The organism is Bacillus sp. OTU2372 (assembly GCF_038440275.1).
Taxonomy (GTDB): Bacteria; Bacillota; Bacilli; order Bacillales; family Cytobacillaceae; genus Neobacillus; species Neobacillus bataviensis_B.
The window spans coordinates 1-57,671 of record NZ_JASATK010000004.1 but is presented as its reverse complement, the minus strand read 5'-3'; the positions used below and the strand labels follow the sequence as shown (position 1 = coordinate 57,671).

Here is a 57,671-nt window from a genome sequence, read left to right as displayed (position 1 = left end):
AAAAACGTATTGACCCTCACATTAATGTGAGGGTTTATAATGTGCTTAATACATCACGAAGGGGGGGAAACCTCATTGAAAATTGGTGAGCTATCTAAATTAACTGGTGTGAGCATTCGGTCATTACGGTATTACGAAGAACAAGGAATTCTAAGCCCATTGCGATTGGAAAACGGCTATCGCGAATATCATGATTTAGCAGTTGAACAAGTCAATACAATTAAGTTTTATTTAAGTTTGGGACTATCGATTGAGCAACTCTCAGGCTTTTTGCATTGCGTTCTGAAAAAAAAGGAAGCGTTCTGTACGGAAGTACTCCCTATTTACAAAGAAAAACTGGAGGAACTGGATCAACAAATTGAATTACTGACAATGATACGCTCCAACCTAGTTGATCGGATAACAGCTATAAAAAACGAACAGATTCCCCCGTTTGGTGATGAAAAATAAAAGGAGGTTTTATCATTGATGAATGAATTAGACTTTCATACATTTGATAAATTTATAGAAAAAGGAATAACAATTGTTGAATTTGGGGCCCCAAGATGTGCTCCATGCCGTATACAGGAACCTATACTGAAGGAACTATCGGAAGAGTGGGCGGAAAACATTTTAATTGCTAAGGTGGATGCAGATAAAGAATTGGAGCTAACGGCAAAATATAGAATTCAGGGAATTCCCACTATGATTTTATTTAAAGACGGAAAAATAGTGGAGTCACTAAGAGGTCTCCATTATAAAGAAGAAATAAAATCAAGAATAGAAAGTGTTGTCTAAGAAACCATAAAAAAAGTAGTGTTATCATGTTGATAGCCACTACTTTTTTTATGGTTTTTTTAATAGGTATAAACCTGTCATTCTGCCAATCTAGCTGATAAAGATTCATTTACGAATATATTTCGACATTTTTCTTCGTTATTAGAATTGTAACAACGTACATAAGAGAATAAAATCTTAAAAAGTTTGTTGATTTTATTGCCTTTGCCAGCCAATACGGTTGATAGGGGAATATTAAATGTTTGTTAAGTTGAGAATTTGTCAAATCTTGACCTTTTTTTTAGCTTTAATGAGTTTCAGTTTATTTGTAAAATATAAAAAAGTTAAAAAAGGAGATAGAACAAAATGTACAAGTACACAATCTATGTAACTCATAAAGGTAAAGTTTATCAAACCAACGTAATAGCTCCTAAAAACCAAACAGAAGAAGAAGTTTATCGAATCGCAAAAGAACAAGTTCAAAAACAATGGGCAAATTAAATAAGGGAACCTAGATAGTTAAACCATAGTGAAAGTTACATTATATTCATTAAAAAACAACCCAAAATCTTAGGTTGGTTAGTACCTATAGTTTGGATTGTTCATTTTTTTATCCATCATGTGCAGCTTAGAGGTTATTCAATGGAAGTATATATTTCTCTTTCACGCTTTTCCAAGATCGGGATTATTTTTCCTTCAATGATATTTCTAAAGTGTGGTGTGTGTCGATGCGCCTCAAGGGCGGCTTCATCTACATATTGTTCATAAAGTAAGAAAAGATCCTTATTTTCTGTTGAGCGATTAGCGGTGTAGACAATACACCCTTTCTCATGTTCATACACCAAGGGTTTCATCTCTTGGAGATAAGCTTGAACCTGGTCACCATTACCTGGTTTACAATAATATTTCGCTACTAATACAATCATATTGGCTCCTCCTAAAAAATTTTAAAAAAGGTCATAACCTCTTTATTCCATATTAGTAATAACAAATAGATTAATTCAAGGTTTCTTTTTTAGATTCTTATTTAAGTTGAATTTGATTGATATTAGGCAAGAAAACCGAAAAGCTTAAAAAGCCGCACCATTTGGCCGCGGCTTTTAAGATGATTCGGTAAGTTGATTAGTTCAGAATTTGTATTTTTACGTTTTTTCTTCCCCATTGCAGAGCAGCTTTTTGAGAAGGGATAAAAACATCAATTTTATATCCTTTTATGGAGCCACCAGTATCACCCGCTATAGCATAACCGTAACCGGGAACATAGACCTTTGAACCTAATTTAATTACTTTCGGATCAACGGATATCACCTTTTGGTTTGGGTTTTTCTTCAAATTAATGCCGGTAGCTGTAATACCAGTAGAATTCTTAAAGTTTAACGTGTAAGCAGAGGCATTGACCGTGATTTCTTTTATTGCCTTCACAGGCTTAGCTGGATTTGCAGGGTTACCAGGATTTGCTGTTTTTAATATTTGATTTATTTTAATAAGATCGGATGAAAGATGGTTCCATTGCTTTAATTGATTGACAGTAATATGATAGGTCTTGGCAATTTTTGAAAGAGAATCGCCTTTTTTTACTGTATATGTATTAGATGCCGCAGAAGCACCGCTGCTAATTCCAAATAACAGCATAAGAGATGTTGAAATCGTTATCAGAGATTTTTTCACTTTTAAAACTCCTTTGTTCTACTATAATAAAATAATAACAGAGTAGTATTGCAATTCTGTTTCAAAAGTTTACTAATTTCGTGACAATGTGATAAACCAGCCAATATTATGGGCGGTTTTTCAAATGAAAATAGTAAAAAAAATTCATTAAATGTTCACAAATCTACTTATACGTGATAATATTAAAAAGGTTTATAGAGTATGGAGAGTTCATTGATGCTAGTTAATAAAAATTGACGGCGCATCCTGTTCTTTACGTAGTATATATGGCGGGAAAGATTGCTAGTATAAGAAAATGCTCAGCTATCAGCCCACTATAAAACGGTACATGCATTGGCATGGAAACCGATTTATGGTGGGCTTTTTTGCGTTTTTGAAGCAAGAGAACCGTCCCCATGCTTACGTGCTTCGAGAATTAACTAATGGGAGGAAAAGATTATGGCGTTTCATAGTTCCAGGCGTATTGTGGAGTTAGCAGTTGAGGCGGGTGTCAGAAAGGCATCAATGAAGCCTAGACATGCACTTATATTAGGATTTTTAGGCGGTGCCTTTATTTCACTTGGATTCCTATTAGATATTCGAGTAACGGCAAATTTGCCGGAGGAATGGGGTTCCTTCAGTTCGCTAATCGGAGCTGCGGTTTTCCCAATAGGACTAATCTTAATCGTAATTGCAGGTGGAGAATTGGTCACAGGAAATATGATGGCACTACCGATTGCCGTTCTAGCAAAGCGTGCTACACTAGGTCAATTAGTGAAAAATTGGCTCTTAGTATTAGTGAGTAATTTTATGGGAGCAATCTTCGTTGCCTACTTCTTTGGTCACATAGTAGGGTTAACGGAAACAGGTCCTTTCCTAAACAAAACCGTGGCAATCGCAGAAGAGAAAATAGACGAAACCTTTATTCAAAGCCTAATTTCCGCTGTTGGTTGCAACTGGCTCGTTTGCTTAGCTGTTTGGATGGCTTATGGTTCAAATGATATTGTTGGAAAAATGTTTGCCATTTGGGTTCCGATTATGGGGTTTGTAGCAATCGGCTTTCAGCAAGTTGTAGCTAACATGTTCGTAATCCCGGCAGCTATCTTCTCAGGGCACTTTACATGGGGAAATTATTTCACTAATTTCGTCCCAGTAGTATTGGGAAATGCTATTGGCGGCACGGTTTTTGTTGCCTTCATCTATTGGATGATTCATAAAGAATCTCTTCAAACACTAGCAATAGCAAAGCCAAGTATCAAAAAAGCTGGTTAACGACTAGTATTTGTACATTATGCATATTAATAGTTTTATAGAAAAAGAAAAAGAAGGACTAGTTACAGGTAAGGAAGAATACAGGATAGGACGTATATTGGTCATAAAGTGATCTTATTAGTAGATAAATAGATTTCTCTGCTTTGAACGAAGGAGGACTTACAGTGAAAGAAAAAATCAATGTGTTAATTAATGGAACAGCACATGAGGTAGAAAAAGGAACGCGTATTTTAGATTATTTACTTCAACAGGAAATGGACCATCCGCACATCTGCTATTCTCAAGTTCTAGGTCCGGTGCAGAGCTGTGATACCTGTATGTGTGAAATAAACGGTAACATTATGCGCGCATGTTCGACTATGATGGAAGACGGCATGGACATTTTGACCTCGTCTGAGCTTGCGAAGGAAGCACAGGAGGAAGCAATGGACCGTATTTTAGAAAATCATCTATTATACTGCACCGTATGTGATAATAACAATGGCAATTGTCGTGTACATAATACAGCAGAAATGATGGGCGTTGAACACCAAACACGCCCTCATCGTTCTAAAGGCTATGAGGTAGATATGTCTCATCCGTTTTATCGGTACGATCCTGATCAATGTATCTTATGCGGACGTTGTGTGGAGACCTGTCAGGATCTTCAGGTGAATGAAACGCTAACAATTAACTGGGAAAGCGGTCAGCCTCGTGTTTTATGGGACGGAGGAAAAAGTATTAACGAATCCTCATGCGTATCCTGTGGTCAGTGTGTGTCCGTTTGCCCGTGTAATGCCTTGATGGAAAAATCGATGCTTGGAAATGCTGGATTTATGACAAGCATCTCAGATGACTTGCTTACACCGATGATTGACATTGTCAAAGCTGTAGAACCTGATTATCAAACAATTTTTGCCGTTTCAGAAGTAGAAGCAGCGATGCGTGATACCCGCACCAAGAAAACAAAAACCGTTTGTACGTTCTGTGGCGTAGGCTGTTCCTTTGAAGTTTGGACAAAAGATCACGAAATTCTCAAAATCGAACCATCTGAAAACGCTCCTGTAAATAGTGTTTCCACCTGTGTAAAAGGTAAATTTGGCTGGGACTATGTAAATTCAAACGAGCGGATTACGACACCTTTGATCCGTCAAGGTGACGTGTTTGTTGAAGCAACTTGGGACGAGGCCCTTTCTCTCGTTGCGAAGAAACTGGGTGGGATCAAAGAAACTTACGGAAGTGATTCCATCGGTGTTATTTCATCCTCTAAGATGACCAACGAAGAAAATTACCTGATCCAAAAACTGGCCCGCCAAGTGTTTGGAACAAATAATGTGGACAACTGCTCTCGTTATTGTCAGTCTCCTGCTTCATGGGGATTACAACAAACAGGAGGCATTGGCGGCGACACTGGAACCATTAAAGATATAGCGGGTGCGGGTCTTGTCATACTTGTAGGATGTGCCCCTGCAGAAGGACATCCAGTACTTGCGACACGTATCAAACGTGCGCAAAAACTTCACGGACAAAAAATAATTACCGTTGACGTCCGCCGACATGAAATGGGAGATCGTGCCGACTTGTTCGTCCGTCCGAAACAAGGAACGGATTACGTATGGCTATCAGCTGTTACGAAGTATATGATGGATCAAGGATGGCATGATGAGCCATTCATTCAAAAGCATGTCAATCAATATCATGAGTTCCTGAAAATGATGGAGCCATATACTCTTGAACAGGCAGAAAAGATAACAGGCATTGCTAACGAAACATTAATTCAAATAGCGGAAATGATTCGTGATGCAGATGGAACAGCGATTTGTTGGGGGATGGGTGTGACACAAAACATTGCGGGTTCACACACTTCTGTCGCGATTGCAAACCTGCTGCTTGCAACAGGAAACATGTTACGGCCAAATGCTGGAGCCTACCCGTTACGGGGACATAATAACGTACAAGGTGCAGCTGACATGGGAACGATGCCAAATATCTTCCCTGGATATCAATCAGTAACAGATGACCAAGTACGTGCAAAGTTTGAAAAGGCGTATGGTGTCGACATCCCTGCAGCTTCTGGTCTCGACAATATTCAGATGCTGGAAGCCATTGATAAAGACGAGATGAAGGCGATGTTCATCGCTGGGGAGGATATGGCCTGGGTTGATGCTGATTCCAATCATACACAGGAAATGCTGACTAAATTAGATTTCCTTGTCGTACAAGAAATCTTTTTATCCACAACAGCCCAATTCGCAGATGTTATTTTGCCAGGAGCTCCTTCTCTTGAAAAGGATGGAACTTTTACAAATACCGAACGTCGCGTACAGCGTTTGTATCAAGCATTAGAGCCTCTTGGGAATAGTAAACCGGATTGGTGGATTCTTACACAGCTCGCGAAACAGATGGGCTTTGAATGGAATTATACTCATCCAAGTGACATTTTTGCGGAAATGGCAAGCCTAACGCCTTTCTTCAGCCAGTGCAGCTACGATGTTCTTGAAGGGTGGAACAGCTTCCACTGGGGTTCTCCTGATGGAACAGACACACCGCTGCTTTACCAAGACGGTTTTCATTTCCCAGATAAAAAAGCTCGGTTCGGTCTGTTTGATTATGTGCCGCCAGTGGAGTTCCCGCAAGAATTCGATCTTTCATTAGATAACGGTCGTCTGTTGGAGCACTTCCATGAAGGAAACTTAACACAGAAATCAAAAGGACTTAACTACAAATTCCCGAAAGTTTTCGTTGAGGTATCCCCCGAACTTGCAGAAGAGCGCGGCGTAAAGGATGGTTCACTTGTCCGTCTTGTATCTCCATATGGGGCGATTCGCCTGCCAGTTCTAGTAACAGACCGTGTGACAGGAAAAACGGTGTATGTGCCAATGCATTCCTCCAGCCACGAGAGTGCGGTTAACCTGCTTACAGGAGGGGCAGTAGATGTGGTGACACATACACCAGCATACAAACAAGCCAAAGTTCGGATGGAGGTTCTTGAATTTGATGGTGAAAATCCGCTTCCAAAGTACAATCCACGTAATGCGACGCGAACACCGCAAATGGGCCTTGAGATTTACCGCAAGTGGGAACGCGGAGATTACGTTCCGATTGCCAGTGTAAACGAATATGTTAAGCCGGGTTTCTATGACAGGAGGAATGCGTAATGGCCAGGCCAATACAGACTATTCAAAAAGCAGAACTGACAGAAGAAGAAAAGAAAATACAATCCCTGGAGAATCTTCTTTCCGGGGTCGCACAAAATAAGGATTCATTACTCGAGACGTTGAATCTATTGCAGGAATTGCATGATAGCGGAATGATGGATGCTTTAGGAAGTTTCTTAAAAGCAAAAGAGAGTGCAGCAAAAATTGCTGTCGGACAACTGACACGAAAACCGGTAACAAACATGATCAATAATGCGATGGCTGCTGGCGGCATTTTGACTGAACTGGATCCAGAAACAACCAGTAAGCTCGCCAAAAGTTTGACAGCCGGATTGAAAAAGGCCGAGCAAGGATTAAAAGCAGATACCAAGCTTGGGCTCTTTGACTTAATGAAAGCCATGAAGGATCCTAATATCAACCGTGCGTTAGGATTTGGATTTAACCTGTTAAAGGGTATAGGAGAAGGATTAAAAGAGTAACAAGAATTCGAAACTGTAAAGATGAGGAGGGCGGTTAATGACAAAGAATATGGAGCATCAATTTAGTATGCTTGTTCGCGAAATTAGAAAAGAATATGTTGGAAATGGACCGAAGGAAATCACCACGAAATTTATCGATTCCTGGGCGATCAGCGAAATGAAAGGGAATCTTACAAATGTAGAAAAGTTTATGATCCATTCAGAACAGGGCAGACAGATGGTACATGAGACGAGAACAAGATTCGTCAAGGAAATCTATAAAAAGCCAGAGGTCCTGTTAAGATTTGAAACATTGATGGGGGCAAAGGTTGTGCGGCTGTTTTCCGATATTAACATCGAGGAAGATATAGCGATGACAGTATTCGTCTTTGACCAGTCTATCGAGGGAAAGTAACTAGGAGTGAAAAAGTATGGATCAGCCAATGAAAATGGAAAGTCAGGTATGGCGGTATGAGAACGGCGTCATACACAAAGTAACGGATACGATTGTAACGGAATATCCCATTACCATTGTGCTAAATGAGCAAGAATTCGCTACACTCGTTTGCAGCCCTGATTATATTGAAGAATTAGTTGTTGGCTTTTTGGCATCAGAAGGTATCATTAATAGTTATAAAGAAATTAAAGAACTTACGATTATCGAAGCAACAGGCCGTGCCATTGTGAATACGCATAAGGTAAACAAACTCAACGAGATGTTTCACTCGAAAAGATATGTAACATCTTGCTGTGGGAAAAGCCGGCAAAGCTTTTATTTTTATAATGATGCTAGAACCGTTAAACCACTTGAAGACGTAGATGTTATGGTTACTATTGGCCAATGCTTTCATTTGATGAGACTGATGCAGGAGTCGTCGGTTATCTTTCAGGATACAGGTGGAGTACACAATGCAGCCCTATGTGACAAGAATGGCATCGTCGTAGATAGAACGGACATCGGACGACACAATGCTCTGGATAAAATTTATGGTCATTGCTTGCAGCATTCTATAACTCTTTCAGACAAAGTTATCGTTTTTAGTGGTCGGATATCCTCAGAGGTATTATTAAAAGTAGCCAAAATTGGATGTGGTATTGTTTTATCAAAATCAGCACCGACCGAATTGGCAATCAGGCTAGCAGAAGAGCTGAATATTACTACCGTTGGTTTTCTCCGCAATCATTCATTGAACATTTATACTAGACCCGACCGAATTTCGATTCAGAGTGTTTAATCACATATATATAAAAGTGCCGTTTCAGGATTGAAGCGGCACTTTTTTTAATGGTTGAAAAGACCGACTTAATAATCAAGGTTTTAAATGGACAGTTTGAGTGTATGATGATTAAATCTCTTACTTTGGTTTTTGGTGTGTTTGTTTCAATATGTTTAAAGATATTTTTGTTCTCGTATGTATTGTGTTAGTTCTAAATAAAAGTATCAAAATTCATGTGCCACAAACAACTCGGTATAATAAATAATAAAGATTTAGGAAATGGCTTTGGGATAATACCAAAGCCATTTTTCTTTGTTAACAGATGTTTTTGTTTATGCCTGTATTAAATAAAATAGATCCTAACAATTATATATACTTTGATTTGGTGGCATATAGGAAGCTCGCTCGGCAAAAAGACCTGTACGATAAAATCATTAGACATATAATAGGACTTTTTAATTAAAAATCGTGAAAAATGCAGAATTTTGGAGCAATAAGCAGGATTTTTGATTTTGATAAATGAATATATATATACATAATTATTCACTAGTTTATAGACTTGATTTTGACAGATTACAAGAAGAACTTACGATACAAATACGAATGAGTAAATCGAACCTGGATGTTTTTTTCATAACAAAAAGAGTTGCAGATAGAACAAATATAAAGTGCCTTATTCAATTATTCTATCAACGTATGAAAGAAGGTATACGATATGATTGAAAATTTCTTTGCTGATTATAAAAAGTTTATTGTGGTACCGGAAGATGAAAACCGAGTTGCTGATGTATATGATCCTAAGAATTATGCTGCCTTTTATATCCTAACACTGTCTATTTTTGATTCCCGTTTATCAACCTGGAAAGATGCAAGTAAATTTGAGATAGACGTTGAAAAAAGTATCAAAACAGTCCTGAAGGATTTCAATCATAAGCAGTGTGAAAAGTACCATCTTCAATTACTAGAATTAGATAAATTTAAAAACTATTTTATCTTGGCCCTTTCTTCGAAAATTAAATTTAATCCAGAGGAGGAAAAGGACCGTATCGCTTATATCATTGATCATATCCTAACCAATCCTTTTTATGTGGGGCAAGGCTGGTTCAACCTAATTGGCGAAAAAGGAAAAGTGGCCCGAAAACTCTTTTGCTGCTCCTTTAAGGAATATGTATTGGAGGACCAAAACCATACAGAAAAATATGAAAACATTAGTGAATTAATCCCAAAAAATGGAGAGATAAAGCTAATCAAAAGCGCTCTGAAAAAAGATATTCTCTAAATCGTAAAAATGCTTGGGGCAGCCCAAGTGTTTTTTTACTAAATTTTGAGAGATCAAAATTTAGTAGCTTAGTAAAAAAGTGGGATGGTTCACCAAGTTAATTTTGTGCCTCTGTAATTAACTACTTAAGCAAGCGAACCGTCCCAGAATATTGATTAGTCGATTTGTAATTGTGTTTTTATTTTTTTGATCATTTCGTTATATTCGTTGTCGGTTAAATACGTTTTACCAAGGTTCATTTCGAAAGTAGAGCCCCAATTTTCTTTACCTTCGTATTTGGGTACAATATGCATATGCAGGTGATGTAACGTATCCCCGTATGCGCCATAATTAATTTTATTCGGTTCGAAGATCTTATCCAATGCTTCGGCAACACGGTTCACATCATGAATAAAAGAAGCAGATTCCTGTTCATTAAGATGAAACAGCTCCTTCACGTGACCCTTATAAACCACGTTACATCTGCCCCTATAGGTTTGCTCTTTAAAAAGAAAGACAGTGGATACATCTAGTTTACCAATTTCAATCATCAGGTTATCCCGTCTTTCATCTTCCATACAGTACATGCAATCTTGATTTTTTTTCATCTAATTCCGCCCCTTCTGGTCAAATAAATTGAGGTATTAACTTACTTAGTATACACCCATTATTGAAGTAGTAGGAATTAGGTCCCTTTACCGAAAACAATGTTAATTAGTCTCCGCTTTTAATTGCAGAAGGTCAAAAACATTTGGAAGTAAATCAAAAACAGTTAACAGAAGGTCAAAAACATCCTGCTTTGGGTGGATTATTTTTTATAGAGAATCGTATTATATTCTTTTTACCTGGTTTGTATGAAGTAATATAGGCATCTTGAAAATCAACTGCTTATAGCTATTCAAAAAGGATCAAGCAGGGAAATTCGCTGATCAAAGGAACCCGCCATTTTTACATCATCTTTAAAAATTTTAAGATTGCAAACTGTACTAGGGCAAAAAATAGTAAAAAGGCAAAATTATAAATCGTAAATTTGGTTAAATATTGTTTACCTTCCCTTGGATTGGATTGAATAAACAATTTATAAGAGATGACACTGGCTAGTGAAGCAATGATGGTCCCAAGTCCCCCGATATTTACTCCCAATAACAAAGGTTTCCAATCCGTTGTAAAATGTGCCAGAAGAATGGAGGCCGGTACATTACTAATTATCTGGCTGAAAAAGATAGAACTAAAATAGATAGAAGCTGAATTTTTTAGGCTAGTACTTGCAAAGGTCTGTACGGCCTCAGCATGAGATATATTCCCGATAAAAATGAAAAAGCAAATAAAGGTCAAAAGCAATAAATAATCAATCTTTACTAATATCTTTTTATTTAATAAAAGCGAAATCATGAAAGTGATAATGAAGACCATTTGATCATGTAAGATGCCAAAAATAGAAGCAATAATGATGATTAGTACAATTCCCCAAAGGGCAGCTTTTTTCCCATCAACAATCATAACCGGAGTAAGATACACCTTTAGTTCAGTACTCTTAAGTTTTCGAATGAGAAAATACAGAGAACTGATCCCAAGAATGGCCATAAAGACGACTGTTGTAAAAAAGGGCACCGGTTTAATTCCAAAATAAGAATAGATAAACAAATTTTGCGGGTTTCCCATTGGAGTTAAACTGCTGCCAATATTGGCCGCAATGGTTTGAAGAATGACCGTCTTCATCATGGGCATATTCGTTTTTTTACTAATCACAAGAGTCAACGGAACAAACGTAAGTAGGGCTACATCATTGGTAACGATCATGGAGCTAATGAAACATAACAAAATAAGGATGGCAGAAACGGATTTACTATTTTTACATTTATTTAAAAGACTTATAGCCAATTTATCTAATACCTTAAGCTCTTCAAAAGCCTTGATGGCTAGCATCAGATTAAATAAACAAACCAGCACATGAAAATTAATATACTCCAGTTTTGGCGGCTGAATAAAACAGCTTAGGGCTGCTAGTACGAGGGAAATGGTAAAGACCAAGTCTTTTTTTAGTAGACCAAATGTAATCTCAAGTTTATTTTTTTGTTGAATCAGTACAGTTTCTTTCACAGCAATATCACCCTCACGTGTATTCCTTAATCATTTATAAATTCTCAACCTTATGATTCTAACATGTAGGTTTATGGTTGAATAGAAAAAAGTAAATTCAAAATAACGACAGACCGCAGTCTGTCCAGGTGATAATCGAAGATGGTAAAATAGTAAAAGAGATATTCTAATGAAAAGGAAATCAATAATGATGAAAGATAATTTCCATATTAGCCATCCGTTAGCCCAAATGATTGTAGATGCATCAAAAGAAGTGATTGGAAAAGACATCAACTTTATAAAATTAGACGGTGAAATTATTGCGAGTACCGATCCAAAACGTATTGGTTCTTTTCATGAAGCTGCTATACAAGTAAAAGAAAAGAGGGCGATCGTAGAGGTTACTGAGGAGAACACATTCATAGGCGCCAAAAAAGGCATTAACTATCCGATTTTGATGGATCAGGAAATGCTTGGTGTCATTGGCATATCTGGCGATCCTGAGGAATGTAAATCGCTTGGATTTTTACTCACCAAAATGACAGAAGTTTTAATTAAAGAACAAATGATAATTGGTAAAGTTCATTCATTAGATGAACTACGATCATCAGTAGTTCGCATGCTTATTTTTGAAAATCAAATAAAGGATGCTTCTATGAAAGAACACCTGCACCAGCTTCAAATTGAGCTTGAAAAGACAGCGTTTGTAGGCATCATTCAATTACATGGGTTAAACGATCCGACTTCACTTCCCGTTAATATGCACGACATCTTACTAAAGCATGGTATTAAGCTTTTTAGCTATTTTTTTCCAAACCAATATGCCATCATTATTAATGAAACGCAATATAGAACCATAATTCAAACAATAGAAGCTTATTTTCGCTCGATGCAGATAAACTGTACGATTGGTATTGGCAGCGTGTGTGTGGGGGAGAAACTTGCAACTTCTTATCAACATGCGAAACTTGCCTTAAAACATGCTCTCTCTAAGGAAATCCTTATAGGTGAATATGCCAAACTTGAATTAGAAATGATTATGGAAAATATCGATCCTAGTATTAGAAGTGATTATACATCGAAATTGATCGGTGAGCTTTCAAAAGATGAAATAACCCTTCTCCACACTTATTATAAAAATAATCTTTCTTTAAAAGAGACAGCTGCAGAGTTATTTATTCATAAAAATACGTTACAATACCGCCTTGAGAAAATTGCCGAAAAAACAAAGGTAAATCCCAGAGATTATCATAACTCTGTTAAACTTTATGTTGCCATAATACTTCAAACTCTTTAGTTGGAAGTATTTTTGTTACCGAAAACAAAAAACAGCCCAATCCTTTGTCATATAGACCATTACACCCACTCTTAGTTTTTCCTATAATCTTAGGTAAAAGGGGTGCTATATAAATGAAAGTTTTAATTGCAATGGATTCATTTAAAGGAAGTATTTCTTCTGATGATGGTAGTAGAGCGATAGCTTTGGGTATCAGAGATGTCTATTCTGATGCTGAAATTATCGCTCTTCCTTTAGCAGACGGTGGGGAAGGTACTGTAGAATCATTGGTAATAGCGACAGGTGGAAAATTCATCAAAAAAGAAGTCACAGGGCCATTAAAAGAAAAAATAGATGCTGTATACGGTATTCTAGGGGATAAGAATACGGCAGTTATTGAAGTAGCGGCAGCTTGTGGTCTACCACTCGTTCCTTCCGACAAGCACAATCCAGCTGTTGCTACTACATATGGTGTCGGCGAACTTATTCGTGATGCAATAGATAAGGGATGTCGGGAATTCGTGATCGGTCTTGGAGGCAGTGCTACCAATGATGCAGGTGTTGGAATGCTTCAAGCGATGGGCTTCATCTTTTTAAATTCATCCAATGAGGAAGTCGGTTTAGGAGGGCAAGAACTGTCCAACATTCGAAAAATTGATCTTTCTAGTGTTATCCCAGAGATGAAGGATTGTACCTTTAAAGTAGCTTGTGACGTGAATAACCCTCTTTACGGACCAAAAGGAGCAGCTCATATTTTTGGTCCACAAAAAGGGGCAACGGAAGAGATGATAAAGGAGCTCGATAAGGGGCTTGAAAACTTTGCTCAAATTATTCTTCAAGAGCTTGGGAGAGATATTCAGAACATAGCTGGCGCTGGAGCGGCAGGTGGACTTGGTGCTGCCTTTGCTGGATTATTACACGCACATCTCCAGTCTGGAATCGAACTAGTATTAGAAATCATTGAGATGGAACAGAACATGCAAGGTGTTGATTTTGTTATTACAGGTGAGGGGAAAATGGACGGACAAACATCCATGGGAAAGGCACCCCTTGGGGTAGCACAACTTGCTAAAAAGCATGAAATACCTGTCTTTGCTCTTGCAGGCTGTATTACGGAAGAGACAGCTATATTAAATGAACATGGGATCACTTCTTATTTTTCAATTGTCAATGCACCGATGACATTAGAAGAAGCAATGGATTCAACCGTTACATCCGAGAATTTAAGAACTACGACAAAGCAAATATTCAGGTTAATTCAATCAGTTAAATAATGTGAAAGCCATCCGTGATAAAATGAAGGGATGGCTTCTAATACTCATTTACTAAAGGTGCTCATAGTTGATTACTAAAACATTACAAAACAATACCTTGTTTGATGATTTCTACTTTTACATTCGTGGTAAACTTTACATTTTTAAAATATTCCTTCTTATCTAGCATTTCCCAAGTCTTGGGGTGAAACGCGATCAATCTCCTCCCAATTCCAAATGCATCACAATTCGACTGCTGTAATTTTGAAATAACCTTTTTCGCGTCTTCTGTAAGGTCCTTTGTTAATACCTTATTTAGTCGTTTTAGATCCTTTGGAACATCCCCTTTGGGATATTCATCTACATTTACTTTTAAATGTAATTTGAGTTGAACAGAGACTTCTCCATTATTTACATGAACTTTTAATTTTCTTTTCATATTGTTGACATTAAACGAAATATAATTTCTTAATTTCTGCTTTTCTTCTTTATTGACTCGTTTTGTAAATCGTGCGTATTTTCCTTTTTTGTTATTCAATAAAATAAGTAGGCAAGAATCTTGCGGAGATAACTTTCCCGAATATTTTTTTTCATTCATTAAAGCTAGGCCGACTACTACTGCGCTTTTCTTATTATTCATTTTAAGGTAAGGGAGGACGATGTCTTCTCCCGGGTCAAGCATTTCTGAGGCTAGTGTCTGGATGGTTTGATTCGGAATGACCGAGTTTTCTTCTGCGCTAGTAAGTGCGTCTTGTATATATTCGCTCACGTTTGGCTCATGTTTTGGATTAATTTCAAGCAGATTCACCGCTTTTCCATCCACTACAGCTAGGGTCGCGCCAAGTGAATTTCGCGCATCTCTCCAAACGACATCTAATGGTGGATAAATACCTTCAGCCGCCATCCGCTCGCCGAACATAATCAGTTTATTTTTAGAAGAATCTAATATTCCAGATACTTCTCGATCGATTTTAAGTCGACAATCCCTTGGTGTATGACCTTTTGCAGAAAGTGTTTCACTTTTTACCTTGGCTTGCGGTCCCGCGGAAGACTCATCGATTATGGGAATGGAAACCCCTAATAACATTTCGTCGTTACCTGCTAAATCATAACTTAATATTTGTACCAATACGGCATTTTTCATCAGGTGCTGGTCCCAACATCCAGTAAGTAATAAACATAGAAGTAAAATGATAGGCTTTTTGCTTTTCATGGCTTACTCACCACTTCTTTTTTCGACAAAACCCAAGAGAGAATAAGTAGAAGTACCGGGATGATGCCGATAAAAATATAGTGCGACGGCCCAAGATAGTGATTAAAATTTTCAAAGTCTCTTCCTTGATCAGGAAGAAGAGCCAAAATTAAATAAACACCTGCAACAATAGGCAGAAAACGGGCATAGTGTTTTTTTCTAAAAAGGCTGGACAGCCCCATTGCAGATAATAATAACCAGTTGGCGATCGAAGTGGCAACGATGACAAGCCAGAGTGATAAGAAAAATAAATCCGTCCTTTCGATAACCTGAAAGGAATAGGCTTTAATCATATATAATAATGGCTCTGGAGTCAGCCCGATATCTAAATTGGGCTCGAAATAGACAAGGGCTGCGAACACCAAAAAGGTATAAAAGCAGGTGACAAAAATGTTCGCAATTGTGATGGCAATTAGCTTCTCTTTTTCGGAAGATTGCACATGGGGATGGATAAAAAGAAACAGTTCAAAGCCCAACATCGAGAAAGCAGCTTCTTTTGAACCTTTCAATATGGTTAGAATACTATGATCCCCGACTGGAAAGATATACAGGAAGTTCGCATCCTTCATTGCATACGCAATCAACACTAATAATACAAACAGAATGGGGGATACCAGTACATAAAATCTCGCGATACTCGTTAAACCTTCATAGACGATGTAAATGCAAGTGATGAGGATTAAAACCATTGTAATCCAATTAGGGGTACGCGGTAAGATCCATTTATCAAGGATATCACTATATCTTGCTAAAACTAAGCTCCCTGTTACCATAAAATAGAGTGCGTAACTGAGGATGAGTAGCTTCCCGGCAAATTTACCCAGTAATTTTGGAAGTATTTGGTACAAAGATAGGGAAGGAAATCTTCTGCTTAGTCCCCAATAGGAAAAGATAATCCCCTGTGAGATGACTCCTGCTATTAGAGTAGACATCCAGCCATCCTGTTTGGCTATTAATGCCACATCATGGGGCAACGATAATATTCCTACCCCAATTTGGGCCTGGATAATCATAAAGACAAGCTGCTTGTTCGTAATTTTATTCTTGTTTTTTTTCATTACTGTCCCAGCCCCTTGCCAAAGATTGCTTTTTCAGGATGTTCGGTTTTGAATCATGCGGACGGGTATTAAATTTCCACAGGGGTAAACGGATAAACGTATCTTTAATGTCTTTTAATCGAAATGGTGCCCAAGGTGCAAAGTAGGCTGTGCCAAATGATTCTAGCCTGCATAAATGAGCTAAAGTAAACATAAACCCAAAGCTTATCCCCACAAATCCAAAGGTTGACGCCAAAATCATATGGGGAAACCGCAAAAATCGTACGGCATCACTCATTTCTGTGGTCGGGATGCTGTAGGCCGCAATGGCCGTAATCGCCACAACCACAATCATGGTATTCGAAATGAGGCCTGCACTGACAACAGCATCACCAATAACCAAACCTCCGACAATACCGATGGTTTGGCCAATCCTTGATGGAAGGCGTACCCCCGCTTCACGAATCAGTTCAATGGTCAACTCCATGACAAGTGCTTCAATTAACGGAGGAAAAGGTATATTTTTAATTGAACTTACAACAGGGAGAACTAAATCATCCGGCAGTACTTCAAAATGAAAACCAATCACCGCAATATAAATAGCAGGTAAATTAATCGCAATTAAAATGCTCACGAGCCTCATGACACGGATAAAGGTTCCGATCATCCAGCGTGAATTATAATCATCAGGTGAATGGAAAAATGCAAAAAAAGTGACGGGAATAATTAAACAAGAAGGATACCCTTCCATCAACACTGCTACTCTTCCTTCATTTAGATGACTTACTACACGATCTACTCTCTCCGTACTTAAAATCTGAGGGAAGGGTGACCAAGTGGAATCTTCGATCAATTCCTGAAGAGCTCCAGTACCGGGGAGATGATCCATTGAAATATGATGGATCCTCCGTTTGAATTCGCTGATCATTTCCTTATTGGCAAGGTCTTTCATATAAACCATGGCTATTTTGGATTGAATCTGGTCACCTAATGTTGTATGTTCCATGGTAAGATTTACGGTTCTAAACGATTTCCTAATTAAATGAAGATTAGTTGAAAGATTTTCGATAAAACCTTCATGAGATCCCTGAATGACTTGTTCATTACTAGGTTCTATAATGCTCCTATCTTTGGAGAGGCCAACTTCGACCATGTACAGTTCTTTGACACCATCCAAGAACATGATACAGGAACCATTTAAAAGTGCTTCTTGAGCTTTGATTAAGTTATTTGATTTAAGAAAGACAGAATGAAGTACATTTTCGAACTGGGCACCCGCTGCTTCCATTATAGGTTTTATAATATCTCTTTGAATTTTATCCTTATCTGCCATCGTATCTAGGAAAACCAAAATTCCGCGATTATTTCTTTCATTGAATTCCTTAATCTTTAAATCAGCTGAATCAGAAAATGTTTGTTTAAAAAAAGAAATATTTTCATCGATTGTATGAAATACCTCTTTAAACGATGTAGAGTTCTGATTTGAAGCAATCGGTTGGACATCCCTTTTCATGAACTTTTTTAAAGCAGGGAAAATGAATTTCATTTTTTTACTCCATTATCAAAATGTTTCCATTATCATCCCCAAAATATGGTATAACTATGTATTTGTTTGTTCTAGTTAAAAATAATAAAAGGCAGATCTAAGTACATCCGCCTTTCTATTGTCCAATGGAAGGAGTTTAAGCACTTTATTAAGGATAAGAACATTTGTTCTGTTACAATGGTAATGAGGTGATTAGATGTCTTATCATATCATGCTGACAAGGGAAATTTCAGACATCAAAGGTCATTCACAGATCCAAGTTCAAGTAATGGACGCCGCCACTCCTCAGATCATTTACTTTACATTGGATGAACGATGAGGGGATAGTGCCAAAGGAAGATATTGACAGGTAACTATATCTTTTCATTAAAAATAAACTAAGAGATGGTTCCTTAATTCAATTGCTGGTAGAAGATAAGGAAGAAATTGTTGCCTGCGGTGGAGTAATTTTTTATGAATTTGCCCCTAGTTACACTAATACGACAGGAAAAAAGGCTTATATCACTAATATGTATACTAAAGAAAATTATCGTGACAAGGAATAGCAACTCATTTGTTGACTAAATTAGTTGATGAAACTAAAAATGCTGGTATTACAAAAATATGGCTTGGAGCTTTAAAACTAGGTAAACCCGTATACAAAAAGTTTGGTTTTAAAGAAACCGATGTGAATTAGTGTTAGTGACATTGAAGGACTAGAGAGCTGCTGAAGACGAACAACCATTTGAAGGTCAACTGACTCAGGAGCTTATTTTATTGGAAGAAAACTTGGTAAAAGGAAACTCGCTGCAAAAATTAGTCCTAATAAAACCGTAGAAGGAGCAGTAGGAGGAATTTTAACTGCCATTATAATTGGTACAGTTCTTCAAATATCATTTAATACATACTCAAACTACTTTGAAGCTTTATTAATAACTATAGTTGTATATATGGCTGGTCAAGTTGGTGATTTAGTAGAATCAGCTCTAAAACGAAACTTTGTTGTTAAAGATTCAGGGAAAATACTTCTTGGTCACGGAGGAGTTTTAGATAGGTTAGATAGCTGGGTCTTTGTATTTATTGGACTGAAACTTATTGGCTTAGGTTATAGAAATAAAAAAAATTCTTATTCATCCAAACCAACTTTCGTTGAATAAAGGGGTTGTTGCGGCAATCCTTTTTCTTTATGTGCTACCGGGGCAGTTTTGTTTAACAAGAAGGAAGTAAATTGTTGACTATTGCTAATTGTCTTGTAAATACAAGTACAATGAGGAGATATGACTATACTGGAAATAAAATAACATCCAAGAAATACAGTTTACAAATTAGGCAAATATCTATTCCTCTTTTAACATGGACACATACACTATTTTTGAAACAATTTGAGGAGGAGATATAAAATGGAAAGACAATTCTTTGGAAGCGGTATGGGTTATGGAGGTTATCCTGGACACGGTATGGGTTATGGAGGTTATCCTGGATACGGTATGGGTTATGGAAGTTATCCTGGTTACGGCATGGGTTATGACGGTTACCCATTCCATCACGGATATGGTGGCTACCCATTCCATCACGGATATGGCGGCTATCCATTCCATCATGGTTGTTGTGGCTGTTAGAGATGGTTCTAGCTAGCTCATAACTAATATTAGTTAATTTTACACATAACGTTATTTTAAAAATGAATATTTGACTTAGCGGGGGATTTTACCACATATCCTGCTATTTATGTCGGGGATGCCGTTTGTAACAAATGGTACAGTAGAACAAAACGGCGATATGCTTTGGATTTGGAAGCAAATGTTAAGTATATAGGTAAACGCAAAAAAATAGTTACAAAATGGGTTAAATAGGCTAATCAATAATATGAAAGAAGAGCAAATGGGATTAGTTTGATTGCTCTATTTAAGAATCCCAACTACTAGGAGTTAAAGATTCAGCTGCCATTTTTGGTGGCTTTTTCTTATTAAGCTAAAGTGGCATTTTAGCATTCCTATAGATCGTTATTTTTCGACAGTGAAAAAAATAGGGTTCCTTAGTAAGATATGAGTATAGACACCACTCTAACTCAACTCCTTAAGGAGGAACCCTACTATGAAGTTTAAAATGCAAAACAAACAAAATCAACTAATAGAAAGAATTTCTGTTAAACATCTCGTTGTTGGTGTGGACATTACTCAACAATTACATGTAGTACGAGCCGTTAATTTCCGTGGAATAGTTGTCGGAGATCCACTTACATTCAAAAATAATGAAGAAGGATTTGCTAGTTTATTAAAATGGATTAAAAATCTTCAAAGATTAAATAACCTAGATGAAGTTATAGTTGAGATGGAACCTACTGGACACTATTGGATCAATCTTTCAAAATGCTTTCTAATCAGAATATTGAAGTAGTAACAGTAAACCCACATTTAGTAAAAAAGAATAAAGAAAATCGTGATAATACTCAATCAAAAAGTGATAAAAAAGATGCCTTAGTTATTGCAGATATGGTTAAGAACGGTTACTACTCTGAAGTTAGGTACACATCGGAATCATTCTAACGCAGCAGGTTAAGTCAACCATATCCCTTAGTTCAAATGCCTCCCTAAAAATTTAGGTAAGTCATATTTTTATTGTGAATGGAGAAAATACATTAGACAAATGATTTTAACCGAAAAGGGAGGAAAGAAAAAATGACAAAAGTACAAGATTTAATGTCAAAAGATGTAAAGGTATGTACACCGCATGAGCCAGTGACAGCCGCAGCAAAAATTATGCGTGATATTAATTGTGGTTCCGTACCGGTTTGTGAAGGTAAAAAAGTGGTGGGAATGGTGACTGACCGTGATATTGTCCTTAACTGTGTTGCTGATGGAAAAGACTGTAGCTCAATCCATTGCCATGATGTTATGACTTCAGATGTAATTACCTGCTCTCCGGATACAGATGCACATGAATGTGCTCGTTTGATGTCTGATAATCAAATCCGCCGTATCCCTGTGGTTCAAAATGGAGAATTGGTTGGCATTTGTGCTATTGGTGACCTGGCAACAGTTGACATTCATATTAATGAAGCAGGGGATGCGTTAAGTGATATTTCTCGACCGCTTCAATAAGAAATTTTCACATTAATAAAAAAAGGAATAAACCGGGGGAAACGGGTTTATTCCTTTTATAATTCAGGAGCGTGTAGGTATTGTAATAAAGTTCTTGCCGTAAACCCCACTTAACTGTGCATATCCTAGTAGTTTCACTTTTCTCATGTCCTAATAAGCTCTGAATGACTTTAAGAGGTGCACCATTATTCAACAAATGGGTGGCATAGCTGTGCCGCAGCTGGTGTGGGTGAATCGTTATATTGATTCCTGCCTAACTAGAAATCCGCTAAATGATGGATCTCATTTGGGCAATACTCATTCGATGGGGATACCGTTTTGTAACAAAAATTGCACAAACGCTATCCTGGAGTTGATCAAGATAGCGTTTGGGCCAAATATCGCAACGGATATTTTAGTCAACAGGTGAAAAATACTAAGTTTATTTGATAAGCTAGACCAATATTCCTGATTCCTTAAACAAACTAGGTAGAATAGTTGAAGAAGCTAGGGGAAAACAAGCAGAAAAAAGTGAAGTTGAAAAAGGTGGATTCGATGACTTACCAAGAAGGATTGAATCAAATAGATAAAGCAACTCAAAAAATTACTGAAGCTAATCAGTTAATTATTGACTCAATTATGAACGCTTTTTTATTTACGTGGCAATGGTGGATCGCTTTAGTAATGTTAGTTGTACCTTGGATTATCTGGGGGATATTCCGTGAACGAGAGAGTTCAGCTCGTATATTTTCTGCTGGTTTATTAGTGATAGTTTTAACCGAAATCCTTGATACGGTTGGTGTTAGTTTTGGAAAGTGGGCTTACCCAGTGAAAGTTATACCTGTAGCCACGCTAAACTTCTCATTTCGACTTTCTGTTTTACCTGTGTTAGTAATGCTGTTGTTGCAATGGAAGCCTCGCTTTAATCCATATATTAAAGCAATTTTTTTTGGTGGATTTAGTGCATATGTGGGTCTGCCAACCTTGGCTATTATAGATTTATACAAGAAAATTGATTGGAATTTTACATATTCGTTCTTTATTTTAACTTTACTGTATTTACTCGCTCACTGGTTTAGTCGAATAGATACTTTTAAAAATATTGAAAACGTTAATCGTTAGGTTTCTTGGTTAAACTAACAGGGGCTTATATTTATAAAAAAGCTGCTATGGCGGCTCTTTTTGTTGTTCCACTATTGGGGAGTTATTTAACAAAAAAGATGAAAATCCATCTCTTTTGATGTCGCACTTTATAGTAACTACTTAAGTAAAAGAGCGGGAATTATAGATTCATTTATGAATAAAAACCCTAGTACCAATTGGAACTAAAGATGATAATTCTAGAACATTATGATTAAACATTCTAATTCACCCGTGCGAGACATTCTTACCTATAGAAGATGGATTATTTGTTCCATGTATACCGTAATGAGGTCTTGACAATCCCATCCAAAGCACTACAAATGGTCCACCAGGATTAGGATCCTTGTTGATAATCGTGTATGCTCCTGTATGTGTTAGTGATAATATTTTTCCAACAGCAATTGGGTAAGTTTTTAAAAGCCTGTTACGATCAAAAAGTTTTAGTTGGTGTTTTGATGTTGATACATCAATCCATTTCGCCATGAAGATCAACTCCTTTTTAATGTATCAAATTGGTTTTTGGAAAGCATTACTGTTCTGAACCACGAAGATTCATCGGCTGCCATCGATGCAGCTTTTTTTATATTGTTTAACATAAGGACATAAAATCTTCGTTACTGCTGCATACTATTTTTATCAAATTCTTTTAATGAATTGAGGTTTTGAAAATGGATGAAATGAGAACTACAAACCAAGTAGAAGAAGTAAATAAACACCTTAAAGAGATTCCCAAGGAAGTCGAAGAAAGAAGAATTGAAAATCAGCCTCAAACTGGTAAAAACGAGAAAGCCATCGAGCCGTTTTAAACACATAAGCCTGTAGTAAAGCCTCAGGTCTGATCTGGCGTGGAGAATAATAAAATCAGAGTATGGGAAATTTCCCATACTCTGATTTTATTATTTGGAATTGTGTTGAGAATAAGAAATGTGCTGAGGCTTGACATCCAGAAAATTTTTCCCAACCTTTGAAACAGAGGCGCTTATAACTGTCTATCCGAATAGCTTAACAACCTTGGTTTCGCTAGTCGTTTGCTTTGATTGAACGCATCCTGCAAAGGAAACAAGTAATAAAAAAATTGTAGCGCATGAAAGAAATATGTTTTTTGTGAAAAACATTTGGTAAACACCCCTTTATAATACTGCAGCGAGTTTCGCTTTTTTATATGCCATTGGTTTATAACTTTGCAAAAGCACCTCAAACGGGCAGAGAAATTTATAAATTTTGACTTAGAGTAAACTCTAAGTATTACTCTTTCTTTGTAACACAAATTAAAAAAGAAATAAGAAATAGACATATCAGATTTAATGGAGGCGGTATAGTTGACATATTCTATTGGGAAATTTTCTAAAATCGTTGGGTTAAGCGAACATACATTGAGGTTTTATGAAAAAGAAGGGTTAATAAAAGTAAACAGAGACGATAACAATGTCAGAATCTACACCGATGAAAATAAATTATGGATTGAATCACTGCTCCACCTGAAAAATACGGGGATGTCTCTAAAAGATATGAAGCAATTTGCAATGTGGGGGCATGTTGGGGATGAGACAATGGAAGCTAGGTTAACCCTACTTATAAATCATCGAAAAAAAGTAGTGGAAGACTTTGAGAAGCTTCGTCAAAGTTTAGAGCATCTGGATAATAAAATTAATTTTTATGAAAATGAATTAGGAGACTGTTTCTCTAAAAATTAAGCTACCAGTCGTTTTTTCTATTTGCGATTTTTTGATAAATCTCATACATACGGCTTTCGAAATCATATTTTTATAGAAAAAAATAAAAATGATAAAACACTTGCTTTAAAGTCCACTCTAAGGATTAATCTATTCTTGCACCAGTAAAACATATGAAGGGTTAATAAACCTTTACAAAATAATAAACAAATAGAAAGAGGTTAAAAAATGAACACAAAATATAGCAACTTATTTGAATCACTTACATTTAAAAATGGGATCACCATTAAAAATAGAGTCGTTATGGCGCCGATGACAACTTGGAGCAGCAATGATGATTACACCATTTCAGATGAAGAAGTGAAATATTATAAAAAAAGAGTTAACGGTGCAGGACTTGTAATAACCGGCTGTACGCATGTGCAACCAGACGGTATAGGTTTTACACATGAATTCGCCGCTTATGATGATAAATTTACTCCAAGTCTACGAAAATTAGCGAATGCGGCGAGAAGTGGTGGAGCTCCTGCATTACTTCAAATTTTCCATGCAGGGAACAAAGCACTTCCATCTTTAACTCCAGGTGGTGAGGTGGTTAGTTCCAGTCCTGTAGAGACTGAAGCTACTGGATTTGCTCCTTCAGTATTACCTAGAGAACTTTCACATGATGAAATAGTGGAAGTGATTCATGCGTTTGGAGAAACAACAAGACGAGCCATTGAAGCTGGTTTTGATGGAGTTGAAGTTCATGGTGCACACGGATTTTTACTTCAAAACTTCTTCTCTCCTTTCTTCAATAGACGTGAGGATGAATGGGGTGGATCTCTAGAAAATCGCTTGCGTTTCCCATTGGCAGTCGTTCAGGAAATGAAAAATGTGATTAAGAAGCATGCAACAAAGCCGTTTATTTTCGGATACAGAATATCTCCTGACGAACATCAAGAAGGCGGTTTGAGAATGAAGGATACCTACGAATTAATTAATCGTCTTATTGAAGCAGATGTTGATTATGTACATGCTTCATTGACTGATGCCCTTTCCTCAAAGCCAGTCGATAGTCAAGATGAAAAAACATATCTTGAATTAATTGTTGGACATGTAAACGGCAGAGTTCCTGTAATGGCTGCAGGTTCTATGGTCACTGCTGATGATGTTGCAACAGCATTAGGTAAGGGTCTATCCTTAGCAGCGGTTGGTCATGGATTAATCATGAATCCAGACTGGGTAGAAAAGGTCCAGAATGGAAAAGAAGCTGAAATTGAGACATCCATTAAGACTTCAAAAGTAAGCGATCTGGAGCTTCCAGAAAAACTTTGGGGCATAATTCAAACTTCAGGTCCATGGTTTAAGATCGAAGAATAGAGGCTCGTCGTGAGGACCGATTAATGAAATTAAAAGAAGATATTCAAATTAAGGGCGGGCAAGCTATTTATAAAGTGACGGATGTTGCCTCACATGAACAAATGGAAGGGTTAGCTGAGTATGCTCTTAAAGAGTTTGGAAAAATTGATGTAATGGTCAATCGATTATGATGATTTAAATGATTTTTTTAATCATATAGAAAACCTTCAGGAGTTTAAAATATCTTTGATAGTTTTATAACATTTACTTTAATATTTATTCAAAAGTGTGGCTGAAATGGTCGCTCTTTTTCTTTAACCTAAATATTACGGATAACGTCTATTTTTGTCTATTTTTATCTTGTTTTATCGAATCTATTTATCTCAGGTGGGATAATGTTATAATTTGCTTGTGTCTAGTTACCTCATAAGATTTACAGATATACACAGTTATATTAATTTTTCGAGGTGTGAGTCTATTATGATACCAGCAGAGTTGGAATTTGCAATAAGCAAGAAAAGGGAAGAGATGATTAAGATAGGAATGGACAAAGGATTGTTATGTAATGAAACAATCAAATGTAGCCAAGAACTCGATAAGCTTCTTAACGATTATAATTATGTATTAATTGAAACTAAACGATCCAATCCTATAGATGTATATCAAGAATTTTTAATATTTCTACAAAAAACAATTTATAAGTCTTTACGAGGTTACATTATCAATTTTTTCTAACTTGCAACGTGAAAATTATTAATTTTTCATTTTGGTATAGGTCTTCTTGCAAATACTTTTAAAAAATGTTAATATTTAGAAGAATTATTTTTGATCGGTGTAAAGGATGGTATAAGATTAACTTTTCGTCTTGATGATCACTGAGTGCAAGGATAGTAACATATTGTGTGCAAAGCACACAGCAGGAGGAAACACAATGGAACAAGGTAAAGTAAAATGGTTTAACGCAGAAAAAGGTTTCGGATTTATCGAGCGTGAAGGCGGAGAAGACGTATTTGTTCATTTCTCAGCTATCCAAGGCGAAGGTTTCAAATCTTTAGACGAAGGTCAAACAGTTACTTTTGACGTTGAGCAAGGTCAACGTGGAGCTCAAGCGGCTAACGTGCGCAAAGCTTAATAATAAGAACAAACTAAAGCAGGCTCTTTATAGAGTCTGTTTTTTTATTTCTTCTATTAAAAACAAGGAGCCCCACTCACGAATGAGTAGGGCACATGTAAAAAAGTAAATCAAATGGTAAACAAAGTGTACCATATTATCACGAATTCTCCTAATTACCTTTGAATAAATATTTTAAAGTGCTTATTTTTATCGTGGATTTGTTGTAATAATGGATAAGAGAAAAGCACCCGTTTAGAATGCTTTCCATAATAATCATATTTACTTACTGAACAAGCTTTTTACACCTTTATAAATTAAGACTAGTGAGAAGACTAGAATTGTTAGAATGCCAAGGATATTTGTAACTGGTGAAACGCTTTCAAGAAATGAATCAGCTAAAGGAACTTTTATAAGTGCAAAGCCAGATAAAATTGTAGCAAGAAATAAGAAAATCCGATTATCCATTTGTTTCTCCTCCTTCCTATGTGATTGATAAAATATATGTCATTATTATTACAAATATGTCATTTATATAACGAAAATTATATATTAATTTAGAAATATCCAGACCAATGACTGGAGTCATTCCTAAATCTTCCTCCTAAACTAGTGATTTGCCAGTACCCCTAATTCCTCTTTATGCTAACTATCTTTCTATTCCTAGCCTAACTATAAAACTAAATACCCCTGAGCCAGTCCAAACACAATTTTTTCTCCGAATCCAAACAATTATTGGACCTGCTTTAATTCCAATAATTAAAATCGTTTTCGTTGAGCATTTTTCTTTATGTCCTTAATAAAGGGGTACAAAGAACCTTCTTTGAGCTTTATACTAGTTTAAAGAGCAATTGAACAGTTCGAGCCACTTAACAACAAGAACAGTTAAGCAGTTTTCCTGTACTATGTATTGAAATCGCTAACAATCCAAATAACTCAGCACAAAACTTACGATACTAAAAAGTTATAAGTGTAGTTAAAGATATTAAATGATTCCGTCATTTTAAGTGATTAATAAATCTCATCTTTTAATCTTAGAGAGAGGTTTTTCAAAGGGAATGGTTTGAGACCTCCTGGAGATGAAGCCGCAATTAATTTCGCAGATTATTAAAAAAAAATAGAGGTGTCTACTTAATGAACAATATACTCGTCATTGCTCCCTATGAAGCCTTAGTAGAGCAGGCCGAAAGAATGAATGAAATTTGTGAAATACCTTATACCGTTATTCCAGGGAATCTCAAGGAAAATCTTGATGAAATCAGAACTTATATCAATCAAGGTGTAAAGATTCTCATCTCTCGTGGGGGAACAGCCCAAGCTTTACGAAATTCATTCGATTTACCTGTCATTGAAATACCCGTTACGTCTGTCGACATTTTAATGGCGTTAAGTAAGGCAAGTGAGCAAGGTTTTAAAAAAATCGCCTTTATCACGACGTTAAATATTTTATTTCAAGCTAAGCATTTTAATAACATTATGGACATAGATTTGCAAATCTTGCCCTGTCAAGATGCTAACGAAATACCTGCGAAGGTGAAACATCTAATTGAAGACCAGGGAATAGATGCAGTAGTGGGGGATGTAGTAGCCACACAACAAGCGATAGAGCGTGGAATCTATGGATGTCTTTTAGAATCGGGTCCTATGTCCCTTCAAATAGCCCTTAATGAAGCCGCAACAATTTTAAAATCAATGGAAAAGGAGAAGGCTCGTTTAAAGCAACTTGAAGCGATTCTTAATTTTACAACTGAGGCAGTTCTTACAATAGATAATAATGAGAAGGTTACCGTATATAATGCATCAGCTGAGAGAATATTTGGCGTGCCAATAAACCAGGTACTCGGGAATAAGTTAACTGAGTGTTTACCCGAAAGTCTATTAAATAAAGTTTTATCCGAACATGATGAGGAAAAAAATATCCTTCTTAAGATTAATGGAAAGAAGATTGTTTGTAACCGGGTTCCTATTATCATTCATGGTAGGTTCCATGGAGCAGTGGCTATTTTTCAAGAAATTGGTGAAATTCAAAATTTAGAAATGAATATCAGGACTAGGCTTAATGAAAAAGGATTAGTGGCCAAGAAATCCTTCTATGATATTCAGGGTGGTAGCCCAGAAATGCTCAAATGTATTCAACAAGCGAGACAGTATGCTAAATCTAACGGTACTGTTTTTATTTATGGTGAGACGGGGACAGGAAAGGAACTCTTTGCACAGAGCATTCATAATGAGAGCAAGCGGGCTAAGGGACCTTTTGTTTCCGTTAACTGTGCTGCATTGAGTGAGAATCTACTTGAAAGTGAACTTTTTGGATATGTCGAGGGTACTTTTACAGGGGCACTGAAAGGAGGGAAGATGGGGCTTTTTGAATTAGCCCATGGAGGTACATTATTTCTCGATGAATTAGGGGAAATCTCCCTAAATTTTCAAGCGAAACTCCTAAGGGTATTGCAAGAAAAGGAGGTTCGACGTGTTGGAGGAGATCGGGTAACTCCTATTGATGTTCGGATCATCTGCGCTACGAACCGGGATCTGCGTGAAGAAGTTCGATTGGGGCGTTTTCGTGAAGATCTTTATTATCGGCTGAGTGTATTGGAGTTACAATTAATGCCACTCAGGCAGCGTAAAGACGACATCGTCCCTATGGCTATATCCTTTTTCAAGAGTGAATGTATAAAAGAGCAAAAGGTTTTGTTTTTGCCGCAGGATCAACTTTTTGATTGTCTAAAAAGTTACGATTGGTTTGGTAATGCACGGGAATTGCAAAACTTCATCGAAAGGTTAGTCATTAGTACTGAGGAAGGTGAAGAGTTAACAGAGTACAAGATTTGTGAGCTGTTGGCTGAGAAGAAAGGGAAACTTTACGACAGAGGGGGACAAAATCAAGACGAGTTACAGGTCACAATCTCAAATCGATTTGAAGATATGGAAAATCAGCTCTGGAAGCAGCTTCTTGAGCGTTATCATGGAAACAAGGATAGACTTTGCAAGGATTTTGGAATAAGTAAAACTACCCTTTGGCGCAAGTTGAACTTTCATAAATGAGGTGCATTATTTTATATTTGCAAAAAAATTTCAAATATGAAAGTTAAATTTAAATAAGCTGTTATAAATAGCTTCTTATTCTTACTGAATAGGAGCTATTTTTTGTGCCTGACAACCTTAGATTCGGCAGTTTGGTTAACTTTTCAAAAGTTTTATAGGAACTCCCTTTTTTGGCATGGAATTTGCGAAAGGCAAATTCAAGAGGAGGACTTTAGTCTAACAAAACTACCTTTTATAGCAAAAGTTGACCTTTATAAATGAGACTTCAAATCTTTCATATTTGAAATATGAATTTCAAATATGAAAGATTTGAAGCAAAAAAGTAACTAAATTAAATAGTTTCTTTTTCTATAATGAATAGGAGTTATTATTGTTGGAGCATGACAAAACTTGATTTGATAGGTTGTTTGGTGTTTTTTTTTTGAAAAATGATATCATCTTTCTTTTTGGCACGAAATTTGCATTTAAAATTAATGAGAACGCAAGACAAAATTAATTGGGAGCGTTACAACAGTTTAAACACTGTAATTAATATTTTAAAGGAGGACTTTATGCGTATTATTTCTTATTTAAATGAAAAGTCAGTTCCCGTTCTTGCTGCTCTAACAAATGAGGGGCGTATCTATTCTCTGCCTCAAAAGGACTTCTTAGAGTTAGCTCAGCAAGCAAAAGATCATGATACTTCTCTTCTTCACTTTGTTGAAAGCGCTATCTCTACCTTAGATCCAATATTACAATCTCTGGATAAACTATCATTGATGGTTCCGATTGAAGCTCCTGAAGTATGGGCGGCCGGAGTTACGTATGAAAGAAGCAGGGACGCCAGAAACTTCGAATCTATTGATGGTATAAACGGTTTAACCACTGTCTATGACAAGGTCTATGATGCCAAACGTCCTGAAATTTTTCTTAAATCCACAGCCGCAAGGACAGTTGGTTCAAATGATAAGCTATATCTTCGAAGTGATTCTAAGTGGCAGATCCCTGAGCCAGAATTAGGACTTGTCATTAATAGCGAGGGAGAAATTTTAGGTTATACCATTGGAAATGACCTGAGCTGCCGTGATATTGAGGGGGAAAACCCACTTTATTTACCCCAGGCAAAAATCTGGAGAAATTCCTGTTCTATTGGTCCAGCCATACTTCTATCTGAAGCGGTTCGAGATCCTTATCAATTTGAAATTACCTGCAGAATCTATCGGAACGGCGAAAAAGTGGTGGAAGGGAGCGCTAATACCCGCCAGTTAAAGCGAAAATTTGACGAGCTTGTTTCATATCTCCTTAAAGATAATCTGATTTTTAACGGCACTGTTTTATTGACAGGCACATGTATTGTTCCCCCAAATGAATTTACATTAGCAGATGGAGACCAAATAGAAATTGACATATCTGATATTGGGGTTTTACAAAATACTGTCCATCTTGCAAAAAACGTTGTACACAATTTGTAAGCCATTCTCTAACTATTTTTAAAAGAAGACCAATATAAAGCAGGGGAGATTTAAGATGAGTACAGCTTATAAATCGGTGATGATGAAGCCGGATGATAAAGTGGCTGTGGCTTTAGAGGGTATTCCAGCAGGGAGTCATGTCAAGGTCACATGCCAGGGGAACAGCTTTGAAGTTGAATTAAAGGAAAAAATTGAATTCGGACATAAATTCGCTGTCAAGTCGATCTCCAAGGGAGAGGATATTCTTAAATATGGTGAAGTGATTGGTTCAGCCACTACAAAGATTGATATTGGTGAACATGTTCATATTCACAATTTGGAAGGAAAAAGAGGACGGGGGGATAAAGTTGAGTAGTGGAAAGAAGTTTTGGGGATATAGGCGCCCAAACGGTCAAGTAGGGGTAAGAAACCACGTATTAATCTTGCCTACGATTACTTGTGCAACCCAGGCAGCAAAACAAATTACCGAATTAGTGCAAGGCACGGTCTCCTTTATACATCAGCATGGATGTGCACAGGTAGGTGTAGATTATGATCAAACATTCCGTACTTATGTAGGAATGGGGGCCAATCCAAATGTTTATGGCGTGGTAGTTCTAGGACTTGGCTGCGAAACCCATCAAGCACGCAGTGTTGCAGGAGAGATAGCCAAGACAGGAAAGCCGGTTGAAGTGGTTTCCATTCAGGACCACAATGGAACACTTGGTGCAATCGCTGAAGGATCTAGAATAGCAGTGAAAATGGTACAGGATGCTTCCGCACAAATGAAAGAACTCTGTGATTTCAGTGAGCTCATTATCGGCACCGAGTGCGGCGGTTCGGATGCATGTTCCGGTCTATCAGCCAATCCAGCAGTAGGAGTCGTTAGCGACATGCTTGTTAATAACGGAGGAACTGCGATATTAGCAGAAACGACAGAACTAATTGGTGCTGAACATCTATTGGCACAACGTGCAGTCGATGACAGGACAGCCAAGAGAGTATATGAAGTAATCGGTGCTATGGAAAATCGGGCCATCATGATGGGAGTAGATATCCGTACAGGGAATCCAAGCCCTGGAAATATCAAGGGAGGGTTGAGTTCTCTCGAAGAAAAATCGTTAGGTGCTTCCAATAAGTCTGGCAGCAGCCCTTTACAAGAAGTGATCGATTATGCACAAGTCCCATCCAAAAAAGGTCTGGTTTGGATGGATACTCCGGGACATGATATTGAACAGCTAACGGGAATGGTGGCTGGTGGAGCCCAAATTGTTTTGTTTACTACAGGAAGAGGTACACCTACCGGATCACCTATTGCTCCTGTAATCAAAATTGCAACCAACACTGGAATTTTTGAAAGAATGGGAGATAACATCGATTTGAATGCCGGAACGATTATCGAAGGCATTGAATCAATTGAGTCGGTTGGCCAGCATATTTTTGATGAAATTAAGCTTGTTGCTTCTGGAAAGCTGACGAAAGCAGAAATTCTGAAACAGTATGATTTTGGTATTTGGCGCATTGGCCCTACATTTTAGGAATATGGAAAGGAGTTTTAATCATGACCACTTCAGTTCAGGTAAAAACCCATCTTAACTATATTAACGGAGAATGGGTATCATCAGTCAGAAATAAAGTCGGAGCAGCCATTAATCCTGCCAATAAAAATGAAATCGTCGGCTACGTACAGTGCTCGACAGGGGAAGATGTTGACAGGGCTGTGGCTGCAGCCAAGAGAGCGCAAAAAGAATGGCGCCGTCTTTCAGGAGCAGAACGAGGTGATTATCTCTATAAAATAGCAAATAGTTTGGAAAGGCGGCTTGAAGAGGTTGCCGAAACGATGACAAGAGAGATGGGTAAAACGTTCCCTGAAGCAAAAGGAGAGACAATGCGCGGGATTGCCATCCTCCGTTACTATGCTGGTGAGGGGATGCGCAAAGCGGGTGATGTGATACCAGCCACTGACAGCAAGGCGTTAATGTTTACGACACGCGTTCCGCTTGGAGTCATCGGTGTAATTTCTCCTTGGAATTTTCCGGTAGCCATTCCGATCTGGAAGATGGCCCCTGCCTTAATTTATGGGAATACTGTTGTAATGAAACCGGCACAGGAAGCAGCTGTTACAGCCGCAAAGATTATGGAGTGTATGCATGAGGCCGGCATCCCGGCTGGTGTAGTCAATATGGTTACCGGAGCTGGATCCGAAGTCGGCACAGCAATCGTCAACCACTCAGACGTAAACGGCATTACGTTTACAGGTTCCAATGCCACTGGGAAACAAATTGGTCAGGCAGCTCTGGCCCGCGGAGCAAAATATCAGCTGGAAATGGGCGGGAAAAATCCTGTCATTATTACAGCAAATGCGGATTTAGATCTGGCGGTAGAAGGAACAATTAGCGGCGGCCTTCGTTCGACAGGACAAAAATGTACTGCTACAAGCCGGGTATTTGTTCAGGCAGAGATATACGATGCATTTAAAGAGAAACTGCTTGAACAGGTCAAAGAAATTACAATTGGAAACGGCATGGAAGGCACTTCATGGATGGGACCATGTGCCAGTGAGAACCAGATGAAAACCGTACTCTCGTATATTGAAAAAGGGAAAGCAGAGGGTGCAAGATTAATATACGGCGGTGAACGGTACACAGAGAACGGAGGCGAAAACGGCTTTTTTGTCAAGCCTGCCATATTTGAAGAGGTTACGAATGGAATGGTCATTGCCCAGGAGGAGATCTTTGGTCCGGTGCTGGCACTTATTAAAGTGGAATCAATTGAAGAAGCGTTAACTCAGGCTAATGATGTCGAGTACGGTCTTAGTGCCTCCATTTATACAAAAGACATCGGCACCATGATGTCGTTTATCAACGACATCGAGGCTGGACTTGTACGGATTAACGCGGAAACTGCGGGTGTTGAATTACAGGCACCATTCGGGGGCATGAAACAGTCCAGCTCGCACTCCCGTGAGCAGGGCCAGGCTGCGGTCGAATTCTTTACCGCAATCAAAACAGTATTTGTAAAAGCATAGAAAGATAGATTCATTAAACCCCTAAAATCTTCTTAGATTTTAGGGGGACGGCATTAAGTTAAAAAGGTTCATATATTAATCTTGCGATCGTGTTTAATTGAGAAAATTGTAAGACTCAGAATTTTTTCCTCTTTAGACTTTACACGATGGCTATCTATCATTTGATTAACCAAGGAATGCCTGAAATTGTTATAATATTCTTAATTTCACTTGGAAGCGATTTCGATAATTGGAGGTTTTGAAATGAGAGAAATAAATCAAAAAAGAACTAAAGTTCGATGGAAGATTGCCATCTTCATGTGGGCAGCCATAGCCATTAATTATTTGGACCGTACAGTCCTATCTGCCACCACTCCGTCTATAATGAAGGAATTTGGAATAAATGCTGCTGAAATGGGAATAGTCATGTCTGCTTTCTTTTGGACCTATGCGTTGTTTCAAATTCCTGCAGGCTGGCTGGCTGATAAAGTGGGACAGCGGTTCTCACTTGCTTTAAGCGTCGCCTGGTGGTCCATTGCAACGGCATTGACAGCTGTTAGCCAAGGAATGAAATCCCTCATCATATTTCGTTCCTTATTGGGAATGGGTGAGGCAGGAGCATATCCAAGTAATGCCGGTGTGACTGCAAAATGGTTCCCTGATAAAGAACGTACAAGAGTGTCTGCTATTTTCGACAGCGGTTCTAAAGTGGGTACGGCAATAGCCATGCCGTTTGTTGTTTGGTTAATGACTGCTTTTGGATGGAAAGTTCCGTTTATAGTATCTGGTCTGTTAGGATTAATTTGGGTAGCCGTTTGGTGGGCCTATTATCGTGATCCGGAAAAGCATTTGTATGTAAACAAAGAAGAATTAACCTATATTCGTGATGGTCAGGTAAAAAAGGAAGGTCTTGCTAAAGAGCAGCCGATGAAATGGTATCAACTTCTTAAATACCGTAATATTTTAGCAATGTGTGTTGGGTTTTTCATGTTAAACTATGCCATTTATTTCTTTATCACTTGGTTCCCGACCTATCTTGTACAAGAACGAGGCTTCCAATTGATGAAAATGGGTTGGGTATCCATGATTCCTCCACTTTTTGGTCTAGTTGCTGAACTTTTAGCGGGCTGGTTTTCCGACCGTCTTTACGCTAAAGGATATTCCTTAACCTTTGTTCGTAAATTGAACCTGGGTGGAGGAATGTTGTTGGCAACCTCGATTGCTTTTGCGGGGCTGGTTAATTCAGCTGTTCTTTCTATCTCTTTACTATCGATTTCCTATGCGGGTTTAACTACTGCTGCTTGTGCTATTTGGTCACTTCCTGGAGACGTAGCCCCTGTAAATATGACTTCAGTTGTTGGAGGACTTCAAAACTGTGTGTCAAATATGGGTGGCATTTTGGGTCCGATTGTAACCGGTTTTATAATTTCTGCTACCCACTCATTTACCCCTGCACTTATAGTGTCAGGAACTGCTACCTTAATCGGCGCCTTAACCTATCTCTTTTGGCTTGGCAAAGTTGAACCTATTGTTCCTAAAACAAGCAGTAATCTAGGAAAAATAGATAACCATTCTATAAACATTTAAGAATCATATAAGCTTATTAAAAGTTGAAAATAGAGGTTTTCATGTCCACGAATACTTAAAAATAACATGAGCGGACCGAAAGGGCACAAGAACTAATCTTATACTAATCCACTTAATGAGCTGCTCAAACTGCTGGGCAGCTTCTCTTTTTATGAATGTGTTAAATATTATTGTTGATTTTTAACATGTTGATTGAAAGCGGAAGGGTGACAAATTTTTCAGCCCAAAAGGTTCTGAAGGTATATGGAAAAACATCGTTCTGGTACAAATACAATGGTAAAAAGATTAATCACAATTTATGGGTAAATACACATTTTGAAGAGAACAAGTTTATAGGTTAATAACTAAAGAATAGGATAATGGGAGATTAAATAGTAAAGGAGTGCAATTTTTATGTATCCTAGCCATGTACCGCTATATTATAACAATCCTGTTAGTCAGGACGCTTATTTATATTCGTTACCATACCAAGAAATCGATTATTACTATTCAACACTTGATGGAAGACAATTTGGCGTGCAACAACCTCCGTCTGCACCTCCAGGTCAAGATCTGGAGCCTGGACCACCAACATCACCACCGCCCTCTATAGTTCCTCAACAGACGCATCAAGCTGGAACGTATGCGGTAGACCCAGGCAGTATGATAAGTTGTTTACACAGATACACGTATGTATGGCTTAGAGGTCGTGAACAATTCTGGTTTTATCCAACATTTATTGGTCGACACTCTGTCTCAGGGTATCGCTGGACTGGTTCTAGATGGGTCCATTACGGAATAAGCTTAAGACAAATTCAATCTTTTACTTGCGTTTAATAAGAAAAAATTTTATAAATATCCAAATCAGTAGTGTTCCTTAATAAATTTAAAACCAATGCAATAGAATGAACACTATTTCATTCCTTATAACGGAAAGAGCTGCCACTTGGACAGCTCTTTCCCAATGATGTTACTCTTTTAAAACACGCTTGGCACCAACATATCGATCATTCCAATATTTTAACGTTAACGATTGAATCGAAACCCGATCCCCCACAAATGAAATATCTTCTTCATTTGTATAGATAAATTAGGTTTTTCGTAGACTTTAAGAATTTATATAAAAATAGAAATTATATATTGACAGTTATTGGCAAATAAAATATTATCATTATTGATAATGATAAAATTTAAGGGGAAGGCTTTCATAAGGGGGGAGGATAGAATGGTTAGTACGGCAAAGATTATTTCGATGTTTGTGCCAATTGTGTTTTCGTTAGTGTTATTTATTGGGTTGATTTTGTATTTTCGTAAGAAAACAGATATCGCGGTTAAGCCGTTAATTGCAGGTGCGATTGGATTTGTAGTAATGACACAGGTTTTGGAAAAAGCGCTCCATCTTGCGGTCATTACGGCTTTTCCCAATTATGCGGACCACCCTTGGACTTTTGGGCTATATGGTGGATTGGCAGCGGGCTTATTTGAAGAGCTTGGCCGCTTTCTTTTATTCACTTGGCTGTTAAAAAAATTCCATGACTACAAAGGCGGAATTTCTTTTGGAATCGGTTGGGGCGGCATAGAGGCAGTTCTACTGATGTTAACAATGATGGTGCCAAACATCATGTTTGCGTTTATGATAAATGGAGGTACATTAGAAAAGACTTTAGCAGGACAAATGCCAGCTGATCAGGTAGCAGCTATTAAAGATACCGTGTTAAACAATGGTGTCTCCTTTTATTTATTAGCCTGTGTCGAACGGTTCTTCGCAGTATTCATGCAGATCGCCTTTAGTTTATGGGTATTGATTGCGGTAGTAAAAAAGAAATTTGTTTACGTTATTTATGTCATTCTTATTCATGCAGCAATTGATTTCCCGCTCGTATTCGTACAGACCGGCCATTTTTCAAATTTATGGGTTGTGGAATTATATATAGCGATTGTGGGGATGATTTCGTTTTGGTTGATTAAGAAGGGGAGAGTTTTGTTACCTTAACTATTGAGGGAGCTCTACGCCGAAGTGTGCTCTACCTGTCAATGTGCAGAAAATTAAATTAAAGATAGTGCACTAGATTTACTTATGAGGGAGCGTATTACCGCTCCATCATAAGTAAATCTTTTTTTGTAAAGGCTGATTTAGCATAGTTTGTTTCTCTCTTTACCACACTAACTTGAAACCCTAACCGCTATAAACACTATCACATGTTCCAGCTTTTGGTTCATAATAACAATGGTTTTTAAATTGACCAGATTGTGGTTGACCGTACCATGTAGGAGGGCATGGAGCATGTGGATTAAAATACCAAAGGGCATATTTCCCTGGGTGTTGTCTCCAATAATCCAAATTCTGTTTGGCTAATCTTCTTTCAGAAGTTCTCGCTCTTTGATAAAATATATTTCCTTTTTGAACAGCCTCAAAGGAAAAATTTCCTCCTTGTACTTGATAAATAACTTGGTTAACGCTTCTTAAACCTTTAAAGTCTAAACAATTTGCTACAAGACGATTAACAATGACGTTTCCAACATATAACATTCCCAGTTTTCCTTCACCTTCAGCTTCTGCTCGCATCATCCTCGCCATTAGGGCAACGTCTGAAGTTCGATAATTCGCTCTTGGCATAGTTTCACCTCCAAAATATAGTATGAAAAAAAGCCTACATTGATGTAGAATTTTTTAAATAAAATCACATTTCACCTACGTCCAAGACTTTTCAGTGTTACTGTTCGCAATCAAAAATCCCTTCTCTTTTTGAACAAAAAATTTTATATTAGTCTTTATGAACTAAGTGAATTATAATGACAACTATGACATTTTCTATAACAGGGAGGAAAAACGAATGAAATTTCCAAATGATGCGGATGGAGAGGCTTTACAAAGTCTATATAAAGATGGAGTAAATTTTAAAAAACAGCAATCTGTCGAATTTTTTGTAGCCGTGCCTGATCAAGTAACAGGTGAAAAATTATCGGTAGTACTTAGAGAAGAAGGATTCAATTGTTTCTTAGAGCAAGACGACGAAACGGATGAGTGGGCATGTTGTTGCTCTAAAAGAATGCTATTAAATTATAATGAATTAGTTAATATACAGAAGAAATTAAATAACTTAAGTAAACCACATGGTGGATATTCCGATGGTTGGGGTGTTTTTGTAGACTAATTAAGGGACTCAAAAGGATATGATTATAATTGATCCTCAAGTTCATCAACTAAAATACACATTCATAACCACCGTTAAGCCTTAAAACTGGAATTTTATTTATAACGCTAGAGGTTTCTTTAAAAGGGGCAATGATGATCTTCATCACTGCCTATTTGTGTTATTAAAATTATATCCCTAATATTCCAGCCAATTTTGTTTGATCAAATCCGAGGATAACTTCCTCACGATCTTCGTATTTAATAATGGTCGCTGGTGTAGCAGCAGCACCTAGTTCAATAAGTTCATAGAGATATTGATCGTTTTTACGTACGTCTCTTTCTTCAAACTCAATCCCATTTTCTTTAAACCATAGTTTTTCCGCATGGCATGGCGGGCACGTTTCCTGAGTATAAATAATCACTTTTCTCATTTCACTACCTCCTCTTCCTTAAGTTCATTGTACAATGAAATTTGTTTCCATACCATGAGTACGATTCATGTGGCCGGCATTAACGGATTAAACGTGGATTTCCCTCTAACTCGATCGTTTAGGAAGGAATAATTCGAGCTAACGTAAAATATTTATATAAGAAACAAATGGATGTTAGTACATTTTAGAGTCCCTGTAACTGTTCTAGAAGGGAGCAAATATTTTGAATCGAAATAAAAATGTACAGTTAACCATTTTCTTGCTTTTTTGCTTATTAATCATTCTTATTGTTCATGCCATACTTCATATAAGAATTTACTTTGTATACACGACGAGTCTTGGTCCTATTTTCTTAATAGGATTGATTATTTTCCTAATTGCTTTATTATATTATAAAGGCTAAAACTCGAATGGAATAATAGCGCTTTGAATGGCAGCTTCTATAAATATTCCCATGATGTGAAAAAAATCATTGGTTCCTATTTCACCCATAAACAACAAATAGTTTGTATTATCATGTATCAAATGGTAAAATATAGCTCCATTATGAATGAAAGCATCTACAAAAAATTGTAGATGTTTCTTTTTGTTGCATCCTTTGCCATTGGAAAAAACCTTCCTACTTGAGAGGTGACGGATAAAGAATGAGCCAGAAAAAACAAAAATCAGTGCGAGAACATAAAGATTATCAATCGGAAGTTGAGCGTTTAGAGTTTACAAAGGAATATATTAAAAGTGTTTTGGAAATGTCAAAAGGCAATAAAGAACAGATTGTTGAGAACTTGAAAGAGGCTTTTGCTGAACTTGATACTTCAGATAGCAGTTTAAGTTACATGACCCTGCTCACCAATGCTCAATATTTAGAATTGGCCGAAAGTGAATTGGAAAGATTAGCGAGCGTGATTGGGAAACCGTACTTTTCTAGAATTAATTTTACCAGCTCCGGTGACAGCAAAGAAGAGATTCTGTATATCGGGAAAGCGTCATTGTTTGACCGAGTGAATCAAACGCCTATTATTGTCGATTGGCGCTCTCCAATTGCAAATGTTTACTATGATGGTCGCCTAGGAGATGTATCCTATGACGCCTATGGAGAAATGCAAAGTGGTTATTTATCGTTAAAGAGACAGTATGAAATCGAGAATGGAATATTAAAAGAGATTAGAGATATCGATTTAACCACACACGATGAACTACTCCAGAAATCCTTATCAGGAAAAGCAGACAATCGCTTAACCGAAATTGTCGCGACCATCCAAAATGAGCAAAATGAAGTAATCAGAGCCTCTCTTAAACACCCCATTATCGTACAAGGAGCTGCTGGAAGTGGTAAAACAACGATTGCACTCCATCGAATTTCTTATTTTCTTTACTCTTCTGGATATCGATTTCCTCCAGAAAAATTAATGATTCTTGCACCAAATAAATTATTTATCGATTATATTTCTGCCGTTCTCCCTGATTTAGGGGTAAATAAGATTAACCAAACTACTTATATTGAATTTATGAGAAATTGTTTAGGGAAGAAAATAAAATTGTTATCTCCTAATTCCAAATTAATGATGCTGATTAACAGTAACGAAAAATCAAAAAGGATCCAATGGGTGTCTAGTTATAAAGGATCTCTGGAATTTAAGGGGATAATCGATCGCTATTTGAAAGAGATTGAATTAAATTTGGCACCTTCCGAGGATTTTATTATTGAAAAATCCCGTTTAATGAGAGGGGATAAACTCAAAAGGTTATTTTTAAAAGAATTTAAATACTTACCGATCTATAAAAGACTGGATAAAATAAAAAATTTATTAGCAAATGATTTAAGACTAAAAAAGTCCATCATCCTGACTAAAATTAACAGTAAATATGACGATGCTCTAGAAAAGGCCCTTTACAGCACCAGGCTGGATGCAGAAAAAAGAAGGGAAAAAGTAGTCAGCATCATGGATTCAAAAGAATTAAGAATAAAGGCAGTAGAGCAAGAGTCGAAAGTTGCTGTGAAAAATTATATGGATTCCTTTGTTGAAAAAGATATTTTTAGCTTATACAAGGGACTAATGACTTCGCCTGAACGATTACAAAAATATTCAACGTCGATTTCAGAGATTGAATGCAAGAAATTAACTAACTATTGTCAAAAGGTTTTTGCTAAAAATGCGCTAGAACTTGAGGATTTAGCACCATTATTTTATATGAAAGCAAAACTCGAAGGTATCGAAGAACACTATAAAATGAAGAGTATATTTATTGATGAAGCCCAGGACTATAGCTATTTCCAATTTGCAGCACTAAAAGAAGGTTTTGAAACAGATTTGTTTACAATCGTCGGAGATTTGGCCCAAGGGATTCATTTTTACCGGGGGTTAAATAGCTGGGCACCATTAGTTAAGGAAATTTTCCCAAATGCTAATTATCAAGCGTTACAAAAGAGTTATCGAACGACGGTCGAGATTATGCATTTAGCAAATGACATACTTTCGATTATGGATAAAGACTTGCCAAAGGTTGAACCAGTCATTCGACATGGAGACAAACCTCGTTATACAAATATTGATCCAGCCAATCTGCAACAAGTAAAAGAAATACTTGAACACGATATCCAATTATTAAAAGAGGAAGAACTTAACTCCATTGCGATTATTGGAAGGACCGACAAAGAGTGCCTACGAATTCATAAAATGCTGGAAAATAGTAAACTGCCTGTTCAGCTATTAGAAGAAAAAGAAGATATGAAAAAGGGATGTATAGTAATCTTACCCTCTTACCTTTCAAAAGGGCTAGAATTTGATGCTGTACTGATTCTGAACCTGGATGAATCGTACAGTGATGAAGAGTTAGACATCAAATTGTTGTACGTAGCCATGACAAGGCCGATGCATCGATTGTTTTTATACGCGAGTGCGCCATCGGAATTATTATTAAATAGGGTGAACTCCAAGAATTTTGAAAATAAATGAATAAATAAAGTGCCAGGCACCATCCAAATATAAGGAAGTGCCTGGAGTAGATTATGGGGGATAAAGAAAATGGATGAACAGGACTGGATCATCTTAAAGGTGCTATACGAGAAGAAGAATATCACGAAAACCGCTGAGAGTTTATATATATCCCAACCATCATTAACGAAAAAAATTCAACAAATGGAGAAGGAATATCAAGTAGAAATGGTCATACGGGGTACAAAAGGAGTTCACTTTACACCACAAGGAGAATATCTAGCTCAATGTGCAGATGAAATGCTGAATCGTCTCCAACAGATTAAAGATACAGTACTTAATATGGGTGAAGAAGTTAGCGGAACCTTACGCTTAGGGGTTTCTAATTACATAACACGGCACAAGCTGCCACAGCTTTTAAAGCTTTTTCGTGAACAATTCCCAAAAGTAAATTATAAAGTTACAACGGGATGGAGTAGGGATGTGTTTAATCTCGTTTATTATGGGGATGCTCATATTGGGATAGTCCGTGGAGACTATCAGTGGCCAGATTCAAAAATACTACTCTTTGAAGAAAATCTCTGTGTAACTTCATTAGGAAAAATTGAACTTCATGATTTGCCTTCTCTGCCGAGAATTGAATATGAGACAGATGCATTACTAAAGACCATGATTGATAATTGGTGGAGTGGGGAATTTTCTCAGCCACCTTTTATTGGCATGGAAGTGGATAAAGCCGATACATGCAAAGAAATGGTATTGAACGGATTGGGATACGGAATACTTCCTGGTGTTCTTGTTCAAGAGCATCAAAACCTTAATCGCATCATTCTAAAAGATAAAAAAGGGAATCCAATAGTAAGAAGGACATGGATGTTGTATTATGAAAAATCTCTTGAGACCAAAGTAATTAAAGAGTTTGTAGAATTTGTGAAAAAATTAGATTTTAAATCTACTATTTAAGAAAGCGTGGGCAAATGCTCAGGCTTTTTTTTACTTGGTATGAAGCAGGGAATGTTGTCATTCCTTTTTTGAATGACTATCAATAATTTATTTGTATTTCAAGTGTTTGGATATTGTTTTTAAAATGAAATGGAGGAGGAGGAAAGTAATTGGAGGACAATTCAAAGAAACTAATTACATATTTAATGGAGCAGGAAGGGAAAGACTTCGATGCTCTTATAAAGGATGAGATCGAAGGGATCGTTGGATTTAGTTTTATGACCTACATTAAAAGGGCAAAAATTCATATTCAAGCCGGGAGAATAACAGTTAGCGAACCTAAAACAGGAAAATACTTTTGCTTACCAGTCTTCGGCATTAAACAGATCTACGACGAAACCTGTGGAGAGTATGATAGGACATTAACAATTAAATATATCAATGACTATTGCATCTTCATACAAATATTTGAGCCTTCATGGATAGAAAAAGGCGGATAAAGCGTAATAAGAGTTCTAATACATCACAATCACAAGGAACACATAGCAATTTGATTCTTAAAAAAGGGAGGATTATTTTATGGGCGTTTTATTTCATATTATGTTAAATGTTATTTTACCAATATTTGTTCTTATTGGTGCTGGTATATTTCTTCACAGACAATATAAATTAGACATGCACACCTTATCTAAATTAAATTCATATTTACTAATGCCTGCTGTGAGTTTTACCAATGTATATCAGAGTAAAATAAAAGCAGATACACTCCTTGAGATTCTTAGTTTCCTTGTAATACAAGGTCTTTGTTTAATGATAGTCAGCACTGGATTATCTAAAATGGCGAAATTTGAGAGCAGTCTTTCATCTACCTTTAAAAACAGTGTTGTACTAAGCAATTCGGGGAACTTTGGATTACCTGTCAGTCAGGTGGTATTTCAGAATAATCCTCTTGGTTTATCAATCCAAGTTGTGGTCATGGTTTTTCAAAATCTCTTAACTTATACATATGGATTATTTAATTCTGTTTCTGTTGATAAAGCAAAATTCCAAGCGATAAAAGCATTCTTGAAGAATCCTGTCATCTACGCTTTTGGAGTTGGGGTTTTTCTCCATGCCGTTTCAATAAGAATTCCTGAATACATATGGACACCTATAAAAAATACTTCAAACGCATTTGTAGCGATAGCACTTGTTACACTTGGTGCACAAAGTGCTTTTTTAAAAATAAGTCGTTTTTCGCTGCCCTTAGTTTTAAGTCTAATTGGAAGGCTAATTCTTTCGCCCTGTATTGCGTTCATCATCATACTAGCATTGAAGCTGGATGGTACAATAGCACAGTCATTGTTTATTGCGAGCTCTTTTCCAACTTCAAGAAATAGTTCGTTGTTTGCACTAGAATATGGAAATCATCCAGAATATGCAGCACAAGTTGTTTTATTGTCTACTGTATTCAGTATGATGACAGTAACCACAGTTATTTTTTCTGCTCATATGTTATTTTCTTAACTTTTTATTAAAAGGTTATGTACATTTTAAATGTTCACTATTTTAAAAAGATTGACACTTTTAATCGAAACGTGATATAAGCATTAATAATAACAAATAATATGACGAATGAGCATACAACAGGGGGAGTTGCAATTATGGTACATAGCAGCAAAATATTAGACTGTACGATCCGTGATGGAGGGTTAGTCAACAATTGGGATTTCAGTGTCGAATTTGTTCAGGACCTTTATAACGGACTAAGTGAAGCCGGTGTGGAATATATGGAAATTGGCTACAAAAATTCCGCTAAGCTTCTTAACGCAACCGAGCCGAATCCATGGAGATTTCTAGATGATCATTTCCTAAAAGAAATCATTCCTGAGAAAAAGTTTACGAAGCTATCTGCTCTTGTAGATATTGGTCGTGTGGATCCAAATGATATCCTGCCCCGTGAGCAAAGCGTATTGGATATGATCCGGGTCGCATGCTATATTCGTGAAGTAGATAAAGGTTTAGAACTTGTACAAATGTTTCATGATTTGGGTTATGAGACTTCACTCAACATCATGGCTTTATCCAGCGTGCCTGAACATCAGTTGATTGAAGCAATGGAAATGGTGAAAGAAAGTCCTGTAGATGTTGTTTATATCGTCGACTCCTTTGGAAGCTTGGACCCAGCCGGTATTGCGCATCAAGTAAAAAAATTCCAGTCATTGCTCCCTAATAAACAACTGGGTATTCATACACATAATAATATGCAGTTAGCATTCGCTAATACATTGACTGCGTACCAAAATGGAGTAACCTTCCTAGATTCATCTGTTTATGGCATGGGGCGTGCGGCAGGTAACTGTAACACAGAGCTTCTCGTTAGCTATATTCAAAAAACAAGCTATGAACTAAGGCCGGTACTTGGCATAATCGAAAAGCACATGGTAGAGATGAGACAGAAGTGGGAGTGGGGCTATATCATTCCTTACATGATTTCTGGAGTGCTTAATGAACATCCGCGTGTCGCAATGGCTTATCGTAATAGTGACGAACGAGACAAATTCGTGGACTTTTATGACAAGGTAACAACGCCTGAAGCTACTTTAGCGACGGTTACGAAGTAGATTATATTAATTTCATAATTGGTTTTTTACAGCCGCCTACGGGCGGTTATTTTTTTTGAAATTTTCAACTTGATGAGTAGGTGTTGTTACTCTAATATAAACAAGTACAAAGATTTGAAATTAGAGGTGTATTAATGAAGTTAGATGAATTTACAATTGGACAGGTGTTCACAACTAAGTCATTCAAATTAACAAAAGAGGATATTATGGGGTTTGCAGGGGAATTTGACCCTCAGTATATGCATTTGGATGAGGAAAAAGCAAATCAGGGAAGGTTTAATGGAATTATTGCTTCTGGTATACATACGTTAGCCATTTCATTTAAGCTTTGGGTTGAACAAGGCATCTATGGTGATGATGTTATTGCGGGAACGCGGATGAATAATATAAAGTTCATAAAGCCCGTTTATCCTGATGATGAATTACACACCGTTGTTGAGGTTATTGGGAAGAAAGCAAAAGAAAATGAAACGGGAATCCTTACTGTTTTGTTATCAACATTCAATGTTAAAAAAGAAAAAGTTTTTGAAGGTGATTTATCTGTATTGATAAAGCGATAATGCCTGTGAGTTTATGTGAAGAAGCAATTGAAGATTTAACGAATATTAAAATGAATTTTAAATGAATTTGAAAGAATAATAAAAAAGATGAATTTTATTTGGATTTTCTAGAGCGAAACCCATCTAATGGTTTAACTGCTAACATACTAATGATATATTATAATCCGGAGGGGAAATCATGAACAAAACAGAAGAATTGAAACAGGAATTGAAACAGGAATTGCAAGTCTTAAGTAGTCGACGTGAACGGATGCAGAAGAATCTTTATGAGGTAGAAAAACGCATTAATGAGATTGTTAAAGAATTGAAAAAACAATAAAAATGAGAGATTGTGAAAAATTGTACGACTATTGAGTGCTTTAACGTAATAACCATAATAAAAGTGAAGGGACTTGGAGTATATCTAAGTTCTTTTTTGTGACTAAATCAAGAATGTATGTTCTATAATGAAATAGATAATAATAAAGAGGTGATAAGTTATGGAGTTTAACCTGGAAGTACATTTAAATATTGATGAAACTGGCTATTAGCTAGAGGAAGATTTTCAGCAAGGAAAAGAGAAGAAATGTCAAACGTTGCCCACCAGTAAATAAAAAGCATAAAAAATCGTAAATGGTACAGAAGACATAACAGAGGAAGTAAAAAAAATAGAAAATAGTCCGATTCCACCTATGGATGATATTTTTTGGTAAGAGTTGACTACAAATGAAAACCCCTTCAGTTAGGATTGAAGGGGATTTTAAATACGATTATTTCTCTTTGATCACGAATAAAACGCCTGTTAGAATTAGGATTGAGCCTAACCAAAACGTTACACCTATGTTCTCTCCTAAAATAAACCACCCAAGTAATGTTCCAACCACGGGTTGAAAGAAGAAAAATATTCCTCCACTTGAAGCGTTAAGCATTTGTAATCCACGATTCCAAAGCAGAAATCCACCTGCTGTTGAGACAATACCCAAATACAAGATTCCTCCCCAAATGGTTGGGTGAGTCAGTTGAGAGATATTAATTTCATGTAACCGTGGTAAAACAAAAGGAGTCAACACGATTAAGGCTACCAAGATGGAATAGGTGGTTACCACAATTTGCGAATAATTACTTGGCAAACGCTTAACAAGTACTGACATGAGTGCCCATGTTAAAGCTGCGATAAGTAGTGCAATACCTCCAAGGGTACTGGACATGTTCACGTCACCAATTCCAACAATCAGAAGTACTCCAATTGTCGCTAACAAAACGGAGATTACCTTTTTTAATGTCAACCGTTCTTTAAGGATTAACCGAGCAAAAATAACCATAAATGCTGGTGTTGAAGAAGTTATTATGGCTCCCATTTGTGCTGTAGAAAGCATAGTACCAGTTTCCTGAGCAACAATTGAAATGGCATTACCAATGATCCCAATCGCTATGATTATTAATAAATAACGTTTTTTGATTCGCCATTTTTGCCTAGTTATGAAGCCGATAACGAGAAGTGTGACGATAGCCACTATATATCGCAGCCACACAAGTTCTAGTGGAGGTATGACCGATACTACTACTTTTACAACAACGTACATACCGCCCCAAATACTTGAGGCTAAAATTAAATATAAAGAACCTAATAAGGTGTTTTTCATTTATTTGTACCCTCCGTCATTTGTTTAGGTCGAGAATACCCCTAACGGAGAGATGTAGTCACCTTCACGCCATTAGGAGCAGAAGCGTGCTACAGGTACATCATTTTCAAATAATGGAGTCCAATACATTTTAATTCACCTCTAGTCCTTTCTAAATACAATTCTCTATTTTTTAATTATAGCAACAGTATTCAGTCTGTGTCTTATGAAATTATTATAAGTAGATTGTGAAGAAGTGTACTTTAAAGAAAAGGGTATGAAATACATAACTTTTACAGCTTTGTAAATGATACCAAATAGAATAGTTTTGGAGGGAACATATTACATGCTCGAATCTATAAATGATGAAACTCCACATCACGTAAGATTAACTGCCCCCGAAATTGCAAACATTTGGTCACAGTATCAGAATGACTCAATGGCAATATGCATGTATAAATATATAGTATTGTAGAGGATGTATCTTTTCGTCCAATATTAGAATGTTCATTAAGATTAGCTGAGGGACACAATACGATAATAAGGGATTTTCTTATTCAAGAAAAATTTCCTATTCCCCATGGTTTTACTGAAGATGATGTGGATTTATCGGCTCCTCGCTTATATTCAGATGAATTTTTTTAAAGGTATACCTACATAATGAGTAGCAATGGTTTGGATGAATATGCGGCTGCATTAACAAATATGCGAAGGGACATACGAAATTATTTTGTCAAATGCCAGAATGATCAATGGAACTTTTCAATAAATCATTAGATTTATTATTGGAGTTAAAGCTTCAGCTGCCATTTTGGCGGCTTATTTTTATTGAGCTAACGGGTCATGTTAGTTTAACAAGGAATCGTGAAATAAGGGCTTCAAATGAATCCCTTATTTGGCTATTGTTTTTACAATTTTTGATAAGCGTTTAAGACCATCCTCTATCTGTGGAAGAGGAGCGAATGAATAGGAAATTCGTAGATATTGTTCAGCTTGATGATGATAAACATTTCCTGGATTCAGTAATATTCCTTCTGTAAGCGCAATTTCAAATAATTTTCTCATAGAGAGTGACGGTAACAAACGCAACCAAATATAAAATCCTCCAGACGGTTTTTCCCAAACTGCAATATCAGAAAAATAACTGTTCAAAGTTTCTAAAGTAAAATCTCTTCGAGTTTTCAGTTGTTTTCTTACTTCATTAAGATGTTTATTATATAGTCCACTGGAAAACCATTCTACTGCTGCCCATTGTGATATAGAACTGGACCCATAATCAGTCTGCATTTTAATATCAGCTAAGTGCTCAACTACTGGTTCTGGACCCACAATCCAGCCAATACGAAGTCCAGGACTTAAAGATTTAGATAAACTTCCCAAATAAAGTACAAGTCCATGTTTATCCAAAGCCTTAATTGGTTTTGGCGGATTTTCATCAAACCATAATTCTCGGTAAACATCATCTTCAATCAAAGGAAGTTGTTCTTGTTGACAAGTATCTAGCAATAGTTTACGTCTTTCCACAGTCATTAAAGTCCCGGTTGGATTATGAAATGAAGGAATGGTATAGAGTAAAGCAGCTTTTTGTTGTTTTTTATATTGTTGAATAAGATTGGCTTGAATTCCTTCTTTATCCAAAGGGATGCCCATTAAACGCATACCTGCTGACTGAAAGACATTTAATGAATGAAGATACGATGGCTTTTCTGTTAATACGGTAGAACCCTTATGCAATAAACCCACACTTATTAGCTGAAGGGCTTGTAATGCACCTGATACAATTAAAATGGAAGAAGGAAAAGCAGGAATCCCAATTGTCTTTAAATAATCTGCTATTTGTTCTCTTAAGGGCAGCAACCCCTTTGGTTCTTCATAGCCATAAGAAATTTCTCTATTCGACAATTGATGGAAAATTTCTTTCATTGATAAACTAGGAATTAGATTTGGCGATAATTCTCCAGTTCCTAAACGAATGATGTTCGGGGTAAATTCAGCTTGATTTATTTCTTGAATCGTTGGCAAGTTTGGCTTGTGAGATCCGAAATTTACATATGAATTCCAATCAGGGGGAGGGGGAGTAGCTAACAGATTCCATGTATTGTTTACTACTCTTGTTCCACTGCCGCTTTTTCCCTCAATAAGTCCTTCGGCTATTAATTCGTCATATGCAGTTACAATTGTACTTCTATTTACTCCTAAAACTTTTGCTAAAGCACGTTGGGGAGGAAGCTTATATCCTATCGTCCACTCTCCATTGGATATTTTTTCTTTAATAAAATCAGTTATTTGTTTATGTAAAGGTACTGGCGATGATTTATTTGGTTTCCAATCGATTTTAAACATCAAAATAGCTCCTTTTTGTATTTATTATATTACTTGGTTGGTTTGGATTCCATCCAATTGGTTGGAGACAAAAACAAAATTTCGAAATAAAATAGGACCCGTTGAATAATAAACAAGAAAGGGCGAAATTAGAATGTTAGAACCACTTTTTCATGGATTTATTCTTGCACTAGGACTGATTCTTCCTCTTGGTGTCCAAAATGTATTTGTTTTTAATCAAGGGGTGCTACAGCATCGTTTTGTTAATGCATTACCAGTCATCATTACAGCTTCTTTGTGTGATACCCTTTTAATCCTGATATCTGTTTTAGGTGTTTCATTTCTTATTTTAGGTTCATTTTGGATAAAAATGATTTTAATTGGGGCAGGTTGTATTTTTTTAATCTATATGGGATGGACCACATGGAATAGTAAGCCAAGTAATGAAAGAGAAGTACGTGGGAATAAATTTTCTTTAAAGAAACAAGTATTTTTTGCAGCATCTGTTTCCTTACTGAACCCTCATGCCATCATGGACACTGTAGGTGTAATTGGTACAAGTTCATTAAGGTACCAAGGGGAAGATAAAGTTATCTTTGCTCTTGCTTGTATTTTGGTTTCATGGATTTGGTTTTTTGGACTTTCACTGATTGGGAGAATAAGTAGAAAGGTTGATAAATCTGGAAACTTTTTGTTGATATTAAATAAAATATCAGCTCTTGTAATGTGGGGGGCAGCAGTCTATCTTTTGTTAACTTTATTGAGTGAATAGACCAAGTTAATCGGGTTATTGAGAAGATTGTGAAGAGATGTACTTAAGCTAAACCAGCTGATAGTTTGTCAACATTTTTCACTAAAAAACTTAAATTACCCATGTTATACTAAAATGCGCAATTTACTGGATCAACTCCAGCGATTGCGACTAGCTTTTTAGACCAATACCAGGGATAGATTGGATAATCTTATATTCTTCAATTTCCTTAGCGAGAGTATCTATCTCTGTCTCTAACTTTGATAGATGCTCTTTATATTGAAGAAGCATATCAATATACATACTCATGCTTCATAAATGACTTTTTTACAAAGTTTCTTGAAATGGATTTCGAGCTGCCGCACTAAAACTTTTACGATAAGGTTTTCCTTTATCTAAAAATCCTTGAACTTCACTTTCCCTTTTTGATACATTCAGTCCAACGACTCGATTCTTTCCAAATTCCTTCTCTAAATAATTAGATTGCCGGTTACTCCTAATTCCTCTTGTAGTATTATAGCTTCGCTTGATATGCGAGATCCGTAGCCCCAACCAGCCTCAAACATGTTTCTACAAGTAGGGGGTGAACGGTTTAGCTGACGGGATCAATGCCCCACGGGTGCTTACGTTCTACCCCGGCTACATGGTTATAATAAGACCATATAAAATAAGATCACCCCAGAAATATCTGCTAACCAAATAATACGAACGGATGCTTGAATTCAAAAGGGTATAGTGAATGTATAATTATTTAAAGTATAGAATAAATATTCATAGTATGTTAATATAATAATAGTTTAGATTCTTCGGAGTTTAGACCTCCTAAAATGGACTTAGCCTAGACCACTAAGTTCAACATTGACCTTTGATTTAGATCAAAGGTATTTTTTGTTTGGATATAGTTATAAATTGGTCACTCATTCTACATAATTATTGATTTAAATTGGATAATAGTTTTGTGAAATTTTGCACTTCAACTAACCTGGCAGGTTAGTTGTGCGAAATGTTTCTAGCTTAAATGGAGGATGGTCACATTTCTCTGGTAAAGGCTAGACAGTTCTTGTCGGAAGTGAAGGATTATATCAAAGAATCAAATGATGGGGGAACGCCCTGAAGGGTTCTCTCTTAGCCGAATAGCACTGGATTTAGTAAGAATGATAGTTGTTATAAGCTCGGCGAAAAGGCGTGAGAATTTACCGTAACAGGTTAAGCTGACGAACTTCTGAATGTACAGGTCTATACCTGCGATACATAGAAATGTGTATATCACCAAATTGTGAGGTTAGTTAGATGTGGGTGAGTAAAAATAACTAATATGAAAATCCATGATACGTTACAGGCGTATGAATGCTAACAGGCTTACAGGAAGCACCTAAGTTCATTCATAATAGATATAATTCAACGTTGTAAGCTGATAACGTGGAAAGCTTACTCCCGCAGAAGCGTTGGCAAGGAAAGCAATAATGACATTAGTTATTGTATAACTTGTCTTTATGTCAGTGAAAGTGGTGGCATAGTACCAATGAAAGGTCTAATCAACCTGGAGGGATAGCCACTAGTCTAATGAAGAATCATTTAATCATGCAAGGCAAATCTTTATCGGTTAATAAGGTTCTTTGAGACTAATAGAGGTTCACCTCCTACGGGAGGTACCGACTTATTAAAACGGAAGAATTGAGACACTGAAGGTGCTACGATTTCTGAAGTGTTGATGATTAAATCGAATCGGATTAGTTGGAACGCCGTATGAGGTGAAAGTCTCATGTACGGTGTGAACGGGGGGGAAGGGGAGCGATAACTTCAAACCCTTACCTATCTGTATGAAGAAGTAAATGTATTTGGAAACTAATAAGTTCTGTTTATGGAAATATTATTTTTATGTAAATAAGCCAAAAATATATAAAGGTGAATAAAATCTTGTATATTTTCAACTTATTAAAAATATTCGATTTGGTGCTAAAGTACAAGTTTACCGTTCACATCTGAACTTGAACTTAGGCTCTGTTTGAATATAATATGCATTTCTTACCTCTGCACTCCAGTTTGCAAAGGCTTCTCTCCATTCAATAGTGCTAAAGAATTCATCAACAGATTGATTTTCAGAATCCCAAATTATAAATGTGTTGATTGGGGCAATTCCTCCTGCCCAAATTCCATTATTTTCGTCAGTATTATCTTCCCTTACTAATAATAAGGGTAGACCAAATTGAAAAGCCATTGAAGGTTCTACTTGTGAATAAACTGACCCTTCCCAGAACGGAGTAGTTGATGGGGGTTGGCCTACATTGGTGTTAACTATATCAACGAAAAAACGACGAAAATTCATTGCCAACATTCCATAGCTTGATGAAACCAACCGACGAATATCAGTTAAAATGATTTCGGGATAACTTTCGCTTAAAGGTAATGTACGTGGAAAAAGCAAAGCATTTTCGATCTCTAAAATTAGACGGTTTAGAAACTGATTTTGTTTGTCATTTAAATGAGTTGTCGTACTTAAAAATATGGGAATACGATAGGCACGCTCAATACATTCTTGGTGTCCCGATGATTGATATACTTTTTCTTCCTTTAAAATTTCATTTTTAGAATTTCTTGAGGAATCTGTGCGTAAATCTCCTTTATATTTCATCACTTCTCATCTCCTTTTTTAATTAGTCTATGGAAAATGATTAAGTGAGATTGGACATACAACCTGATTTCTAAAATTAGGATTTTAAAAAAACTAAATGCTCAAACGGGAGTTTAGTGTAAGAAGGTACCTTTTTGGACTAAACTTGTTTATGAGGGTCAGAGGCGATTAAATGAAGAACAATTATCCACGACAAGGACTAAGAATAAGATGCGAACAAGGTGTTCATCCAGAAGTTAGAAGGGCTTGTTTAGAATTTGCAAAGTGGATAAGGAAAGAATTTGATTTTCCCATTCGGGTTGTTTTTTATCTAAAAAAAGATTATCAAATTAAAAGTCAGGCTAATAAAGAATTAGTATCGGGTACATTTTTTGGTCCTTTTGACAAAAATGAAGAACCATATATAAGAATAGCTACTGGTGACTATTTAGAATTATTGAATAAGAATGGAAAAGAAAATGCACTTTGGGCTACTCTTGGTACATTTGCCCACGAATTGGGCCACTATTATCAATGGATTGATGACTTAGAACTTGATGATGAAGAGGCAGAAGAAGGGGCAGAAAATAATAAGGAGTATATGCTTGATTTATATTCTTAGACAAGAGACCATCCGTAAGTAATTTAAGACTTTGTTATTCAGCTAACGGGCGTGATTGCTTAATAAGAGCAGTCGCTTCTTGTGCTAACTGGCAGCATTAGTTGGAATAAGCAAACCCATTATTATAAAAAAATTAGAACCTTTTGACATATTAATCGTAATAGTTAACAGGGGGGAATTGTATGGTCGGAATAGGAACTTGGATACCGTTGGTGTATCTATTGGAGTAAGTGTAATAGTTATTTATTTCATTTTTTATAGCAATTAAAAGGTAAAATAAACGGGATTGCTAAGCCAATCCTGTTTTTATTATTGCATTAACGGTGCAGAATAGATGAAAAAGCTCGCTCGACGAAAAAGACATTCCTGGTAGTACAGGGATGCCCTTTTTTACTGTTTTGTTAGAATTTAAAGTCTAGAATCATCTTACTAGTTTGACCTGTAAACTTATAATTATAGGACCCTTTCAAGTTTTCTAAGTCACCGGTAGCTTTGATGATTGTTGCTGGAGAATCTAGATTTCCTTTATCAAATATTCCTTGCTCTATAGCTGTAAATGTCCCCAGTTTTCCCTTGTAAGTTCCTTCAAAATACAGAAATCCAGAAATTTTAGAAGTGGCTAAATGACCATCTTCTATATTTGAATCTATATAATATAATAAATATTCAACAAAAGCTTTTCCTTGTAGTTCACCCTTAATATCGTACTCGACATGGGCAATATTAATAGGGAATTCTTTTCTAGTGTCATCTACTGGCTTTTCATCCCATTTGCTTACTGTAAATGTTACCTCCATATGTAAATCTCCCTTCAATATAAATAGTATCTCACCTCTAGTATATATCCAAAAAGTACCATCATCAATAAATGGATAGGAGCGTTTTTTTTTTATTTGTTGTTTACTACTTTGTGAAATATTACACTTAAATTAACGGGTGCAAGAGTTTAACAATGAGTTGCTGCGGCAGCTCATTTTCATTTTTTTGTGCTAATGTGGCAGCTATTTCAAACAAGAAGACAGTAAAATGGGACACTCATGCTCATTGTCCTATGAACATTAGTACAATGAGGTGTTGTCACTATACCGAAAATAAAATAACAACATTCAAATAGGCAAATATCTATTCCTCTTTAAAAAAGGACACATACACTATTTTTGAAACAATTTGAGGAAGAGATATAAAATGGAAAGACAATTCTTTGGAAACGGTATGAGTTATGGAGGTTATCCTGGTTATGGTGGCTGCTGTTAGAGATGGTTCATGCTAGACTCTTTAAATAAATATTAGTTTATTTTGCACATGACATTATTTTAAAAATGAATGTGAAATTAATAGTGGACAATCAATCCTAAACCACCATAAAAAAATGCTTAGCATATTGCCAAGCATTTTTTTATTCACCTTATTTGGCTTTAGGGAATACTCTACGAATTGTTTCAGTAAACTCATTAAAGAAACCTGAGATGGGTCTACCATTACGAATATCAGAGGCATATGTGGTCATCCGATCATAAAAGTCAGGGTTTTCCGATACGTAAACGTTATCAATATCTCGATCAGTGGATTTCACTCTTTGTGAAATCTTATGTTCAATACTATAAGTACCCTTATTTCGGGATGTAGGTTTGAGCTTTACGGCTACATATGCATTATTTTCTGTAACAATGACATTTGCCGTGTCCACTTCTTTCAGATCGGCTACTTTTTTAGCTGCATCATCAGCTACTCTCATTCTAGATCTATTATCGTAATCATTATTGTCTCTGTCGTTGGTGATGTTGTTTCTTGTCACATTTTGGTCACGATTTACAACATCATTTTTATTTACGTTATTTCTGGCACACCCTGTTAAATCAAGGCTAAATATAAGGAAAGCAATTAAGATTAGGCTTTTTTTCATTGTGTATTCCCTCCGTGTATTTAGTTAAGCTCTCCATTTCCTTAAAAGATTATTCATATGATGGTTTAGTTCTTTAATTACTTTATTTACTTTGGATTGGTGGATAAGAACCCTTGTAATGCTTTCAGTTATAAATACTTCTGATTCCAGCTTCCCCCTCCCATTCTTAATAAGTGAACGAATACAAACTTATTATTTATTATTTAATACTTTATTCTTTTTATACTTATTACTCGGTTAAGGTGAGTTCATTTTTTAAGAGAACTGAAGAGGGGAAAAAGGGATCGTGAAGAAATATACTTAAAGTAACGTGGTGGAAGAGTTTAAGATCAGTGGCTGCTTCGGCAGCTTTTTTTGCTTGTTCCACTACCGGGATAGTTTTGTCCCGATAACAAAAACTAACAAAATGAAAACGATAATATATAAAGGAGATTAAATATGCTGAAAAAGATAGAGAAAATTCTTAAAGTACTCCTATTTGTATTTATCGGCGTATGTTTTGTTTTGCTTGTTTGGGATAAAATTGAAAGATCAGCAGCCGAAAAACGGGGGGGATTTGACCAGCAGCCCATCCAATACCCGATTCGTCAAAGTAATATTACTATGTATACAAACGGGAAACAGTTAAACAATCAATTATTTTCAGATATAAAGAAAGCAAAATATTACGTGCATATCAACTTTTTCTCTATTGCCGATGATAAAGTAAGTCATCAGTTTCTAGATTTATTGAGGCAAAAAAGCCAGGAAGGTGTAGAAGTATATTATGCAGTGGACAGGCTAGGTGGAATTTTACTAAAGCAAAAGGAAAGAGAATTATTAGTTAAAGAAGGAGTGCATTTTACGTATTACAATAAGCCTGCTTTCCCTTATCTTTTTTCTTCTTTAGAACATCGGAATCATCGCCGTATTTCAGTAATTGATGGAAGGATTGGGTACATTGGCGGATTTAACATCGGCAGGAAGTATTTGGGGGAAAAAGTAAAACTCGGTCACTGGAGAGATTATCACCTTCGAATACAAGGAGAAGGAGTTCAAGATCTAAAACATCAATTTGTGTTAGACTGGAAGAAAAACACAGAGCAACCGATTCCGATACATAGCGCGACAAAGGTAAAGGGAGCAACCTCACATCGATTTATTGCATATTACAGTGGAGAAAAACTTGAGCAAGATTATGCAATGCTGTTTCAACAAGCAAAAGAGTCCATCATTATAGTAACACCTTATTTTATACCAAAAGACAGAACTATTTGGAACGCATTAGTGGATGCAAGAAAAAGAGGAGTTCGTGTCAAAATTCTCTTCTCACCTCATTCGGATGCACTGTTAGTTAAAGAAGCAGCGTATCCATATATCCGAAACGCATTAAAACAGGGTATAGAAGTCTACGGTTATAAAAAGGGAGTGTTACACGGTAAAGTATTCTTGATCGATGAAAACGTATTGATGGTTGGGACCGTGAATTTTGATTCGCGCTCGTTTCATTTAAATGAAGAAATGAACTGTTATATCCATGACCCTGTCTATATTTCAAAAATAAAGCCAGTCATCAATGAAGACTTCCAAAATTCAAAGCTAGTAACATCCTTTGACGTCAATCATTTATCTATAAAAGAGAAAATGAAAGAAAAGTTTGCAAAAATGATTGACTATTATTTGTAAAAACTAAGTATTTTTTATATCTTGTTCA

Annotated in this window: 57 protein-coding genes and 5 pseudogenes; 44 read left to right on the top strand and 18 right to left on the bottom strand. The window is 36.6% G+C overall.

Annotation, left to right across the window (positions count from 1 at the left end):
* The first annotated feature begins 75 nt into the window (after positions 1-75).
* From AAHB15_RS09630 to AAHB15_RS09620, 3 genes are all read left to right on the top strand, one after another.
* Positions 76-450, top strand: a complete 375-nt coding sequence (locus AAHB15_RS09630) for a MerR family transcriptional regulator (RefSeq protein WP_335573814.1) — start codon at positions 76-78, stop codon at positions 448-450.
* An 18-nt stretch (positions 451-468) separates the two neighbouring features.
* A complete protein-coding gene (locus tag AAHB15_RS09625; RefSeq protein WP_335573821.1) occupies positions 469-777 on the top strand; it encodes a thioredoxin family protein in 309 nt (102 codons plus the stop codon).
* A gap of 345 nt (positions 778-1,122) precedes the next feature.
* Complete coding sequence (locus AAHB15_RS09620) at positions 1,123-1,257, top strand: BA3454 family stress response protein (protein ID WP_144561921.1); 135 nt, start codon at positions 1,123-1,125, stop codon at positions 1,255-1,257.
* A 134-nt stretch (positions 1,258-1,391) separates the two neighbouring features.
* Here AAHB15_RS09620 and AAHB15_RS09615 read toward each other — a convergent pair whose 3' ends face one another.
* A complete protein-coding gene (locus AAHB15_RS09615; RefSeq protein WP_335573815.1) occupies positions 1,392-1,682 on the bottom strand; it encodes a putative quinol monooxygenase in 291 nt (96 codons plus the stop codon).
* A gap of 196 nt (positions 1,683-1,878) precedes the next feature.
* The gene (locus AAHB15_RS09610) at positions 1,879-2,424 is read right to left on the bottom strand and encodes a 3D domain-containing protein (protein WP_335573816.1); all 546 of its coding nucleotides are present in this window, start codon (positions 2,422-2,424) and stop codon (positions 1,879-1,881) included.
* Between the two features lie 438 nt (positions 2,425-2,862).
* Here AAHB15_RS09610 and AAHB15_RS09605 point away from each other — a divergent pair, with 438 nt between their 5' ends.
* The 6 genes from AAHB15_RS09605 (at position 2,863) to AAHB15_RS09580 (ending at position 9,766) form a co-directional block, all read left to right on the top strand.
* Complete coding sequence (locus AAHB15_RS09605) at positions 2,863-3,675, top strand: formate/nitrite transporter family protein (RefSeq protein ID WP_335573817.1); 813 nt, start codon at positions 2,863-2,865, stop codon at positions 3,673-3,675.
* 164 nt (positions 3,676-3,839) lie between these two features.
* On the top strand, positions 3,840-6,812 hold the full coding sequence (gene fdhF, locus AAHB15_RS09600; RefSeq protein WP_420491183.1) for a formate dehydrogenase subunit alpha: 2,973 nt from the start codon (positions 3,840-3,842) through the stop codon (positions 6,810-6,812).
* Positions 6,812-7,291, top strand: a complete 480-nt coding sequence (locus AAHB15_RS09595) for a DUF1641 domain-containing protein (protein ID WP_342042274.1) — start codon at positions 6,812-6,814, stop codon at positions 7,289-7,291. The genes fdhF and AAHB15_RS09595 overlap by 1 nt, the downstream gene beginning before the upstream one ends.
* 37 nt (positions 7,292-7,328) lie before the next feature.
* Positions 7,329-7,685: a DUF2294 domain-containing protein gene (locus tag AAHB15_RS09590; protein ID WP_335573819.1), complete on the top strand. Its 357-nt coding sequence runs from the start codon at positions 7,329-7,331 to the stop codon at positions 7,683-7,685.
* A gap of 16 nt (positions 7,686-7,701) precedes the next feature.
* Positions 7,702-8,505 (top strand): formate dehydrogenase accessory sulfurtransferase FdhD, encoded by an 804-nt coding sequence (gene fdhD, locus AAHB15_RS09585; protein ID WP_335573820.1) that lies wholly within the window; start codon positions 7,702-7,704, stop codon positions 8,503-8,505.
* A gap of 697 nt (positions 8,506-9,202) precedes the next feature.
* Entirely contained in the window at positions 9,203-9,766 is a 564-nt protein-coding gene (locus tag AAHB15_RS09580; RefSeq protein WP_342042273.1) for a hypothetical protein, read from the top strand.
* A 155-nt stretch (positions 9,767-9,921) separates the two neighbouring features.
* Here the strand turns inward: AAHB15_RS09580 and AAHB15_RS09575 are convergent, their stop codons facing one another.
* Entirely contained in the window at positions 9,922-10,353 is a 432-nt protein-coding gene (locus AAHB15_RS09575; RefSeq protein ID WP_342042272.1) for an HIT family protein, read from the bottom strand.
* 340 nt (positions 10,354-10,693) lie between these two features.
* Positions 10,694-11,845: an SLC13 family permease gene (locus tag AAHB15_RS09570; RefSeq protein ID WP_335574663.1), complete on the bottom strand. Its 1,152-nt coding sequence runs from the start codon at positions 11,843-11,845 to the stop codon at positions 10,694-10,696.
* Positions 11,846-12,014: 169 nt separating this feature from the next.
* Between AAHB15_RS09570 and AAHB15_RS09565 the strand changes: the two genes are divergently transcribed.
* Together AAHB15_RS09565 and AAHB15_RS09560 are read left to right on the top strand one after the other, a co-directional pair.
* The gene (locus AAHB15_RS09565; protein ID WP_342042271.1) at positions 12,015-13,121 is read left to right on the top strand and encodes a CdaR family transcriptional regulator; all 1,107 of its coding nucleotides are present in this window, start codon (positions 12,015-12,017) and stop codon (positions 13,119-13,121) included.
* Between the two features lie 113 nt (positions 13,122-13,234).
* Positions 13,235-14,374, top strand: coding sequence for a glycerate kinase (locus AAHB15_RS09560; RefSeq protein ID WP_335574661.1), 1,140 nt, complete (start codon positions 13,235-13,237; stop codon positions 14,372-14,374).
* A gap of 82 nt (positions 14,375-14,456) precedes the next feature.
* On the opposite strand, the gene AAHB15_RS09555 is transcribed toward AAHB15_RS09560, so the two are convergent.
* The 3 genes from AAHB15_RS09555 to AAHB15_RS09545 are packed head-to-tail and all read right to left on the bottom strand — an operon-like array spanning position 14,457 to position 18,188.
* On the bottom strand, positions 14,457-15,566 hold the full coding sequence (locus tag AAHB15_RS09555; RefSeq protein WP_335574660.1) for a Ger(x)C family spore germination protein: 1,110 nt from the start codon (positions 15,564-15,566) through the stop codon (positions 14,457-14,459).
* Positions 15,563-16,663 carry a GerAB/ArcD/ProY family transporter gene (locus AAHB15_RS09550; RefSeq protein ID WP_335574659.1) on the bottom strand — a complete coding sequence of 367 codons (1,101 nt, stop codon included), beginning with the start codon at positions 16,661-16,663 and terminating at the stop codon, positions 15,563-15,565. The genes AAHB15_RS09555 and AAHB15_RS09550 overlap by 4 nt, the downstream gene beginning before the upstream one ends.
* Positions 16,644-18,188, bottom strand: coding sequence for a spore germination protein (locus AAHB15_RS09545; protein WP_335574658.1), 1,545 nt, complete (start codon positions 18,186-18,188; stop codon positions 16,644-16,646). The genes AAHB15_RS09550 and AAHB15_RS09545 overlap by 20 nt, the downstream gene beginning before the upstream one ends.
* 196 nt (positions 18,189-18,384) lie before the next feature.
* On the opposite strand from AAHB15_RS09545, the gene AAHB15_RS09540 reads away from it, so the two are divergent.
* The 6 genes and pseudogenes from AAHB15_RS09540 to AAHB15_RS09515 all read left to right on the top strand — a co-directional run bounded on the left by AAHB15_RS09540 (position 18,385) and on the right by AAHB15_RS09515 (position 21,268).
* Complete coding sequence (locus tag AAHB15_RS09540) at positions 18,385-18,507, top strand: hypothetical protein (protein WP_335574657.1); 123 nt, start codon at positions 18,385-18,387, stop codon at positions 18,505-18,507.
* Positions 18,503-18,864, top strand: a pseudogene (locus AAHB15_RS09535) (GNAT family N-acetyltransferase); the annotation flags it as partial. The gene AAHB15_RS09540 and the pseudogene AAHB15_RS09535, both read left to right, overlap by 5 nt.
* A 55-nt stretch (positions 18,865-18,919) precedes the next feature.
* A pseudogene (locus AAHB15_RS09530) lies at positions 18,920-19,324 on the top strand (phosphatidate cytidylyltransferase); the annotation flags it as partial.
* A 243-nt stretch (positions 19,325-19,567) separates the two neighbouring features.
* Positions 19,568-19,786 (top strand): hypothetical protein, encoded by a 219-nt coding sequence (locus tag AAHB15_RS09525; RefSeq protein ID WP_335574656.1) that lies wholly within the window; start codon positions 19,568-19,570, stop codon positions 19,784-19,786.
* A 475-nt stretch (positions 19,787-20,261) separates the two neighbouring features.
* Positions 20,262-20,710: pseudogene (locus AAHB15_RS09520) on the top strand (IS110 family transposase); the annotation flags it as partial.
* Between the two features lie 135 nt (positions 20,711-20,845).
* Positions 20,846-21,268, top strand: a complete 423-nt coding sequence (locus AAHB15_RS09515) for a CBS domain-containing protein (RefSeq protein WP_144561902.1) — start codon at positions 20,846-20,848, stop codon at positions 21,266-21,268.
* Positions 21,269-21,275: 7 nt separating this feature from the next.
* On the opposite strand, the gene AAHB15_RS30170 is transcribed toward AAHB15_RS09515, so the two are convergent.
* Positions 21,276-21,461 carry a hypothetical protein gene (locus AAHB15_RS30170; RefSeq protein WP_446715853.1) on the bottom strand — a complete coding sequence of 62 codons (186 nt, stop codon included), beginning with the start codon at positions 21,459-21,461 and terminating at the stop codon, positions 21,276-21,278.
* A gap of 341 nt (positions 21,462-21,802) precedes the next feature.
* Between AAHB15_RS30170 and AAHB15_RS09505 the strand changes: the two genes are divergently transcribed.
* Positions 21,803-22,369 carry a CBO0543 family protein gene (locus tag AAHB15_RS09505; RefSeq protein WP_144561901.1) on the top strand — a complete coding sequence of 189 codons (567 nt, stop codon included), beginning with the start codon at positions 21,803-21,805 and terminating at the stop codon, positions 22,367-22,369.
* Positions 22,370-22,537: 168 nt separating this feature from the next.
* On the opposite strand, the pseudogene AAHB15_RS09500 reads toward AAHB15_RS09505, so the two are convergent.
* Positions 22,538-22,873: pseudogene (locus AAHB15_RS09500) on the bottom strand (L,D-transpeptidase).
* Between the two features lie 185 nt (positions 22,874-23,058).
* On the opposite strand from AAHB15_RS09500, the gene AAHB15_RS09495 reads away from it, so the two are divergent.
* From AAHB15_RS09495 to AAHB15_RS09470, 6 genes are all read left to right on the top strand, one after another.
* Positions 23,059-23,196, top strand: a complete 138-nt coding sequence (locus AAHB15_RS09495; protein WP_177177349.1) for a hypothetical protein — start codon at positions 23,059-23,061, stop codon at positions 23,194-23,196.
* A 513-nt stretch (positions 23,197-23,709) separates the two neighbouring features.
* Positions 23,710-24,084 carry a MerR family transcriptional regulator gene (locus tag AAHB15_RS09490; RefSeq protein WP_342042270.1) on the top strand — a complete coding sequence of 125 codons (375 nt, stop codon included), beginning with the start codon at positions 23,710-23,712 and terminating at the stop codon, positions 24,082-24,084.
* Between the two features lie 207 nt (positions 24,085-24,291).
* A complete protein-coding gene (locus AAHB15_RS09485; protein WP_335575926.1) occupies positions 24,292-25,425 on the top strand; it encodes an NADH-dependent flavin oxidoreductase in 1,134 nt (377 codons plus the stop codon).
* Positions 25,422-25,595, top strand: coding sequence for an SDR family NAD(P)-dependent oxidoreductase (locus AAHB15_RS09480; RefSeq protein WP_335575928.1), 174 nt, complete (start codon positions 25,422-25,424; stop codon positions 25,593-25,595). The genes AAHB15_RS09485 and AAHB15_RS09480 overlap by 4 nt, the downstream gene beginning before the upstream one ends.
* A 289-nt stretch (positions 25,596-25,884) precedes the next feature.
* Positions 25,885-26,139, top strand: coding sequence for an aspartyl-phosphate phosphatase Spo0E family protein (locus AAHB15_RS09475; RefSeq protein WP_342042269.1), 255 nt, complete (start codon positions 25,885-25,887; stop codon positions 26,137-26,139).
* 196 nt (positions 26,140-26,335) lie between these two features.
* Positions 26,336-26,536: a cold-shock protein gene (locus tag AAHB15_RS09470; protein ID WP_042463323.1), complete on the top strand. Its 201-nt coding sequence runs from the start codon at positions 26,336-26,338 to the stop codon at positions 26,534-26,536.
* A 261-nt stretch (positions 26,537-26,797) separates the two neighbouring features.
* Here the strand turns inward: AAHB15_RS09470 and AAHB15_RS09465 are convergent, their stop codons facing one another.
* Positions 26,798-26,983 (bottom strand): hypothetical protein, encoded by a 186-nt coding sequence (locus AAHB15_RS09465; RefSeq protein WP_335574057.1) that lies wholly within the window; start codon positions 26,981-26,983, stop codon positions 26,798-26,800.
* 723 nt (positions 26,984-27,706) lie between these two features.
* On the opposite strand from AAHB15_RS09465, the gene AAHB15_RS09460 reads away from it, so the two are divergent.
* The 8 genes from AAHB15_RS09460 (at position 27,707) to AAHB15_RS09425 (ending at position 37,556) form a co-directional block, all read left to right on the top strand.
* On the top strand, positions 27,707-29,560 hold the full coding sequence (locus AAHB15_RS09460; RefSeq protein ID WP_335574056.1) for a sigma 54-interacting transcriptional regulator: 1,854 nt from the start codon (positions 27,707-27,709) through the stop codon (positions 29,558-29,560).
* Between the two features lie 551 nt (positions 29,561-30,111).
* Positions 30,112-31,011: a fumarylacetoacetate hydrolase family protein gene (locus AAHB15_RS09455; protein ID WP_342042268.1), complete on the top strand. Its 900-nt coding sequence runs from the start codon at positions 30,112-30,114 to the stop codon at positions 31,009-31,011.
* Between the two features lie 55 nt (positions 31,012-31,066).
* Entirely contained in the window at positions 31,067-31,366 is a 300-nt protein-coding gene (locus tag AAHB15_RS09450) for a UxaA family hydrolase (protein ID WP_335574064.1), read from the top strand.
* Entirely contained in the window at positions 31,359-32,528 is a 1,170-nt protein-coding gene (locus AAHB15_RS09445) for a UxaA family hydrolase (RefSeq protein ID WP_335574063.1), read from the top strand. Before AAHB15_RS09450 ends, AAHB15_RS09445 begins: the two co-directional genes overlap by 8 nt.
* 23 nt (positions 32,529-32,551) lie before the next feature.
* On the top strand, positions 32,552-34,018 hold the full coding sequence (gucD, locus tag AAHB15_RS09440; protein ID WP_335574062.1) for an alpha-ketoglutaric semialdehyde dehydrogenase GucD: 1,467 nt from the start codon (positions 32,552-32,554) through the stop codon (positions 34,016-34,018).
* Positions 34,019-34,261: 243 nt separating this feature from the next.
* On the top strand, positions 34,262-35,584 hold the full coding sequence (locus tag AAHB15_RS09435; protein ID WP_335574061.1) for an MFS transporter: 1,323 nt from the start codon (positions 34,262-34,264) through the stop codon (positions 35,582-35,584).
* Positions 35,585-35,977: 393 nt separating this feature from the next.
* The gene (locus AAHB15_RS09430; RefSeq protein ID WP_335574060.1) at positions 35,978-36,400 is read left to right on the top strand and encodes a hypothetical protein; all 423 of its coding nucleotides are present in this window, start codon (positions 35,978-35,980) and stop codon (positions 36,398-36,400) included.
* 388 nt (positions 36,401-36,788) lie between these two features.
* Complete coding sequence (locus AAHB15_RS09425; protein WP_342042267.1) at positions 36,789-37,556, top strand: YhfC family intramembrane metalloprotease; 768 nt, start codon at positions 36,789-36,791, stop codon at positions 37,554-37,556.
* Positions 37,557-37,739: 183 nt separating this feature from the next.
* On the opposite strand, the gene AAHB15_RS09420 is transcribed toward AAHB15_RS09425, so the two are convergent.
* On the bottom strand, positions 37,740-38,180 hold the full coding sequence (locus AAHB15_RS09420) for a cell wall hydrolase (RefSeq protein WP_098533467.1): 441 nt from the start codon (positions 38,178-38,180) through the stop codon (positions 37,740-37,742).
* Between the two features lie 217 nt (positions 38,181-38,397).
* Here AAHB15_RS09420 and AAHB15_RS09415 point away from each other — a divergent pair, with 217 nt between their 5' ends.
* The gene (locus AAHB15_RS09415) at positions 38,398-38,718 is read left to right on the top strand and encodes a ribonuclease E inhibitor RraB (protein ID WP_335574058.1); all 321 of its coding nucleotides are present in this window, start codon (positions 38,398-38,400) and stop codon (positions 38,716-38,718) included.
* 169 nt (positions 38,719-38,887) lie between these two features.
* Here the strand turns inward: AAHB15_RS09415 and AAHB15_RS09410 are convergent, their stop codons facing one another.
* Positions 38,888-39,130: a glutaredoxin family protein gene (locus tag AAHB15_RS09410; RefSeq protein ID WP_144561885.1), complete on the bottom strand. Its 243-nt coding sequence runs from the start codon at positions 39,128-39,130 to the stop codon at positions 38,888-38,890.
* A gap of 644 nt (positions 39,131-39,774) precedes the next feature.
* On the opposite strand from AAHB15_RS09410, the gene helD reads away from it, so the two are divergent.
* From helD to AAHB15_RS09375, 7 genes are all read left to right on the top strand, one after another.
* The gene (gene helD, locus AAHB15_RS09405; protein ID WP_335574511.1) at positions 39,775-42,084 is read left to right on the top strand and encodes an RNA polymerase recycling motor HelD; all 2,310 of its coding nucleotides are present in this window, start codon (positions 39,775-39,777) and stop codon (positions 42,082-42,084) included.
* 69 nt (positions 42,085-42,153) lie between these two features.
* Positions 42,154-43,026, top strand: coding sequence for a LysR family transcriptional regulator (locus tag AAHB15_RS09400; protein ID WP_335574512.1), 873 nt, complete (start codon positions 42,154-42,156; stop codon positions 43,024-43,026).
* Between the two features lie 149 nt (positions 43,027-43,175).
* Positions 43,176-43,505 (top strand): hypothetical protein, encoded by a 330-nt coding sequence (locus tag AAHB15_RS09395; protein ID WP_335574513.1) that lies wholly within the window; start codon positions 43,176-43,178, stop codon positions 43,503-43,505.
* Positions 43,506-43,584: 79 nt separating this feature from the next.
* Complete coding sequence (locus AAHB15_RS09390; protein ID WP_335574514.1) at positions 43,585-44,511, top strand: AEC family transporter; 927 nt, start codon at positions 43,585-43,587, stop codon at positions 44,509-44,511.
* Between the two features lie 137 nt (positions 44,512-44,648).
* A complete protein-coding gene (locus AAHB15_RS09385) occupies positions 44,649-45,608 on the top strand; it encodes an aldolase catalytic domain-containing protein (protein WP_335574515.1) in 960 nt (319 codons plus the stop codon).
* A gap of 134 nt (positions 45,609-45,742) precedes the next feature.
* A complete protein-coding gene (locus tag AAHB15_RS09380) occupies positions 45,743-46,168 on the top strand; it encodes a MaoC family dehydratase (RefSeq protein WP_335574516.1) in 426 nt (141 codons plus the stop codon).
* Positions 46,169-46,346: 178 nt separating this feature from the next.
* Positions 46,347-46,487: a hypothetical protein gene (locus tag AAHB15_RS09375; RefSeq protein WP_186446312.1), complete on the top strand. Its 141-nt coding sequence runs from the start codon at positions 46,347-46,349 to the stop codon at positions 46,485-46,487.
* A 430-nt stretch (positions 46,488-46,917) separates the two neighbouring features.
* Here the strand turns inward: AAHB15_RS09375 and AAHB15_RS09370 are convergent, their stop codons facing one another.
* The gene (locus AAHB15_RS09370; protein WP_335574517.1) at positions 46,918-47,790 is read right to left on the bottom strand and encodes a DMT family transporter; all 873 of its coding nucleotides are present in this window, start codon (positions 47,788-47,790) and stop codon (positions 46,918-46,920) included.
* 438 nt (positions 47,791-48,228) lie between these two features.
* Here AAHB15_RS09370 and AAHB15_RS30165 point away from each other — a divergent pair, with 438 nt between their 5' ends.
* Positions 48,229-48,414 carry a DUF3231 family protein gene (locus AAHB15_RS30165; protein WP_446715854.1) on the top strand — a complete coding sequence of 62 codons (186 nt, stop codon included), beginning with the start codon at positions 48,229-48,231 and terminating at the stop codon, positions 48,412-48,414.
* Between the two features lie 246 nt (positions 48,415-48,660).
* Here AAHB15_RS30165 and pdxR read toward each other — a convergent pair whose 3' ends face one another.
* Entirely contained in the window at positions 48,661-50,112 is a 1,452-nt protein-coding gene (gene pdxR, locus AAHB15_RS09365; RefSeq protein WP_342042266.1) for a MocR-like pyridoxine biosynthesis transcription factor PdxR, read from the bottom strand.
* 133 nt (positions 50,113-50,245) lie between these two features.
* Here pdxR and AAHB15_RS09360 point away from each other — a divergent pair, with 133 nt between their 5' ends.
* Entirely contained in the window at positions 50,246-50,863 is a 618-nt protein-coding gene (locus AAHB15_RS09360; protein WP_335574519.1) for a LysE/ArgO family amino acid transporter, read from the top strand.
* A 156-nt stretch (positions 50,864-51,019) separates the two neighbouring features.
* On the opposite strand, the pseudogene AAHB15_RS30160 reads toward AAHB15_RS09360, so the two are convergent.
* Positions 51,020-51,310 (bottom strand): annotated as a pseudogene (locus AAHB15_RS30160) (hypothetical protein); the annotation flags it as partial.
* A gap of 1,501 nt (positions 51,311-52,811) precedes the next feature.
* Entirely contained in the window at positions 52,812-53,474 is a 663-nt protein-coding gene (locus AAHB15_RS09350; protein ID WP_335574520.1) for a hypothetical protein, read from the bottom strand.
* 172 nt (positions 53,475-53,646) lie between these two features.
* Here AAHB15_RS09350 and AAHB15_RS09345 point away from each other — a divergent pair, with 172 nt between their 5' ends.
* On the top strand, positions 53,647-54,075 hold the full coding sequence (locus AAHB15_RS09345; RefSeq protein ID WP_342042265.1) for a hypothetical protein: 429 nt from the start codon (positions 53,647-53,649) through the stop codon (positions 54,073-54,075).
* A 401-nt stretch (positions 54,076-54,476) separates the two neighbouring features.
* Here the strand turns inward: AAHB15_RS09345 and AAHB15_RS09340 are convergent, their stop codons facing one another.
* Complete coding sequence (locus AAHB15_RS09340; RefSeq protein WP_335574522.1) at positions 54,477-54,872, bottom strand: DUF3224 domain-containing protein; 396 nt, start codon at positions 54,870-54,872, stop codon at positions 54,477-54,479.
* 608 nt (positions 54,873-55,480) lie between these two features.
* Positions 55,481-55,978, bottom strand: coding sequence for a YhcN/YlaJ family sporulation lipoprotein (locus tag AAHB15_RS09335; RefSeq protein WP_335574523.1), 498 nt, complete (start codon positions 55,976-55,978; stop codon positions 55,481-55,483).
* A 438-nt stretch (positions 55,979-56,416) separates the two neighbouring features.
* On the opposite strand from AAHB15_RS09335, the gene AAHB15_RS09330 reads away from it, so the two are divergent.
* Positions 56,417-57,643: a phospholipase D-like domain-containing protein gene (locus AAHB15_RS09330; protein WP_335574524.1), complete on the top strand. Its 1,227-nt coding sequence runs from the start codon at positions 56,417-56,419 to the stop codon at positions 57,641-57,643.
* The last annotated feature ends 28 nt before the right edge of the window (positions 57,644-57,671 follow it).

What these genes read in the sequence shown, in the direction of transcription:
- AAHB15_RS09625 (WP_335573821.1), top strand. Translation starts at nt 469, where the DNA reads ATGAATGAATTAGACTTTCATACATTTGATAAATTTATAGAAAAAGGA.
- AAHB15_RS09620 (WP_144561921.1), top strand. Translation starts at nt 1,123, where the DNA reads ATGTACAAGTACACAATCTATGTAACTCATAAAGGTAAAGTTTATCAA.
- AAHB15_RS09615 (WP_335573815.1), bottom strand. Translation starts at nt 1,682, where the DNA reads ATGATTGTATTAGTAGCGAAATATTATTGTAAACCAGGTAATGGTGAC.
- AAHB15_RS09605 (WP_335573817.1), top strand. Translation starts at nt 2,863, where the DNA reads ATGGCGTTTCATAGTTCCAGGCGTATTGTGGAGTTAGCAGTTGAGGCG.
- AAHB15_RS09595 (WP_342042274.1), top strand. Translation starts at nt 6,812, where the DNA reads ATGGCCAGGCCAATACAGACTATTCAAAAAGCAGAACTGACAGAAGAA.
- AAHB15_RS09590 (WP_335573819.1), top strand. Translation starts at nt 7,329, where the DNA reads ATGACAAAGAATATGGAGCATCAATTTAGTATGCTTGTTCGCGAAATT.
- fdhD (WP_335573820.1), top strand. Translation starts at nt 7,702, where the DNA reads ATGGATCAGCCAATGAAAATGGAAAGTCAGGTATGGCGGTATGAGAAC.
- AAHB15_RS09580 (WP_342042273.1), top strand. Translation starts at nt 9,203, where the DNA reads ATGATTGAAAATTTCTTTGCTGATTATAAAAAGTTTATTGTGGTACCG.
- AAHB15_RS09575 (WP_342042272.1), bottom strand. Translation starts at nt 10,353, where the DNA reads ATGAAAAAAAATCAAGATTGCATGTACTGTATGGAAGATGAAAGACGG.
- AAHB15_RS09565 (WP_342042271.1), top strand. Translation starts at nt 12,015, where the DNA reads ATGAAAAGGAAATCAATAATGATGAAAGATAATTTCCATATTAGCCAT.
- AAHB15_RS09560 (WP_335574661.1), top strand. Translation starts at nt 13,235, where the DNA reads ATGAAAGTTTTAATTGCAATGGATTCATTTAAAGGAAGTATTTCTTCT.
- AAHB15_RS09555 (WP_335574660.1), bottom strand. Translation starts at nt 15,566, where the DNA reads ATGAAAAGCAAAAAGCCTATCATTTTACTTCTATGTTTATTACTTACT.
- AAHB15_RS09550 (WP_335574659.1), bottom strand. Translation starts at nt 16,663, where the DNA reads ATGAAAAAAAACAAGAATAAAATTACGAACAAGCAGCTTGTCTTTATG.
- AAHB15_RS09545 (WP_335574658.1), bottom strand. Translation starts at nt 18,188, where the DNA reads ATGAAATTCATTTTCCCTGCTTTAAAAAAGTTCATGAAAAGGGATGTC.
- AAHB15_RS09540 (WP_335574657.1), top strand. Translation starts at nt 18,385, where the DNA reads ATGTCTTATCATATCATGCTGACAAGGGAAATTTCAGACATCAAAGGT.
- AAHB15_RS09525 (WP_335574656.1), top strand. Translation starts at nt 19,568, where the DNA reads ATGGAAAGACAATTCTTTGGAAGCGGTATGGGTTATGGAGGTTATCCT.
- AAHB15_RS09515 (WP_144561902.1), top strand. Translation starts at nt 20,846, where the DNA reads ATGACAAAAGTACAAGATTTAATGTCAAAAGATGTAAAGGTATGTACA.
- AAHB15_RS09505 (WP_144561901.1), top strand. Translation starts at nt 21,803, where the DNA reads ATGACTTACCAAGAAGGATTGAATCAAATAGATAAAGCAACTCAAAAA.
- AAHB15_RS09495 (WP_177177349.1), top strand. Translation starts at nt 23,059, where the DNA reads ATGGATGAAATGAGAACTACAAACCAAGTAGAAGAAGTAAATAAACAC.
- AAHB15_RS09485 (WP_335575926.1), top strand. Translation starts at nt 24,292, where the DNA reads ATGAACACAAAATATAGCAACTTATTTGAATCACTTACATTTAAAAAT.
- AAHB15_RS09475 (WP_342042269.1), top strand. Translation starts at nt 25,885, where the DNA reads ATGATACCAGCAGAGTTGGAATTTGCAATAAGCAAGAAAAGGGAAGAG.
- AAHB15_RS09470 (WP_042463323.1), top strand. Translation starts at nt 26,336, where the DNA reads ATGGAACAAGGTAAAGTAAAATGGTTTAACGCAGAAAAAGGTTTCGGA.
- AAHB15_RS09465 (WP_335574057.1), bottom strand. Translation starts at nt 26,983, where the DNA reads ATGGATAATCGGATTTTCTTATTTCTTGCTACAATTTTATCTGGCTTT.
- AAHB15_RS09460 (WP_335574056.1), top strand. Translation starts at nt 27,707, where the DNA reads ATGAATGAAATTTGTGAAATACCTTATACCGTTATTCCAGGGAATCTC.
- AAHB15_RS09455 (WP_342042268.1), top strand. Translation starts at nt 30,112, where the DNA reads ATGCGTATTATTTCTTATTTAAATGAAAAGTCAGTTCCCGTTCTTGCT.
- AAHB15_RS09450 (WP_335574064.1), top strand. Translation starts at nt 31,067, where the DNA reads ATGAGTACAGCTTATAAATCGGTGATGATGAAGCCGGATGATAAAGTG.
- gucD (WP_335574062.1), top strand. Translation starts at nt 32,552, where the DNA reads ATGACCACTTCAGTTCAGGTAAAAACCCATCTTAACTATATTAACGGA.
- AAHB15_RS09435 (WP_335574061.1), top strand. Translation starts at nt 34,262, where the DNA reads ATGAGAGAAATAAATCAAAAAAGAACTAAAGTTCGATGGAAGATTGCC.
- AAHB15_RS09430 (WP_335574060.1), top strand. Translation starts at nt 35,978, where the DNA reads ATGTATCCTAGCCATGTACCGCTATATTATAACAATCCTGTTAGTCAG.
- AAHB15_RS09425 (WP_342042267.1), top strand. Translation starts at nt 36,789, where the DNA reads ATGGTTAGTACGGCAAAGATTATTTCGATGTTTGTGCCAATTGTGTTT.
- AAHB15_RS09420 (WP_098533467.1), bottom strand. Translation starts at nt 38,180, where the DNA reads ATGCCAAGAGCGAATTATCGAACTTCAGACGTTGCCCTAATGGCGAGG.
- AAHB15_RS09415 (WP_335574058.1), top strand. Translation starts at nt 38,398, where the DNA reads ATGAAATTTCCAAATGATGCGGATGGAGAGGCTTTACAAAGTCTATAT.
- AAHB15_RS09410 (WP_144561885.1), bottom strand. Translation starts at nt 39,130, where the DNA reads ATGAGAAAAGTGATTATTTATACTCAGGAAACGTGCCCGCCATGCCAT.
- helD (WP_335574511.1), top strand. Translation starts at nt 39,775, where the DNA reads ATGAGCCAGAAAAAACAAAAATCAGTGCGAGAACATAAAGATTATCAA.
- AAHB15_RS09400 (WP_335574512.1), top strand. Translation starts at nt 42,154, where the DNA reads ATGGATGAACAGGACTGGATCATCTTAAAGGTGCTATACGAGAAGAAG.
- AAHB15_RS09390 (WP_335574514.1), top strand. Translation starts at nt 43,585, where the DNA reads ATGGGCGTTTTATTTCATATTATGTTAAATGTTATTTTACCAATATTT.
- AAHB15_RS09385 (WP_335574515.1), top strand. Translation starts at nt 44,649, where the DNA reads ATGGTACATAGCAGCAAAATATTAGACTGTACGATCCGTGATGGAGGG.
- AAHB15_RS09380 (WP_335574516.1), top strand. Translation starts at nt 45,743, where the DNA reads ATGAAGTTAGATGAATTTACAATTGGACAGGTGTTCACAACTAAGTCA.
- AAHB15_RS09375 (WP_186446312.1), top strand. Translation starts at nt 46,347, where the DNA reads ATGAACAAAACAGAAGAATTGAAACAGGAATTGAAACAGGAATTGCAA.
- AAHB15_RS09370 (WP_335574517.1), bottom strand. Translation starts at nt 47,790, where the DNA reads ATGAAAAACACCTTATTAGGTTCTTTATATTTAATTTTAGCCTCAAGT.
- pdxR (WP_342042266.1), bottom strand. Translation starts at nt 50,112, where the DNA reads ATGTTTAAAATCGATTGGAAACCAAATAAATCATCGCCAGTACCTTTA.
- AAHB15_RS09360 (WP_335574519.1), top strand. Translation starts at nt 50,246, where the DNA reads ATGTTAGAACCACTTTTTCATGGATTTATTCTTGCACTAGGACTGATT.
- AAHB15_RS09350 (WP_335574520.1), bottom strand. Translation starts at nt 53,474, where the DNA reads ATGAAATATAAAGGAGATTTACGCACAGATTCCTCAAGAAATTCTAAA.
- AAHB15_RS09345 (WP_342042265.1), top strand. Translation starts at nt 53,647, where the DNA reads ATGAAGAACAATTATCCACGACAAGGACTAAGAATAAGATGCGAACAA.
- AAHB15_RS09340 (WP_335574522.1), bottom strand. Translation starts at nt 54,872, where the DNA reads ATGGAGGTAACATTTACAGTAAGCAAATGGGATGAAAAGCCAGTAGAT.
- AAHB15_RS09335 (WP_335574523.1), bottom strand. Translation starts at nt 55,978, where the DNA reads ATGAAAAAAAGCCTAATCTTAATTGCTTTCCTTATATTTAGCCTTGAT.
- AAHB15_RS09330 (WP_335574524.1), top strand. Translation starts at nt 56,417, where the DNA reads ATGCTGAAAAAGATAGAGAAAATTCTTAAAGTACTCCTATTTGTATTT.